The organism is Wolbachia endosymbiont (group A) of Lasioglossum morio (assembly GCF_947250585.1).
GTDB classification, from domain to species: Bacteria; Pseudomonadota; Alphaproteobacteria; order Rickettsiales; family Anaplasmataceae; genus Wolbachia; species Wolbachia pipientis.
On sequence record NZ_OX366327.1, the window covers coordinates 634387 to 692057 of the forward strand.

The window sequence follows — 57671 nt, forward strand, 5'->3', positions numbered from 1 at the left end:
AGCATTAAGTGCCAATCTTTCACAACACAATTAACTGCTTTCAGCGTTTTTTGTAGAGATTCTTTTAATGTATCAACAAAACTGTCACTTATACCTTTGATAATTACATATATAACTGACTCTTTTATTCCATTACTTTCTTCCAAAGGGTAAATCTCATCTATTAGGCCATCTTTTCTTTTAATGTTAATTATGCTGTTGCTGTAATAGCATATGGTTAAATCGTGCGACTTAATAGTTGTAATAACGGAGTCAACCAAAAATGGCATATCATCGTTTGTTATCTTAATCGTGGTAAAATCGCCTTCTATTCCTGGTATATCATCTATATTACTTACTACTAACTTACTTTCATCTTTCTCTTTTTGAGAAACAAAATTGTAAGCATCGTTTACAATATATAGCAAAAACTTATCATTGGCTTTTAGGTCGCTTTTATAAACAAAACTATAAAAATACTTAATAAATTTTTTAATTTTTTCTTTATCTTGCTGATTTTCTTGATCAGCTAACTTAAATAAAGACTCAGTGTCAACATTATGATCTATACACATTTTTTTTAACAAAAATACACAGTGAACTTAAACCTTTTTAACTAAGATTTCATTATCAAGAGCGTACACTATTAGTTCATCATTTTCTACTACTTCCCCCGATAAAACTAATTTAGCTAAATTATTTTGAATACACTCTTGTATCACCCTTTTTAGGGGCCTTGCTCCATATTCAGGGTCATAGCCAGTTTGTGCTATTAGTTCTTTAGCTTCCTGCGACAAACTTATACTCAGTTTACGCTTAGCAAGTGTTTTTTGTAAATAAGAAAATTGAACATCTATAATTTTATAGATGTCATTTCTGGTTAAACTGTGAAATATAATAATTTCATCCAGTCTGTTTAAAAATTCTGGACGAAATGTTGATTTAATTATCTGCATTACCTCATCTTTTACAGACTCAGCAATCCCCTTTAGCATTATCTCAGCACCAAGATTAGAAGTTAAAATCAGTATGGTATTGCGAAAATCAATCAATTTGCCATGACTATCAGTGAGTCTCCCCTCATCCAAGATTTGCAGCAATAGATTAAATATATCTGGATTTGCCTTTTCTATCTCATCAAATAAGATTACCTGATATGGTCTTCTCCTCACTGCTTCAGTTAATCTGCCACCTTGTTCATAGCCAACATACCCTGGAGGCGCGCCAATTAACTTTGAAACAGAATGTTTTTCCATATATTCTGACATATCAAAACGCAAAAGCGCTGATTGATCGTCAAACAGAAATTCAGCAAGGGCTTTTGCCAATTCTGTTTTTCCAACTCCGGTTGGACCCAAGAATAAGAATGAACCAAAAGGTCGATTAGTATCTTGCACACCAGAGCGAGAGCGCCTAACTGCATTACTTATCGCTTCTATTGCATCTTTCTGCCCTATTACTCTTCTTCCTATTTCATTCTCCATGTTGAGAAGTTTTTCCTTTTCGCTGTGCATCATGTTATCAACTGGAATTCCTGTCCACTTTGAAACAATGTTTGCAATATCATCTCCAGTCACTTCTTTCTTTAAGAAACTATCAGTAACCTTTTCCTGATTTTTTAATTCATTCTCAAGCTGAGGAATCACACCATACATCAGCTCTCCTGCTCTTCCCAAATTCCCACTACGCTGAACTAATTCCAACTCTTTTCTAGCGTTATCTAATTTTTCGGCTGTTTCTTGTATTCTAGCTATTTTATTCTTTTCCATCTGCCATTTGCTGTTCAAGTCAGCAAATTTACTGTTTAGATTTTCGATCTCTTCATTTATCTTTTTTAAACGCTGTTTAGAATTTTCATCACTTTCTTTTTTTAAAGCCTCTGCTTCAATCTTTAGCTGTATAACCTTTCTCTCAAGTTCATCAATAACTTCAGGCTTGCTATCCATTTCAATTCTCACCCTACTTGCTGCTTCATCAATCAAATCAATTGCTTTATCAGGTAAAAACCTATCTGTTATATATCTATTGGACAACGTTGCAGCAGCAATTATTGCACCGTCTGTAATTCTTATACCATGATGCACCTCATATCTTTCCTTCAAACCCCTGAGTATTGAAATGGTATCAGTTTCAGTTGGTTGAGAAATAAACACAGGCTGGAAACGCCTTGCAAGCGCAGGATCTTTTTCTATATGCTGACGATATTCATCTAAAGTTGTGGCTCCTATACAGCGAATTTCTCCACGCGCAAGAGCAGGCTTCAGCAGATTCGAGGCATCCATTGCACCACTTGTTGCTCCTGCTCCAACTAAAGTGTGCAATTCATCGATGAATAATATAATTTTTCCCTCCGCTCTCGAAAGCTCATTAATCACTGCTTTTAACCTTTCTTCGAACTCTCCTCTAAACTTAGTCCCAGCAATTAATGCGCCAAGATCCAAGGCTAAGACTTTTGCATCATGCAAACCAAGTGGTACATCGTTTGCAACAATTCTATTTGCAAGCCCCTCAACTATTGCAGTTTTTCCAACACCAGGTTCACCGATCAGCACTGGATTATTTTTTGTCCGCCTCAGTGATACCTGCATAGTTCTTCTGATCTCTTCGTCACGACCAATTACAGGATCAAGCTTTCCTTGCATAGCAAGCTCTGTAACATCTTTTGTATATTTCTTTGCCGCGTTTAATTTTTCCTCACTGTTTGGCGAGTCCGCACTGCTGCCCTTTCTCATTTCTGCAACAACTGAGTTCAGTTTTTGTGGAGTCACACCATTCTCTGCCAGAATTTTGCCTACAGTATCATCTTTTTGTGCAGTGAGGCCCTGCAGTAAACGCTCAACAGCAACAAATGAATCTTTATTTCTCTTTGCAATACCAATTGAATCTTCAAAAACTTTTGCTATTTCTCTTGAAAGCTGAAGGCCACCATTTCCTGGACCTTCAATTACTGGCAACTTTTTTATTGCACTATCCACAGCATCGGAAATACTCTGCACATTTCCACCACAAGCGTTTATCAAATCCTGAACTAAACCTGATTCATCTTCAAGCATCACTTTTAGTAAATGCTCAGGCATAAAAATCTGATGCCCAGCTCCCAACGCTTTCATTTGAGCACTTTGAATTAGACTTTTTGCTTTTTCGGTAAATTTATTTAAGTCCATAACACCAGTTAAATTCGTATTTGCTGATGTATATAACAACTGATTTCATAAATTTAAACCTAAAGTTGTTTATTGTTAGGTATGAAATTTAAAACTTTCTTAAAAAAGGAACTATCATAGTAACCATACAAATATCTTGTATCTCAAGACCTTTGGTTTTTGTTGCTGAAAATGGTTGTATTATTTAAGTTATTAACAATATACAATACTAAGTTAATGTAATTTATTTGGAGATGACAGGAAAATTTATTGTAACTTTATATTCTAATACCAACTCTCATTGTTGGCCAGTCAAATAGGAGACATTGCAGAGTTGTTTAATTGTGGAGCTGGCAAGAGAAGTAATAAATTTGCACAAAGCACCCTCAAGCAGAGCAATTGTATCGTATATTTTATTGCGCAAAATGTTCTGTTTTATATATAACCAAAGCCTCTCAACAGGATTTAGCTCAGGTGAGTACGGAGGTAGGTATATAATATCGATATTTTTAGGTACCTTTAAATTTTTTGACCTATGCCAACTAGCACAATCCATAACAAGAAAAGCCTCTCGTGTTTCTAGATATTGCGACATCTGCTCAAGAAATATGTTCATGCAATCAGTGTTGACATTTGGTGCAAATAAGCTAGAACTCTCTCCATTTCTAGGATTAACCGCACTATAGAGATAGAAATTTTGCCTACCTAATTTTGTTTTAACCTGTGTTCTAATCCCCTTTTTAAACCACCCATGTCCAACCTTTGAATGTGTGCCAAACCGTGATTCATCAAAGAAAAATAGCTCTTTTTCTGGATACTTGCTAATAGCGCCATTGAGATTTTTTTTTGAATTCCTCTTGTTTGCTTTTATCTTGTCCATTATGAACTGGTCTTGGTGTAATATATGAGAATTTCATCTTTTGCATATAGCGGTGTACTGTAGATTTGCTGATATTTAATCTGAACTTTTCCTGGATTCTTATTCTCATTTCTTTAATGGTAATATTAGGATTTTCTTCTATCCACTCTTCAATTTGCTGTAGTTGAACCTGATTTAATTTAGTTTTTCTACGGCGTTGTGGAGGAGCAAACAGTTTTTCTTCTCTGCCAAATTTCAAGAGTTTTACCCACGAAGTTAGTGCGCTTCTTGAAATGCAATATATTTTTGCTACAGCCGTTATACTGTACTTTTTTGCTGCAATTACAGCATTTAGTTTTTTTGAAACATATGCATTATTCCTTACTTTCTTCAGCATTTCTTTTGCTGATTCTACTACTTTTTCATCCAATAATTTTGATCTTAATGCCATTTATACCTCAACTATTTTACTTACTTCATTATGGCTTTTCTTCCATCTTTGTCCATCTGTTTGCCGTGTAATGGGAATTGGTATAAGAGGTTGTCCACAAACCAAGGAATACGTAGTATATAAAGAAAGAATATTGAGGTAAGAGATGAGGAAAAAATATCCAACAGATTTAAGTAAAAGGGAGTGGGCAAGAATAGAAAAACACTTCAGAGTATCGTACAAGAAAGGAGGAAGGCCACCAAAATACAGTAAGTGTGAGATAGTAAATGCAATTCTTTATATACTGCGCACAGGATGTCAATGGCGCTATTTACCACACGATTTTCCGCCGTGGAAGGCTGTGCATGAACAGTTTAGAAGATGGAAAAAGCAGGGAATTTTTGAGAAAATGAACTATGATATCACTAAATATAGTAGGTCAAAAATGGGAAGAAATGAGGAGCCGAGCGCATGCATAGTGGACAGTCAATCGGTAAAAACCACGGAAAAAGGGGGGTCAAAGGTTATGATGGTGCGAAAAAGGTAAAGGGGAGAAAAAGACATATAATCACAGATACTCAAGGATTTGTGCTTGGTTGCTATGTAGGAGCTGCAAGCGAAAATGACAGAGATGGGGTGAAGATGGCATTGGACAATATGAAGGAAAAATACAGCAATATTAAGAAAATGTGGGCTGATATGGGATACCAAGGAAAAGATTTAAAGGATTACGTAAAGAGAGAATATGGGATAGATATTGAAATTGTCAAAAGGCCTCCATGTAGGTTTTGGGTGCATAAAGATACACCACTAGAACTATTGCCACAACGGGATCCTGGATTTTCAGTACAGCCGAGAAGGTGGGTGGTAGAGAGGACTTTTGCTTGGATCAATAGAAATAGAAGGCTATCAAAGGAGTACGATTTACTTACAACATCTACTGAAAGTTTCATATATCTGGCTATGAGTAAAGTTATGTTAAGTAGGGAATATGCTTGATTTACTGGTTTGTGGACAACCTCTAAATAGAATAAAGTTCTTTTGTTAGTATTGTCCTTTTTGTAAAAAATATTCCTAATTTCTTCATCATTTTTGTGGGTAAGGTCATCTGCTTCTCTACCTCAAGTGGTTAACAAAGTTTCTTGTCACGAGGGACCAAATGGAAATCTGCTCGTTTTCACGCGAATTAATGTTACAAATTCTATACATTTCGTTACAAAATGGCATTCGCTTTCTCCATTATCCTTTACCTGCATTTTCATCAGCGTTCCTTGCGGTTTGCTTGCCATATAGGCGGAAATACAGGCTTACCCTGTTCCTTCTGTCATACAACAGTGGGTTAGGTGACTTCTCTATACCGGTGATTTGCGTACATCCAGAAATGAAAAATGTCACATTACCTTTTGGTCGGAGCTTATCAGCATCTTTAGCTCTTTAATCGTTACGATACTTATGAAGCTTCACTTACGTTCACCATACCACTAAGCCTAGCTCTCCAACCACATGATGCTTGTAGTTTATGCTCCTTTCACGATTGAGCATCTTCTTTTTCAAGAGGAGGTTCATTGTCCGCATCGCTTGGCACCAACCGGTTACCCGATTCGCACTGATGCGTAGACTCAGATGGCAAAACATCTGGTTTAATAAGTTTTAGAACTCTTTTAGTTTCTTTCTGAAGGAATTCCTCTCCTTTTAAACAATATGACCGAAGACTTTCAGGTCGCACCATTTCAATAATTAGCTGGGTTCCAGCAGAATCAGTACAGAAAACATCAACAATACTTTGTTTTTTAGAGGCAATCTCAGCATCCATGATAGTGCTGAGAAATTCTATTTCTTCTATTTCATCTTTGCCAGCGAAGCCCAATATATCATTGAGAAAGTGAATGAGAATATCTTTATTTTTCTCAGTGCCAAATATTCTCTTGAACGCGAAATTGTTTTTTGGATCGAGAAATTTCGAAAAGGCCATAATTAAATACAATTAGGAGACGAATAATTATACACTATTTTTCGCAAATGTTCAACCTCTGATTACTCCTTATTCTTTGCCCTTCCTGCACGCTTACGTTCATTTGGATCAAGGAATTTCTTGCGTAAACGTATAGATTTTGGAGTTACTTCCACCAATTCATCATCATCTATATACGCTATCATATCCTCCAGTGTCATTATCTTTGGTGGAGTGAGCTTTATAGCTTCATCACTACCTGAAGCTCTTACGTTTGTTAATTGCTTACCCTTTAACACATTTATCTCCAAATCATTGTCACGGCTATGCTGGCCGACAACCATGCCACAATATACCTTATCCTGTGGCTTAATAAACATAATTCCCCTGTCTTGCAAATTGAAAATTGCATATGCCACAGCCTCACCCTTATCAGTGGAAATTAAAACTCCATTGCGCCTTCCAGAAATTGGACCTTTATGTGGAGCATAACTGTGAAATAAACGGTTGATTATGCCCGTACCCCGAGAATCAGTTAAAAACTCTCCTTGATAACCAATTAATCCTCTTGATGGCACTAAAAACGTTAATCTTGTCCTGCCATTACCAGAAGGTCTCATGTCAGTCACTTCACCTTTTCGGAAGCTGAGTTTTTCCATGATGATTCCACTATATTCATCATCTACATCAATTACTACTTCCTCTATAGGTTCAAGTTTTTTGCCATCTTCTTCCTTAAATAGCACTCGAGGGCGTGATACCGAAAGCTCAAAACCTTCTCTCCTCATATTTTCAATTAACACCCCAAGCTGTAGCTCACCACGTCCACCTACTTCAAACGCTTCACCGCTTGGTGCCAAAGTCACAGTAATTGCAACATTTGTTTCTGCCTCCGCGTATAAGCGATCCTTTATAGCAGTTGAGGTAAGCTTTGTACCTTCTTGTCCAGCAAAAGGCGAATCATTAACGCTTAGAGTAATCGCCATTGTCGGCGGATCAACTGGAGTTGAGCTTACTGCAGTTGTAACCTCTGGTGCTGCTATAGTGTCTGAAACTGAAGCTTCCTCAAGTCCTGCAATTGCAATTATGTCTCCCGCCACAGCTTGTTCTACTGGAATGCGTTTCAAGCCAGAAAATGAGAGCAACTTAGTTAATCTTCCTCGTTCAATTACTTTACCATCGAGGTCAAGCACCTTAAGATCTGAATTGACTTTTGCAACACCCTGATAAACCTTTCCTGTCAATATTCTGCCAAGAAACTTATCAGACTCAAGTAGAGTGACTAACATAGCAAAAGGTGCATTTTGATCATAAACAGAAGGTTTTATATAATCTATAACCGTTGAAAATAATGGGCTTAAATCTTTTCTTTCATCAGAAAGCTCCTTAGCACACCAGCCATTTCTACCTGAAGCATACAACACTGGAAAATCTAGCTGCTCGTTGGTTGCATCAAGGTTAAAAAATAACTCATATATTTCATTTAATACTTCATCAATTCTGCTGTCTGGTCGGTCGACCTTATTGATTATCACAATTGGCTTCAAATTTGCTTTTAGTGCTTTTGAGAGCACAAATTTTGTTTGTGGCATTGGACCTTCTGCAGCATCAACCAGCAGCAACACACCATCTGCCATGCACAATACCCTTTCTACTTCTCCACCAAAGTCTGCGTGCCCTGGCGTATCAATAATATTGATTTTTTCATCACTCCACATTATTGATGTGCATTTTGCAAGTATTGTAATGCCGCGTTCACGCTCTTGATCACCACTATCCATCACTCGTTCTTGAACTTCTTGATTCTCACGGAACGTGCCACTTTGTTTTAACATGTTATCAAGTAAAGTAGTTTTACCGTGGTCAACGTGTGCGATTATTGCTATATTACGGATCGATTTAAATTCGTTCATTTTCTATCATTTCAAAATTAATTTAGTAATAAGTATACATAAAATACACTTAGAGTAAATAACTAAAGCTGTGCTGTGCTTCCAAGATATTATAGGATTACTTTGTTAAATATTCTCTACTCCCAGGTTTTGTTATGGGTAGTTGTTTTAATTCACTTGGAAGTTCTTCCTCGCTGTAGTTTTTGATGTTCAGTTCAATCAAAGATATGACAGGAAAAGGCAGTTTCGTTTCACTATTTCTCTTTATCAAAGAAGCTTCAGCAACAACTTTACCTCCTTTCCCTTCTGCACATTCCACTGCTTCAAGTGAAGATTTGCCTGTGGTTATCACATCCTCGATAAGTAATATTTTTTCACCTTTTTTAATTTCAAATCCACGGCGTAATTCAAACTTGCCATTAACGCGCTCGCAAAACATTGTCCTTATTCCAAGCTGCCTGCCAATCTCATAACCCACAATTATTCCACCAATTGCAGGAGATAATATTAAATCTATGGAGCTATTTAATTCTTTTTTTATTTTATCTGCTAATAATGTGCAAACTTTCATGGCTCTGCTTGGATTTTCAAAAATCTTCGCACACTGTATGTATGTGTCACTATGCAGCCCGGATGATAAAACAAAATGCCCATGCAAAATTGCTTCTGCTTCTTTAAATTCTTTTATTATTAGGTTATTTTCGTCTAATATCATTTTTTAAGTTTCACTATTACATTCTTTATTAATTATCTGAGTTATGCAAATATCAGACCACACATTTATTGCAGTTTCAAACATATCGATGATTGTATAAATAGGCAAAATCAGTCCCATAATATGCAAAGGAACATTCATCGATACGAGATAACTGGTTGCCATAAAATAGCACCCCATAGGCACTCCAGCGTTACCAATTGCAGCCCCTGTAGCTAAAAAAATCCATATCAACATTTCGCTCAAGGAAAATGCGTATCCGTTCATTTCTGCAACAAACATTACAGTGATTAGTATAAATGCAGCACATGCATTCATATTAATTGTTGTGCATATTGGTAAAATAAAAGACGACAATTTCTTTGGCACCTTTAGCTTATTTTGCACACAATCTATGGTTGTGGGCAGCGTTGCACTGGATGACTTAGAGAAAAATGCGAGCGTCAACGCTGGCATAACCCCCCTTAGCGTTTGAATTGGTGATATGCCTTTATACCACATAAGTAGCGGTAAGATCAGAAACGCCTGCACAAAATTTGCAGACATTATGCAAATAAAATACCATAAAAGATTGTAGAACTCGCTACCACCTTTTAATTCATGCAAAAAACATGTGATAAAGGACCACACAGCAAGCGGAATGAATTTTAGTAACCCCTGAGCAATTTTAAGTAGCGTATCAAAAAGTGCAGAGAATATTTGATGTAATATATCCTGCTTTTCTTTTGAAAGTGAAATAATAGCTCCGCCCATCAAAAAAGCGATTAATATACTACCAATAACGTTATTCTCAAGAAAAACTTGCACAAAATTAGAAGGAATGAGTGATTTTAAATATGAAAAATAACTGTGGTTATTGCTGTTAACACTCCCTATTGTATTACTTATGAAATTTTTTCTTGCTGGATCTATTAACAAATAAAACGATAATGCAACAAACGCAGCTATAATAGTTGTAAGCAGAGTATAAAATAGTGTTTTCTTAACTAAGACTTTGATTTCAATTGAGTCCTTGAGCCCTGAAATTGTGGAAACTATTGATAGAAAAACCAGAGGTAAACTTATTAATTTGAGCAAGCTGATAAAGATATCACTAAATAGCTTTGCTATTTCAAATATAATCTCACTGTTTAAATAGTAAGCAACGATTGCAAGCAGTATAGAAAAGAGTATTGCAAACTTATGCATTGAAAATAAAACTTCAAAGTAACATTATACAATAATTTTGCTGTTTTGGAATCAGATTGATAGACAAAATAACTTTACAGATTAGGGAAAGATAAGAGGATGTGTTTATTCGGAGACAGTGTAAGATTTCTTAATTTAAATTTAGGTGCACTTAGCCCATTCTGGTGATAACAAATTGGAATAGATAAGATATGATAACTAACTCTTCTGTGAGTATACAGTTTTGCCGGACACAACAGTACGTACTACGTGTCCTTTTACTTTGCGACCATCGAAAGGGGAATTCTTTGATTTACTAGCAAAGTTGTCAGTTTTAATTTCCCATTCATGATTGAGGTCAACTAAAATTAAATCTGCAGCAAGGTTTTTTTGTATACGACCACGTGGTATGTGTATTATATCTGCAGGCTTATATGTCAATTTTGCGAGCACATCAAGTAGACCCATTTGCCCACTGTGGTAAAGTTCAAGTGAAAGGGGCAGCATTGTTTCAAGGCCAACAATACCAAATGCAGCATTTTCAAGTGGAAGATCTTTAGAATTACGATCATGCGGAGCGTGATCGGTTGCAATGCAATCAATCACACCTGTCCTTAAACCTTCAATCATAGCTAAACGATCTTCTTCAGTGCGAAGCGGCGGATTCATTTTTGCAATTGCTCCATGTTGTTTTACTATATCTTCAGTCAAAGTGAAGTGATGAGGGGTTACTTCGCACGTAACATTTAATCCCAAATCTTTTGCACGTTTAATAGCATCAAGTGAATCTTTTGAAGAGACATGTAGAATATGGTAGTGCACATTTTCCATATCTTTCATGAGCAGTATATCGCGACTTACCATAACCGATTCTGACGCACTTAAGATCCCCTTTACTCCCAATTCTTCAGAAATTTTACCTTCGTTGATTGCACCACCTGCTGATAAATTTAAATCTTCTGCATGTTGAGCAATAGGAACACCCAGCATACTTGAATAAAGCAGCGCCTGTCTCATAATCATTGGGTTCATAACTGGCATGCCATCATCGGTGAACCCAACCGCACCTGCTTCCTTTAAAAGTGCCATTTCAGTCAACTTTTCTTCCGAAGTGGTGATTTTAGCGTAAAATTCAACGTTTACATGTGAAGTTTCAAGCGCTCTATATTTCAAATATTTAGCCAAAACAACGCTATCAATTGCTGGAACAGTGTTTGGCTGACAAACTACAGTTGTAACTCCCCCCGCAGCTGCAGATTTGCTGCCTGTATATATAGTTTCTTTATGTTCCTGACCTGGTTCACGAAAATGTACGTGAATGTCAATAAGGCCTGGCATTAGAACAAGCCCTTTACAGTCTATTGTTTCATCGACCCCACTTGTTGAAAATAATGATTCGCCAAAATCAACAATTTTATCCCCTTCAGTCAATAGCGAACCTTTTATATCAAGTTTAGTTTCTGGGTCGATAATACGAGCATTAGTATACGCAATTTTATAGCCTTCCTTTTGCCCTGTTTGTAACAAATTCCAAGTCTGTGTCATTATATTTGAGTATCGATTATGCAATAAATCTAAAGTTTTTTTAATAAAACACAACCAAATTAAAACACAGACTAAGAGCTGTCTTGAATTAAAATTATCCCAAAAACCCCGCCCTTATAACCTAGTTAGCTCAGTTTTAACGTTAATGTGTGAAACTCTTAGCTCTGTTGGAGGATTTTCCAGTTGAATATCTAGCTCATTCTGCATGTTCGATAAACAAATTAAAGCTGAATCAAAATCTTCATCGAACTGTTTTGCTTCATGTATACCATCGATTATTTCCTCTAATTCTTCCACATCATCCATTTCTTGCGGCGCACTTTTTAATATCGCTTTTATTTGGTTTAAGTTTTGACGAATTTTCTCCTGATATCCAACAATTCTCTCTTGATATATATCAATCATTTTTTGACATGCGTTGCCTCTAAATGGATGTTCTTTTTTCTCTTTTATGTAAGAACTTTGAAAGTCTTTACAGTTAAGGATTGCTTCTCTATGTTTTTTTATGTCATTAATTGCGCTGATTATCGACTTATCTATTTTCTTTAAATTTTCTTCCCGTTCTTCTCTTTTAATTATACTTTTGGATTCATTTTTTATCTGGTTCATTTTGTCATACAGGTTTCTGCATCCTTTGTAAGATGCCATTGGTTGTAATATTCCTTCTTCTACACCTTTATTGTAAAAATTCTTCAACTCATCACTTGATAGTATTGTTATAGCATCTTCCCTTTTACTCTGTGATTTAGGATACTTTTTATTCAATAAACTAACATGATTTAACAAGAAATCTTTAACTAGCTCTTCCTTTTTAACTTCAGCTAATTTTTCTAGTGTTTCTATATATTTTAGAACTTCCGCAAAGAGCTGTCCACCAGATGGAGCAAATCCTTGAAGTGGTTTACTCTGAGCTTTATAAAAATCGGTTTGTAAAAAATCTTCAGCTTGTTTTTTTATTACTGAAAGTTCATTAAAGGCTTTTTCTGGATTGATTTTTCTCAAAATACTAATAGCTTCTCTAATCGCTTTTTCTCTCTTTTTATCACCTTGTTTTTCATTTAATATTAGACGTTCAGCTTTGGTAAAAGCATCACCGCGATCACTCTTTGCAATGTTACAAACGATGCTTTTTACAACTTTTTCGGTTGCTGCATAATCTATTTCTTTTGCAAAGCAGTCAACAAATGATTGCCAAACTTTTTTATTAACAAGCTTACTTGTCTTGTTTTCAAAATCTTCTATATCTTTGAATCCCAAAATAGTATAGAGATTTTTTTCGATTATTGGTTCGGCATGTTGTTTTGCCACTTTACCTTTTATATTAAATGGAAATTTACTAATCTTAGTTGTACCCACAATGTTACCTCAATATTAACGCTATCTATAAAAGTATAAAGATTTAATATTTAATTTTTAATTAATGCCAGACAGCTAACTATGGGAGCATTATGCTATAGCTGACCCAAGAAAGATTTCCCTACGTCATACCGCGATTCATTCGCGGTATAGATTCCGCTAACGAGTAGCGGAATGACGAATTTGTTGTTTTTCAAATTGTAGGTAAACCTAAGCCACTTTAGCTATAGCATCAATAGCAAGTGTCAATTAACACTTTAACTTCTTACTTGTCATCAGTAATATTGTTTATATAAAAACTATAATTTTTTATGCCTGAACTTGGGAATATATTGCTATTGCTAGCCTGCTTATTGTCTTTGACATATTTGTTTTTACCGCTTAGTTCTTGTCGGTTTATTACCACTGCCATATTTTTTTGTGTATCAGCGTCAATGGCTATTTTGATCTACTGCCACATTACAAATGATTTTTCACTTGAAAACGTATACTACCACTCACACACAACAAAACCTTTGATCTACAAGATTTGTGGTGTTTGGGGAAACAAAGAAGGGTCCATGTTGCTTTGGACCTTAGTGCTTGTCATGTATTTATTACTAATGGATATTTATATACCTTCTGTCATCCCAGTTTCCCCCTCTGTCATCCCAGTCTCTTCTTCTGTCATCCCAGTCTCTTCTTCTGTCATCCCAGTCTCTTCTTCTGTCATCCCAGTGCCCAGACACTGGGATCCAGACAATTTAATTGCAAATGAGTACATCAAATGGCAGTGTAATAAAAACTGGATTCCAGTGTCAAGCACTGGAATGACACCAGAACGAACTAATGGTAGTAAATTAAAAAAAATATCTCTTATCACTCATGGGCTGATTTGCTTTTGTTTTTTGCTGTTCACTTTAATTGAATCCAGCCCCTTCACTAAAATGCCAGGCATTGAAACAGATGGACTGGGTTTTAATCCGATATTGCAAGATATAGGCCTTGCTATTCATCCACCGATATTATATTTGGGGTACCTTGGGTTTAGCGTTCCTTTTTCGCTCTCTATAGCTGGATTAATTGCAAAAGTTGAAGGAAATGTTTGGGCTAAAATTGTCAGGCCTTGGGTACTTATTTCTTGGTCGCTGCTCACTTTGGGCATCAGCTTAGGTAGCTGGTGGGCATATCGCGAACTTGGGTGGGGTGGATTTTGGTTTTGGGATCCAGTGGAAAACGTTTCTTTGATGCCGTGGCTAATTGCAGTAGCGCTGACACATTTGTTGCTCGTGGTACGGAATTTCAATGTTTTAAAGAACTTTGCTATTTTACTTACGCTTACAACTTTTATATTGAGTGTGACTGGAACATTTCTAGTCCGCTCAGGAATACTCACCTCAGTGCACACGTTTGCAGATGATCCAAGGTATGGACTGTATATATTAGCGCTACTTGGTGTAATTACAGTCAGTAGCTTAGTAATATTTGTAGTATTTACGAGAAAAAATCACACGTCTGCGATGTCATTCCAATGCTTGACACTGGAATCTGAAAAGAAACCTGCTACTCAAGTGACAGAGGGTAGAAGATTCTTTTCACGCCTTACGATGATGCTGATGAACAATTTATTATTCATCACTGCCTTTTTCATTGTGTTCGTTGGCACTTTATACCCTACAGTGCTCGAATATTTAACCGGTGAATTAATTTCAGTTGGAGCACCATATTACAATTCTTTATTTAATCCTATTGCACTGGCTATTCTAGTGCTCACCATGATAGGGCAATACTGCAGTTGGCAGGGAAATAGTCTATTGCCAATATTCCGCGAATATAGATTTTCATTCTGCAGTGCTGCAGCTATTTTGCCGTTTATCTTTCACATGGAGCTAATAATTGTGCTATCAATTACTATCTCCATAGCATTATTAATCTTTGTTTTAGAAGCATACAGTAAAAGAATTCGTTTATTTAAGAGCGAATCAATTTTATTAGCAAAAAAAGTTTCTAAATCCTACTATGCAATGATGGCAGCTCATGCTGGAGTGGCAATTCTAGTGCTTGGTATAGCATATTCGGTTGGTTGGCAGGAGAAAAAAGAAAATTACTTAAAAATAGGGGATAGCATAACAGTCAATAAATTTAAAGTTACTTTACGCAATATTGAGCTAATAAAAGAAAAAAATTTCCATGCAGTGAGGGGTACAATGGATATCAGGAATTTGCTGAATAATAAGATATTAGGTGAAGTAACTCCTGAATATAGATTTTACCTTGCGGAAGGTCAGAAAAATGTTGAAAGCAGTATCTACCACAATTTGCTTTCTGATATTTATGTTGTAATTGGAGAGATTGATAAGAGTAAGAGCAAAATCGCAGCCAAAGTGCACTATAAACCTGGAATGTCTATAATCTGGCTTGGATCCTTTCTTATCGCTTTTGGTTCGCTCCTTGCTGCTTTTCCTTTTAGTAAACGGGCGAAGGTTGTCTAGCTGTCGTGGATTTATTAACAACGCTCCTAGGTCCAGAGTGCAATATATGAGAAATTACCGGGCTATAGATACTGATTTGCAAAGGTTAGAACCAAAGAAAGTTATATTTTTTTATTGACAGACCTATATATTACGATATTCACTAAGGGATTAGTGAGTGATGGTTATACAATATGAATGGTGAGGTATCAGGCAAGGAAGAAGTTATGCACACTCCTTACAGCGATTTGTGTCAAAATCTTGAAAGTAATGCACAAACTCCTCTACAGCACTCCGATGATTCTTGTACAAGTGATAACAGTAATAATCATAGGTCAGGTGATTCAGATTCAGAAGAAGGTGATGGCCATGATTCAGGTATTAGTTCCGATGATGAGGATGACCGGACAACTTATACAGCAGTACAATTAACTAATGATTCTCTTGATAGCCAAAGATATACAGGAATATGCATTCCAACACCAACTGATGGTTGGGTAGGTGAAAATAATCATCAGACTGGTTTATCAGGTAATTTGCCAAACGGAAGTAATAATCCACAAATTTTTGAAAGTACTGATTCAGTACAGCTAGATAGTATTGTTTTTAGCAATCTAATTCAGCTTTCCTTGATTAGTCAAGAGCATAATTCTACCTGCAATGATCATGTAATTTGTGATTCAGGTCACAATTCTGACGATGAGGATCAGATTCCAGAGGACTTTCCTTCAAGGAAACGAGTACGATCGATTGAAATTGATCAGTTTGAACCGTTGTACAAGAAGAGGAAAATAGAAGCACAAAATAATCAAAAATATACAGAAAATGTATGTAATCCAACAAATGGTGGTTTGTTAGGTGAAAGTGATAATCAACAGATTTCTGAAGATACAGAAATAACTTCTGATTGTAATCCAGATGATTCAGATCCAAAAGGGAACGAGGGCTATGGTTCAGATGGTTCTTGTGAAAGTAAAGAAAATTTGACAAAGGGCGCTGGTGGTAGTAATCAGACTTTTGAAGGTGAACAGAAAAGCTCAGAATTTCCGAAAGTTAACAATTGGTCAGATAGTGATGGGAACTCAGAAGATAGTTCTGACTGTGGTGATGATGATGTTGGTCATTATGATACAGATTGTGGTAAACGCTACAGTCATCTGAGTTTTCATGATGAAAACACAAACATAATAAAAAAAGATTCTTTTTCTTTAGCCCAAATAGAACTGAATAAAGCAGAAGAGGAAAAGTATGAAAGTATTTGGCAAGAAATGGACAAAATCCTTAGTAGTTCACGTGAAGTTGGTCTATGTGAAGATGATATTGAGGAGTTGAAAGGGAGACTTGATGAAGTTATAAGCCAAGCACTGGAACAAGGAATTATGTTCACTTTTCCATATAAAGACGGCGAGTCCTTTGTAGACCATATAATTAATACAATACAAGCACTATATTGGGTCGATTCTACTGAGAATTTTAGACTTCTAGAGGAGAAAAAGATATTACAAGTAATATCGGAGGGTGCAACTTTAAATAGATTTACTAAAGAGAATCACGATAATTATGTAAATTGTATTTACAGAGAAAAAGAGATTTTAAGTCAAAGGAATAAAAATATTTTAGGACTTAATAATTTAGCATATGAAAGTATTGTAAACAAAAGCAAGCAGACTCAAAATGTATTAGGAGTAGACAAGGATAATAGATATTTTTGTATAGAGTACTCGCAAGATAGTATTGTTGAAGTTGCAGAAATCCTAAACAATGAAAAAGCCAAAGACTTAAATTTAAGAGTTGGCATACTCAAAATTGGAGAAAGTATAGTAAGAGTTGAAAATGTAGAAGAAATAGGGGGAAAAAGAAATTACATGGATGTCTCAAAAGGTGGTATTGAAATGTCTTTTACTACTGAGGTAGGAAAGATAAGTGTTTATCTAAGTCCTAGTGAGAAAGGCAGCAATAAAATAAAAGTGGAGATTGATGGGGAAAACAGAGCAAGGCTTAATGAGTTAAAAGATAAGGGAAAAAGTTTAGGGGAAAACTGTCTTTTAGGAGGAAAAAGTGTTGAGGAAGCTATAGAGCACGAAAGTTTTGAAAGGTATGGCAGTGTACCTAACACTGCTATGAAGGAACCTAGCTTAGATTGCGTTGCTAACATAACAAGGGGGGGATAAGCTTGCAGAGATAAAATGATGGGCCAAATTGGCAGTATTTCGCTTTTGTAATGTACTTCAAAATGGTAGTATGCAAGCTAGATAGAACTTAATTGACAGACAAGAATTAACTGATGGAAAAATTGACATAATCAAACAATCACAGAATAAACTAGTGAATTTTTTGAAAAGTATATAAAATTCAAGTTTAAGTAAATAGCATGGCACTTAGACTCATTCCAGATAACCTCAATATCAAGTTTAGTAAATATAGAAATTTGACAGCACTCGTTAGCATTATTCTTATCATCTTTTCAATGCTCATTGTTGTACTGCGTGGAGTGAACTTAGGCATAGACTTTGCAGGCGGAATTTTGATAGAGATAAAATCTTCAGATGAGAATCACTCTATTCTCGATGCATTAAAAGAAAATGGTTTTACAGTGCAGAGTTCAAAAGCGGGTGATAATTTAGTCATGCGTTTTAAAGATGAAGGAGATGAAGATAAAATCAAAAAGATAAAAAGCATACTAGAAGAAAAGCTGGGGAGCTCAATAAGCTATCGTAAAATAGACTATGTTGGCCCACAAATAAGCTCAACACAAATATTTGAAGGAATGTTATCCATGTTGATCGCGATTGTTGGAATATTTTTTTACGTTTGGTTTAGATTTAATTGGCAATGTGGATTCAGTGGAATAACAGCACTGATTCATGACGTGATTTTAACTGTTGGTTTTATTAGCCTAACTGGCATTGAGTTTAATATTTCATCAGTTGCAGCTCTCCTCACTGTCATTGGTTATTCAATCAATAACTCAGTAATTATATATGATCGGATTCGAGAGTATCGCAGGAGTGGTAAAAGTGGGCGGATGAGTGAGGTAGTAGATGCAAGTATCAACGCTACATTATTTCGCACTATATTAACTTCTGGTACAACCCTTCTTGCTGCTCTTCCTTTGGTATTAATCTGCACAGATGCAGTGAAAGACTTCAGCTTGATCATTTTTTTTGGTATTTTGATTGGCACTTGTTCTGCAATATTTATTTCTGCTCCTATATTGACCTACAGAGCTTTGATAAGTAGATTGTAGAAGTGTTTAGTCGCGGTATAATATCAACTTATTATCTCTTATAGTGAAATGAAAATACCTTAAAAAGCTCATTCCAAGTAGTGAATGAGACATAGAATGAGTGTTAACGCTTGCCTGTACATCATTAATCAAAAAATTTCCTATTTTAACTTGAGGTATTTGAACCACTCCAGCTTTTATTTGACCTTTCGCAGTTTCATATATTTTAAAATCCTGAACATTTTGTAAGTTAATACCAACATGTAATGCGTCTTTTTGTGATAGAACAATATCGGTTGCTCCAGTATCAAGCAAAAACGTTATATTGCGATCATTGACTTGAGCCTGAATATAAAATTGTCCATCATATGACTTCGTAAATTCAATACTTCCACTATTCTGACCGCTATTTTGAATTCTTCCTTTATATGGTAAAAAAGTACTGAGAAATCTGTCGCTTAGTTTGTCCCTTTGTGAATCAATAAGCATTGCAGTAGTGGCTATTATTAGCAACCAAATAACTAGATTTTTCACCGCGTTCATATTGTTAAAATTTGAAGCTATTAAAATAAATTTTAAAGATCAGCGTTAAAAGTTATTATTAAAAATAAGTAAATTTCATTGTTTTAGTACAATATTTAGTATACACTTTAAGAAGATATGTTTGATTTAATTTCATGTCAGAAGCAAAAAGTTTAATTTTGGCAGCTATCCTTTCCATGTTAATCATGGTGTCTTGGCGTATTATTTATGATAATTTTTTTAGTACAAACCAAAATCAGCCATTGATTGAAAATATTGAACATATCGAATCTTTTAACGACCTTGCTCCTATAATACACCAAAATCGTTCTGAAATTATTAATTCTACTCGAGAACAGAGGGTTAGTTTAACCAATAACATGATTAAAGGATCAATTTCTCTGAAAGGTGCAAGGTTTGATGACTTAATTTTAACTAATTACCACTTAGAACCGAATTCTTCTTCTCCACAAGTGGTGTTACTGTCACCTGCAGAATCAAAAGATGTATATTTCGCAGAATTTGGGTGGCTCGATCCGAATAACAAGATTAAAGTTCCAGATTCTAAAGCAGTCTGGCGAGCAGATAAACTTAATCAAAAAGAGGTCAATTTATCTTGGGACAATGAGAATGGCATTTTATTTAGAATGAAAATTAACCTCGACGATAATTACATGTTTAAAGTTGAGCAAGTTGTTGAAAATAATACAAAGGATAATGTAGTTTTGGTTCCTTATGGTAAAATCAACCGTAAACGTGATAATATTAATGAGTCTTATTGGATATCACATGAGGGAGTACTGGGTGCATTTGATAATAAACTGGAGGAGTGGACGTATAAGGATATCTCCAAGAAACATTTAATAAAAGCAAATACAAGTGAAAAAAATTGGTTTGGTTTTGCTGATAAATACTGGCTCACAGCCATCATACCTGAAAAATCTGATAAAATAAATGTAAGCATTAAACATACTAACGCTAATGATATTGATAAATTTCAAGTAGATTTTGTTAAGTCTTATAAGAGTATACTTCCTGGTGCAAGCACTTCTAATGTGAATTATTTTTTTGCTGGAGCAAAAAAGTTGAATTTACTGGATTCTTATAAGGATACTCTCAATATACCTTTGTTTGATAAAGCTGTAGATTTTGGTGTTCTTTACTTTATAACTAAACCAGTGTTTTTACTGCTTGAATACTTTAACTTCGTTTTAAAGAATTTTGGCTTAGCAATATTATTGCTGACTTTAGTAATCAAACTTTTGATGCTTCCCTTATCTAATAGATCATATGTTTCAATGTTCAAGGTGAAAAGCTTGCAGCCTGAGCTAACTCGTGTAAAAGAGTTGTATAAAAATGACAGCTTAAAGCAGCATAAAGAGACAATTGCATTGTTTAAGAGAAACAACGTAAATCCAATGTCGAGCATTTTTCCCATGCTAATACAAATACCGGTATTTTTTGCTCTATATAAAGTATTATTTGTTACTATAGAGATGAGGCATGCTCCTTTTTTTTTATGGATTAAGGATCTTTCAGCTCCTGACCCAACGAACATCTTTACATTATTTGGGTTGTTTAATTATAACTTTCCTATTTCTATAGGCATTTTACCTATAATTTTCGGTGCCACCATGATAATTCAGCAGAAGCTAAGTGAGAAAGATCAAACCAGTAAAGATGATATTCAAGTAAATGTTATGAAGTTTTTACCTTACATTTCTGTCTTTATTTTTTCTTCTTTTCCTGCCGGCCTGGTAATATATTGGATATTTAGTAATATTATAACTCTAATTCAACAGTCATTAATAAAGTTGTTTTTAACAAAAAAAGTGGTAGTAAATGTCGAGAATACTAATAGTTAATTCGATTTATTATACTGAAATAGCGAACCTTTTGCTTGAAGGTGCAATTGATAAATTAAAAGGCAGTAATGCCAGTTACGATGTAGTTGAGGTTCCTGGTACATTTGAGATACCAGCTACAATTCTTTTTGCAGTCAAGAGTGGGCATACTAATTATGATGGTTATTTAGCTCTTGGGTGCGTAATTCGCGGTGAAACCGATCATTATCAATATGTTTGTAAAGGAGTAATTGAAGGCTTAAATGAGGTTGTTATGCATTATGCAATACCCCTTGGTATGGGTGTAATTACCGCTGACAGCAAAGATAAAGCACTAGTTAGAGCTGATAAAAACAAAAAGAACGTTGGTGGCCATGCAGCCTCAACTGTTTTGCGTATGATAGATTTACACAATAAATTAAAATAATGGAGGAAAAACCAGTAGATAAAAAGTGGCGCATAAAAAGAAGCACGGCAAGATTTCTTGCTGTACAAATTGCTTATTCAAATATTTTCGTAGGTTACAACAAAAGCACTTTTAAACTGGAAAATTGTGAGCTTAAGGACTACATAAATAAGTTGAAAGATATATTTGAATGTGAAGAATTTGAACATCAGTTCTTAGAAAACTTGTTATATAAGGTTATAAAAAGCAGTGAAGAATATGATAAAATAATAGAGTCTTATTTACACCCAAGTTGGTCCCTTTCACGGTTAAATCTTATAAGCTTATCTATTTTGCGTGTTGCAATATGTGAGTTAGCTAATTGTGATACGCCAGTTCCAGTTGTCATTAATGAATATACTAACATTGCATCTGATTTACTTGATAAACCAAGCGAAATTGGTTTTATTAATGGGTTATTGGATAAGGCAAAAGATGCAGTTAAATTAAATAAAAATCCTTAGCAATTATAGCCAGCAAGCACAAGGTGTCATCCGAGTAGCTGCTGTATGAACATTGTCTACCAGATCCCAGTGCTTGACACTGGAATCCAGAAAAATTGATTGTGCACTATACAACATTTTCGATCAAAAGCTGGATCCCAGTGTCAGCTACTTGGATGACAAGAAAGGGAGCACTGGAATGACATTATCTGTTGTGCAATTTACCTTCAAAAATGAATGTTTGTACAGTTATAGCATTTCTTATAATAGTCCGAACAGGTCATAGGAAGGCAGAATCAACAGCACGACGAAAGGATTCGAATAGAGGAATGTTTTTCCTGGCTCTGTTTTTTATAGCAAACCAATGATGCTCAATTTTGTTGAAATCTGGAGAATAAGGCGGCAGATACAAAATTTCTGCACCAACCCCTTTAGCAAGCTCGATAATCTTATCAGACTTATGAAAAGTAGCATTGTCAAGAATGACAGTCTGTCCAGGTTCCAAGATCGGTGTCAAAAATTGCTCAAACCATCCATTAAAAACATCCATATTACAGTGGCCTTCAAAGGTTAACGGAACAACTATCTTTCTTCCACTTAAGGCTGCAACCATACTGATTCGTTGAGTTTTCTTTCCAGATTTTAAGGCATAAAACCGCTGTCCTTTCTGGCAATATCCGTAGGGGTAGTCTTCGGTGTTATCAATGCCAGACTCATCTATATACACTAAGTTTTTAGGTTCTTTTGTCGCTATAATTTTCAAAAATTCAGCACGTTTTTCTTCGTTTCTTTCCTTGTATCCATATGTCTTTTTTTGCGCGTAAATCCAATTTTTTTAAGGGCTCGATAGATCGTTTGGATACTAACGTTGTTCCAAAGTTTAGCCATTTCCGATAGAGTCTTTCCTCCGTGTTCTCTGGCAAATTTAGCAAAGGTATCCCAGTCGGTAATTTTGTGATTGTAACCCCCATTTCCAAGTTTTTTTGATTGAAAGTCTCCTGTTTCTTTTCTTCTTTGCTGCCACTCCCATAAAGTAGTTCGTCCAATCTTAAATCTTGCTGCCACTGTTTCTCTGCTTTCTCCTTCGTCTAGCGCTTCCATTGCTTTTTTTCTTAAATCATAACTATATGCTGCTGGCATTCAACCTCCTTATCATCATCTACCCTTATCCTATCACATCCGGACTTTTATGGAAAGAGCTATATGTGTCAAGCACTGGGATGACAAGAAAGGGAACACTGGAATTTTCGTTTCAGCATTAGCCATGCATCTAAACAGATACGTTGCCTTGAGAATCGCAACATCCATGCAGTTATGTGCGTAACACTAAAAATCAAAAAAAACAAAGAGGCAGACTTAATCTACCTCTTTTATTTCACTTGGCTATACTGTCTGTTGTTGAGAAGCAACTTGTTCAACAGAAATAAGTTGGCCTAAATAAGTGTTAACCTCTTTAGCACCATCTTTGTCTAAACCTAATGTTTTACTCCACTTTGTTTCATTTACTGCCTCGAACTTACCTTCATCGTTTTTCTCTTTTAGTGAATCTATCTTGAAGAGTAAAGTATTGCCTAGCGTCTTGGTAAGCTGATCAATATCAACAATAATACGGTAGTTCTTGCCTTCTAAGCTGAAGTCTATATAATGTTTATCCTTTTCTACCTTACCTTCTTCATCTTTAACTTGGTTATTCCTTGCAATTTCCCTAAATGCGTCTTTTGTTACTAGCAACCCATCCTTAATAACCTTCAGAGCTTTCAACTCAGATATTTCGTTATTTTTGCTGATAGCATATATTGCTAAATAAGTCAGCGCAGCAGCAACAAATGCTAAAACGCCCATTCCAAGTGGTGTAGCTGCAAAAGCTGCTAGCTTGCAAGTTGAAGGCCTCCAAAGCGGTGTTGAAAGTATTGCTAATCCACCATAACGTATATAGCAGTAAATGCAACAAATACAGTGTTTGCTTTGTGGAGCTGGCCACAATGATTTTTGAAAGTTAGCATAAACGACTTCATTTAATAAAATATTAATATGCTTAAATTGTGTATAAAAGAACTGTCATAGTCAAGCTTTTTCGTAAGCTACCTGCCGCTTGAGCCAAAGCCCCCTGCATTGCGACCGGTTTCTTCTGCGCAGAATTCTTCTCTGTCATCCCAAATTACCTGAGATACCGGAGAAATAAGGATTTGTGCGATTCTATCTCCTCTTTTTATTTCGTATGGTTGATTACTTAGATTAATTAGGCAAATTTTAACCTCACCTCGATAATCAGAGTCTATAGTGCCCGGAGAGTTTAAGACAGTGATTCCATGTTTTGCAGCAAGACCAGAACGTGGGCGTACTTGCCCCTCAAAACCGTTTGGTATTGCAATCACAATTCCAGTTGGAACAAGTAATCTCTCAAGTGGATTTAAAACAGCAGAGTCATTCAATGCAGCATAAAGATCCATACCAGCACTTTGCACAGTTGCATAACATGGAAGAGACAAGTCTTCTCCGTGTGATAATCTTTTTATTTCTACTTTAATTTTACTTCTTTGCACTCCAATTTACCATCTATGAAGACTCAATTATAGCATGTAAATTGTATCTGCAAAAGTGATAAATGTAAATGATGTCATTCCAGCGCAGCCATAAAAATTCCTTGACAAACTCCGCCAGCCCCCTTATCATGAAACTGAAGCTATTGTATTTGCTTTCGCCAATCTGCAGATTAAAAGGTAAGGATTACTTAATGTATCGGCGTCTTATGTTCAATTTTTTGCAGTATATAGATACTGTATGTCTTTACAAAACTTCATCTACATCTAGATTTTTATCTAAATAAGCTGAACGCGCTTATAAAGCGTTACAAGACATCAAAAAATGCCAATACTCGACAGAGATAGTAAAAGACTAGCTAACTCGGGGATTCTTTGTCTTTTTTTCTGCTTGGTAAATTTCTTAAACATTTGCAGCATAGGTTAGTTGCAATTAAAAGCAGCTAAATCTTGCTTGTCAAGCGTTTAAAACATAAAAAACGCCAATATTTTAAAGCGGATAATAACCACGGGGCTTCTTTTGCCTTTTTTTTGTTTGGTAAATTTCTTAATATTTATGGCTAAACGACAACCGTCATCCCGCTGCTTGTTAGCGGGATCTGAGATACCGCGAATGAATCGCGGTATGACGTAGATTGCTGTCATTCCAGTGTCAGCTACTTGAATGACACCCTCTTGGTATTCGTGTAGTTGCAAGCAGTATAGCTATAAATCACTCACAATCGATATGCTTGAATTACTCTCAGTAAATAAATCAAGCATAATGTTAGGTATTCTACCATCAACTATGTGAACAACTCCAGCACATTCCTCCGCCATTTTAACGTATGCCATAAGCCTTTCAATAAATTTTTCCCCTTTAATTTTCCCACAATCAATCGATGCATTTAAATTTTTAACAGATATCTTCCTGCCACCAATTTTATCTATTTCTTCATCTGTGTCACTCAAGATTATCATTTTAGATGCAGAAACTGCGATTGCGATTGCGCTTGCAGTGCTATCGGCATCAATATGATATGTTTCCCCATCTTTTCCATGACCAATTGGTGCAATAACTGGTATAAAATCTGATTCTTCAATAAAAAATAATATATCAGGATTGATTTCAGTGGGTCTACCGATGAACCCCATGTCTAATATCTTTTCGATATTATTTGATCTATCTTCTCTAAGCGTAGCGGTTATTTTTTCGGCTTTAATTAAGTTACCATCTTTTCCACATAATCCAATAGCTGAACCACCAGCAGAATTTATATGCTGAACAATTTTTTTATTAACTGAGCCACACAGTGCCATTTCAATGATTTTCATAGTGTCTCTGTCTGTAAGTCTGATACCATTCACAAATTTACTGTCCATACCCAGCACTTTTAACACCGAGTTAATTTCATATTCTCCGTCATGAATTATTACCGGATTTATACCAAGCTGCTTCAACAAGACAACATTATGCACAAAAGTGTTAAATAGTGTTTCATCTAAGATTATTGTACCACCGCATTTAATGACAAAAGTCTCGCCTACAAAGCTAGGTATATTAGATAGCACTTCAAATAATATTTCTGCTTTTTGTTCAAATGATACCTCACCCTTTAAGAATTCACTACTCTTCATTTTTTTATCTTGTAAACTTGAAAAACTCATCTCTTACCTTGGTTATTTTATGCTTAACACGGATGCTCATTTGATGAATTGACACATTCTCATTATTAATCCATCTTTGAATATCTTCTATAACAGCACCTAAGCTTTTTTGACTTACTTTATCTATTTTTGTTAGCACAACGTTAAAGTTAATGTTATTATATATTAACCAATAAATGAAGTCTTTGTCTATTTCTTTTAATCCTACCTTGCTATCTATCAACACAAACACTCTTCTTAGATTTCTTCTTTGAATTAGATAATACTCAATTAAGTTTAAATATTGTATAATTTCCTCCTTACCTGCATGAGAATAACCATACCCTGGTAGGTCAACAAGCCTGAACTTATCATTGTACATAGAGTAAAAATTTATTTGTCTAGTGCATCCAGGTTTAGAGGAAACTCTGGCAGCTTTTTTGCTGTTTATCAGTAAGTTAATCAGACTGGATTTTCCTACATTTGATCTACCAGCAAACGCAATCTCTGGAGCCGACTCATTTGGTAATGATTTTATGTCCAAAGCTCCAAATATGAAATTGCAGTTTGATGTTATCTGTTTTGCCATTATATTCAACTAGAAGGTAGTAGGTATATTATAGTGTTATTGCTTGATATAAGAAATTTTTTATTTCAGTATATATTACTTAGCTAGATCTGTGCTATATGGATATGGAAAATAATTTACAAGACTTAAAGAAAAAATTTAATGATATAGAGAGGAATTTGGAAAATCCTACCAATTTAAGTCAAAAAGAATTCATTACCCTTTCAAAGGAATACTCTGAGCTCAGGCCAATAATCAAGATAATTGATGAATATAACACGCTGAAAGAGGAAATTTCAGACTTAGAAGAAATAATGAAAGATGAAAACAGCGAAGGTGATATAAAAGAGTTAGCAAAAGAAGAATTTTTCGAAAAGCAGAAGGTATTATTACCAAAAATAAAAGCAAAATTAAAGTTAGCATTACTGCCCAAAGATGAAGATGACTCAAGGAATGCAATATTAGAAATTAGAGCAGGTACAGGCGGAGAAGAAGCAGCATTATTTGCAGCAATGTTATTTCGTATGTATCAAAAATATGCAGAAAGAAGAAATTGGAAGTTCGAGCCAATAAGCATTTCTAATACAGGTATAGGTGGCTATAAGGAAGCTTCTGCACTCATTAATGGAACAGAAGTTTTTGCAAGGTTGAAATTTGAATCAGGGGTGCACAGAGTACAGAGAGTGCCAGAAACTGAATCCTCAGGAAGGTTGCATACCTCTGCCGCTACTGTTGCGATATTACCTGAAGTAGAAGAAGTTGACTTTAAAATAGAAGAAAAAGACTTACGAATAGATGTTTATAGATCCAGTGGTCCTGGAGGGCAATCAGTGAATACAACTGACAGCGCAGTAAGGGTCACCCACTTGCCAACAGGGATAGTTGTGATACAGCAAGATGAAAAATCGCAGCACAAAAATAAAGCTAAAGCGCTCAAAGTATTGAGGGCAAGGCTATACGAAATTGAAAGACAAAAAAAAGAAATGGAAAGGTCAACAATGAGGAAAAGTCAGATTGGCTCTGGTGATCGTTCCGAGCGCATAAGAACATATAATTTCCCACAATCAAGAATAACAGACCACAGAATTAATCTAACTTCACATCGGCTAGAGCAGATTATAAAAGAAGGCGAACTAGATGAATTTATTGAGGCATTAATCTCACGTAATGAAGCAGAAAGATTGGCAGGGGAAAGTTAGCAGCCTACAATGGAATATCTTTATTAATTACATAGGATCTTTTAAACGCAATAGATAGACAGTAAAAACAAGTTCTAGTACTATCGCGGATAAAACAAGAACAGCTACGCTAATTGTTTGACCATTGTAAATGTAGCTTGTTAAGCCGATAAAAATAGCCATGATAAAAGCTCTAATGAACGAGACTGCAGAAGAAGCTGTGCCTTTAATTTCAGGGAAAACATTTATTGATGCATTAAAAATCACTGGCTGGAAAATTGCACAACCGATAGAAAAAATAATCATAGACAGTGTTACTAAGTAGAAAGAGTGGGGTACAATTATACTGAATATTACAAGCAATAGAGACCCAATAGCACCCACGCTCGTACCAGAAATTACACACTTTATTGCTCCAAGTTTCTGCAAGATTTTGCCAGCAAATAGACTGATGAGTGAGAAGCACCCAACTATTGCACCTTGATGTAGTGCATAAATAGTGCTAGATAAACCAAAAGTCTTCATATACAGAAAAGGTCCACAAGTAATGAATGACATATACGCAGCAGAAAAGAGGCTTGACATCAAAGACAACGTAACAAACCTCGGACTAGATAGTAGTTTTCTGTAATCTTTCATCATTTTTTTCAAACTGAAAATATCGCGGTCCTTTTTTGTTTCTGGTAACGCTAAAAGCAGCAAAACCCAAGAGATTAAACAAAGTATTGCAACAGTTGCATAATTACCACGCCATCCTACAATTTCATTGATGAAACTGCCTAACACTGGCGCAATTGCCATGACAACTGTAAGAACAGAATTCATGATTCCAATAAATTTCACCGCTTCGTCGCCTTTGTAGCTGTCTGCAACGATTGCAAACACAACTACAGATGTGCTAACACCAATGCCCTGAACAAAGCGAGAGATTAAAAGCCAAAAAATCGACGGTGCAAAAACACAACCAACAGCGCCGATTAATAACAAAGTGTTACCTATGATCATAATTCTCCTTCTGCCATAGCATTCAGACAATGGACCGAAAAACAACCCTCCTATGCAAAAGCCTAAAAAATTATAAGCAATAGTTAATTGAATTGTTCCTTCTGATACGTTAAAATAGCGCACCATATCAGGAAAACTAGGTACGGAAATGTCAATTTCAATGAACTTGGCAATTAGAGACAGGATTAATAGAAAGGGTAGTAACATTTGAGATTTTCAATTAATGAATAAAAATATCACATTTAAAGCGTTGAAAGAAGAACATTTTTTACTGTTATTAAAATGGTTAGAAACACCTCATGTAAAGAAGTGGTGGGATCAGGATATTCATTGGACACCAGAGTTAATTAAAGAAAAATATGACAACTACGTTAAAGGATTCAAACGTTTGAAACTTAAGATACAAATTATTGAAAAACCAATGCATGCATTCATTATTAATTGTGATGGAGTTGATATTGGTTATATTCAATACTATAACAAATATGATTTTCCACCTGAGCAGGGCTACGATACTTCTGAGCTTCCAGAAAGCTGTGCTGCCATAGACTGGTATATCGGAGAGCTGGATTATGTGGGCAAAGGCATTGGTCCACAAGCTTTGAATATATTTTTAAACGAATTTGTCTTTAAAGTTTATGAGAATGCCTTTGTCGACCCAGATACAGCGAATGTTCGTGCAATCCGTGTTTATGAAAAAGTTGGCTTTAAAAAAATTAGGGAAAGCAATGGTACGATTTTAATGATTAAGGCAAGAATTCCTGAGAACCATGCAAGATGAGTGTTTTTTCAACAGTCCGTCTAAATTACTACAAGCAGTTTAATTTTTAGTAAATATGTCATTATTTAAAAATATGCAAGAAGCTTTATAGAAACTTAACATAATTTTATCATAAAAATGTCATTCTTAAGTCCTATGTAAAAACAAATTTTGGCACTAATTTAATTAACTATGAGCTGGATAAATTGGAAAATAAATTTTGTTTACTTTTACAATACATTAAGATCTAATATCACTTTATCAGTCAAAAGTATCACAATAGGCTAGTATGTTCCTTACTCTTTTCCTAAAAATATTACCTATTTATATTACAATGTTTATTGGTTATTTAGCAGGAAAATGTCTTAAAATTGATAGAAACACTCTATCTCAAATACTCTTTTATATAGCTAATCCAATAGTGATTTTATATGGAGTCTCTCATACAGAAGTTAATTTAAAAGTAATTTCTCTGCCGATTTTGATATGGTTTATAGGTAGCACTATGTCCTTATCAGTGTATTATCTTTCTTCTTTTTTATTTAAGGATAACACGAGAAACATATTAGCATTTAGCTCGGGCAGCACAAGTATGGGTTATTTTGGCCTGCCGATTGCCATGGCTTTATTTGATGAAGATTCAGTATCTGTATATGTTGTTTGTTATATAGGAATGGCGCTATTTGAAAACAGCTTAGGATTTTACATAGCTGCAAATGGTATTTATACCGCAAAAGAATGCATATTAAAGTTGTTCAAACTTCCTTCGCTTTATGCGATGGTTCTGGGCTTCTTTTTAAGTATATACGATATACAAATACCTACTTTTTTAACAGATGTTATGATGAATATTAGAAGTACATTTGTCACATTAGGAATGGTGCTACTTGGAGTGAGCATTGCGAATATTGCAAGCTTTAAAATAGATTGGAAGCTTGCTTTGATCACTATTACAGCAAAGTACGTATTCTGGCCACTGTTTGTTTTAGGAATTGTCCTTTTAGACAAGCATGTTATAGGTATATACGATGAGAGCATATATAAAGCACTGATGTTGCTGGCTATTATTCCAGTTTCTGGGTCCAGTATAATACTTGCTAATATTTTGAATTATCAACCAGATAAAGCTACTCTGTTGCTTCTAATCAGTACTGCAGTGGGACTGTTTTATGTTCCACTAATAATATCATTATTTTTTACTAAACTTGTTCCTTTTTGATCAAAAAATTAAGCGCTTGCACAACCATTATTTGGGTAACAACACAAGACATTGATAAAACTTGAATTTATAGCTAAAGCAACTTCTACAATTTGGTAACCCGTCATCCCGCTACTAGTTAGCGCCGCGGCGGTAAATTGACCTTACCCAGAAAAAGTAGAGAGAAAGTTAAGACGTTTTTGGAGTAAAATAAAACGTTTTTTCAAAATATGACAAATAGAAGAGAATATACAGCAGAATTCAAATTAGAAGCTGTTAAGCTGGTTAAAGAAACAGGTCAAGCAAGTACAAAAATAGCAAAAGATCTAGGTATAGATGGCAGTATGTTAAGTAAGAAAATATGATGGAAAAATGTCTGGAGCATACGCATTTCCAGGCAAAGGCTCCTTATGACAAAGAAAGATTTGATCTAAAAAAAGAGCTAATAAGAGAAAGAGACATCTTAAAAAAAGCCCTGGGCAAAGAAAAAGAGTAAAGTATTCTTTTATATAGAAATTGCTATAAAACACAGGAACTATGTAGGGTTTTGTACTGGTGGTATTGGTTGCTAAGGAAAAAAGCAGTAAAGAATTAGCAAAAGAAGGGCTTCTAGCAGATATTCAAAAAATACATCAAGCATTCTAAATGCAGATATGGAGCCCCTAAAATTCACGCTGAATTAAAAGCTTTAGGCAAAAATTAAAACAGTACAAAGTGTTATGCAAGAAAATGGCATTAAAACCAAGCTTAGACGAAGGTTCAAAAATAAAAAACAGCAAATAAGCAACCGAGTTGTGGCTCCGAACACATTGGATCAAAATTTTACTACTGATCAGCCAAATAAAGTTTGGGATTACCTACATAAAAACTAAAGAAGGTTGTTGGCGGCAATAATTGACCTATATTCACGCATGGTGGTTAATGAGTAACATGATAATTAGTTATAGATTCTTTATTGATGGCCGTTGATAAACGCAAACCCGATAAAAATCTGCTGTTACATAGCGATCAAGGGTCACAGTATACCTCTCAAAATTACCAATTTCTATTGAATACAAAAAACATCATTTCCAGCATGAGCCATAAGGGCTGTTGTTACGATAACTCTGTTGCAGAAAAGTTCACTTAAAAGGGAGCTGCTTATTGATACTTCTCGCTCAACAAACCAGAACTGCCATATTTGAATACATAGAAATCTTTTATAACAAATAACGTAGACATTCTACTATTAACTATTGCATTCCTGCACAATTTATTCTCATGATAAAAACGTCTTAACTTTCTCTCTACTTTTTCTGGGTAAGGTCACCTCTTTAGGTGCTCCTTTTTTCTTTCTTATACACACAAAAATCATATAGAATTGTAAATACAGCTTTTTTATTCTGATGCTTTTCAATTCTATAGCTCTGGTTGTCTCTCTATTACTATTTTTCTACATTATCGTAAAAAAACTGAGCGAAAAGAAAGCAAACCTTGAGGGTAATTTATGTAAATTAGAGCAAGAACTTCAAGAAACAAAGCAAACTTTGCTTACGAAGAATGAAGAAATAGTTGATTTAAGGGTCAAAAAAGCAGAACTTGAAGTAACTCTGCAAAAAGAACGTGAGGAAAAGAAAAAGGAAATAGAATTACTAACAAAAGCAGAGGAGAGATTAACAAACACTTTTAAAGCGCTCTCTCTTGATGCTTTGCAAACAAATAACAATAATTTTCTGAACTTAGCAAAGGAAGTAATCGATAGTAAATTAAAAGAAACGGAAAGCGATTTCAAAAAAAGACAAGCAACGATCAACGAAGTTGTAACTCCAATAAAAGAAAAATTAGAAAAATTCGATAATGAAATACGTGAGCTAGAAAAGGAGAGGGTAGGGGCCTATGAAGGTTTAAAGGAGCAAATTGGAGCGCTGATGAACCAAACTTCCAACCTTGCTAATGCCCTGAGGAAACCTCACATTAGGGGCAAATGGGGTGAAATGCAACTCAAAAGAGTGGTAGAAATGGCAGGAATGATTGAGTATTGCGATTTTTTTACTCAGCCGTCAGTGATTGATAAAAACGAGGATAATTTATTGCGTCCTGATTTAATAATCAAAATGCCATCTGGAAAGCAAATAATAATAGATGCTAAAGTGCCGCTTGATTCTTACATGGATGCTATATCACAAAATGATTTGCAAATACAAAAGGAGAAATTAAAGAACCATTCCCTGGCAATAAAAAAACACATAAATGATTTGGGTAAAAAAGAGTATTGGAATCAATTTGAAAATACGCCAGAACTTGTGGTGCTTTTCTTAACAGGGGAGGGGGTTTTTAGCGCAGCACTGGAATATGAGCCTGCTTTGATAGAGATTGGAGTGGAAAAAAAAGTGATCATTGCAACACCGATCACTCTAATTGCGTTGCTGAGAGCAATAGCGTATGGATGGAAGCAAGAGATGATAGCTGAAAACGCAAAGAAAATCAGTGAACTAGGTCATATTTTATATGAGCGCATTTGCACAATGGGTGAAAACTTTGATAATTTGCGCAGGAGCTTAAAAAGTGCTGTTGATCATTATAATAAAACTGCTGGCTCTCTTGAAGCAAGGGTGTTTCCTGCTGCTCGAGAATTCAATAAGCTTGGTATACATGCAAAAAATAAAAGTTTAAGTGCTGCAAAGGAATTAGAGTCTTTACCACGCAGTTTACATACTGAGGAGCTGAAAGTAGATTAGGCATCTTAACAGGGAATGTTCAAAAAAGTGTGTCAAACCAAAAAAAAAGTAATAAATTGATATAAAAAAAATGGAGGTTTGACAATGAGTCAGAAAGTAGTAAACAGAACTACCGGTTTGGTAGATTACAAAGAACTGGAAGCAAATATACTGTCATCAATAAGGGAAGGCAGACCATTAACAGGAAGGGATGGAGCATTTACACCATTTATAAAAAAGCTGCTGGAGGCAAGTTTGGAAGGTGAAATAGAAAATCACTTATTAGCTGAAAGTGAAGAGAGGGTTTGGTTGGAAGAAGTGGAGTAGCGAATGGATATACAAAACGCTGGGTCTATATTCAGACTACAGAATAAGGTATTACAAACCGAAAGCATCACCAGCACAATATGTTATAAACTTTGGTAAAGAATCTGCTAGGAAAGCGTAGTGCGGATGCTGCGTTTGACGAGGCGGGAGCTGGAAACGTTAACATGGGAATTTGGATTGAGGCCTATTGTGAAAACAATGGATCAGCCACCAAACCCTAAAGTAGGCGCGCCAGTTCTTGACCCTACATATTTTTTTGAAGGTTAAATCCAGCTTAGGGTCGAGAAACTTAGATAAAGCCATAGCCAAAGTGTTTAAAAATATTAATAATTATACACACAATTATTCAACCATATTTTTGAAGATAGCTATGCCGCCGCGGTATCTCTTAGCCGCTAACAAGTAGCGGGATGACGATTGTTGGTAAATCTAAGTCAGTTTAGCTATAGGCAGCAATTTTCTGTATTTATTTTAAATTGAAGGAAGCTCAAATGAAAGATCATGTTTTGCTAAAAATCACAGAATGCAGTCTAACAGTGAACGGTTACGCTTTTGATCAAAAATGTTGTATAGTACACAATCAATTTTTCTGGATCCAAGTAGTCAAGGCACTGCCTTTGTGTTTGAGGCAAAATCGGCTATAACACTTAACATACTGCCTTTGCAAACAAATGTTCGTACAGTTATGTGTCAGCTACTTGCATGACGCCATTGCCTGAACGGGTACCAATGATTACCTATCAATCTCACCAAAAACTATATCGAGTGAGCCAATAATTGCTGCAACGTCAGCAAGCATGTGTCCTTTTGCCATAAAGTCTAAGGCTTGTAAATGCGCAAAGCCAGGTGCTCTTATTCGGCACCTATAAGGTCTATTGGTACCATCTGAAACTATATACACTCCAAACTCACCTTTTGGTGCCTCAACAACTGCGTAAGCCTCACCTTCTGGTACGTGATATCCTTCTGAATAGAGCTTAAAATGGTGAATCAGAGCTTCCATAGATTTTTTCATCTCTACTCTTGACGGTGGAGAAATTTTTCTATCTTCAGTTTTTATTTGCCCTTCAGGCATTTTCTCTATGCACTGCTTCACCAAACTGATAGATTGCCTAATCTCTGCCATTCTAACTAGATAACGGTCATAACAGTCGCCATTTTGGCCGATCGGTATATCAAAATCTAGTTGATCATATATCTCATATGGCTGGCTTTTTCGCAAATCCCAAGCAAGCCCAGCAGCGCGCAACATTGGGCCACTAAAGCCCCAATCAAGTGCCTGTTTAATTGATATTTCACTAATTCCTACAGTGCGTTGCTTCCATATCCTATTTTCTGTTAAAAGTTCATCAACATCGTCTATATATTTTGGAAATTGCTCTATAAACTTTGCAATATCCTCAATCAAATCTTCTGGAACATCTGCTGCAATTCCACCTGGCCTGATGTAAGCTGCGTGAAACCTTGCACCTGAAGCTCTTTCGTAAAATTCCAGTATTTTTTCTCTTTCTTCAAAGAGCCATAAAAGAGGGGTCATTGCTCCAACATCAAGTGCTTGAGAAGAAACGTTCAGTAAATGATTTAGTATTCTCGTCAGTTCACAAAACAAGACACGTAAATACTTTGCCCTAATTGGCACTTCACATTGCAACAATTTCTCCACACAAAGTGAATATGCATGCTCTTGTGACATTGGTGATACGTAATCAAGGCGATCAAAATAAGGCAAAGCTTGAAGATACGTTTTATGTTCTATTAATTTTTCAGTACCGCGGTGCAAAAGCCCAATATGGGGATCTGCCCTCTCGATCACTTCACCATCCATCTCTAAAACAAGACGCAACACTCCATGTGCAGCTGGGTGCTGAGGTCCAAAATTTAACATCATTGTCTTTAGATCGGGCATGTCCAGTAGTTTAAGATATTAAAATTGTATAGGCTAAAGTGCGCTCAAAGTCAATAAACTTCTTGCATAGGCTACAACTATCATTCAATAGAAACAAAAACTTTTACAATGGCTAATAAGTGTTGGTAAAACCAAGTCACTTTAGCTATAGAATGACAAAAAAGGTTTGCATTAGCCAAATTTTTAGTTGAAGTAGCATAAGAGGTTAAAGGAAAAGCTTTGTGTTAATGGATTCATTTCAGGTATAGTATAGATAATACCACAATACTTATAAAATGGATCATGTTGTTAATGCGTATAATAGACTTGACACTCCTATAGTCAGGGGAGAAGGGGCATATCTTTTTGATAAAGATGGTAAAAATTATTTAGATTTTGCTGCAGGTATTTCTACAACTTCTTTAGGGCATTGTCATCCATACATTACAGATAAGCTGAAAGAGCAATCGAGCTCATTATGGCACTGCTCTAACATTTTCACTATTCCCGAGCAAGAAAGGCTTGCCGAGCGTTTAACAACCCTGACTTTTGCAGATAAAGTTTTTTTCTGCTCAAGTGGGCTTGAAGCAACAGAAGCTGCAATTAAGTTTATTCGTCGTTACTTTTATTCAAAAGGGCAAGCAAAACGTAATCGTATTATTACAATTGAAGGAGGCTTTCATGGCCGCAGTATTGCTGCAATTTCTGCTGGAGGCAATGAAAAATCACGCGAAGGTTTTGCTCCGCTCCTTTCTGGTTTTGATAAAGTGCCAAGAAATGACATTAAAGCATTAGAAGAAAAAATCAACAATGAAATAGCTGCTGTATTTTTAGAGCCCATACAAAGCGAAGGTGGAGTATATCCACTAGACGTAGAATATCTTCAAAAAGTAAGGGAAATAACAAAAGCTCAAGGAATAATTTTGTGCTTTGATGAAGTGCAGTGCGGATATGGACGCATCGGTTCTTTATTTCATTATCAAAATGTCGGCATTGAACCTGATATGCTAACCTGTGCGAAGGCTATGGGTAACGGTTTTCCTGTAGCTGCATGTTTAGTGAAAGATTATATAGCAGAAGCAATTACTCCAGGAACTCATGGATCAACCTATGGTGGCAATCCACTTGCCATGACTGTTGGTAATGCAGTGCTCGATATAATGCTAAAAGAAGACTTTTTTGATCATGTTAAAAGAATTAGTAAATATTTAAAAGAAAAGCTGTTGCTTTTAGCTAAAGAATTTCCTGAGATGATTTTAGAAGTTCGTGGAGAAGGGTTACTAATGGGAATAGAACTAGCAACTCTTGTAGCTGATAAAATTATTAGTCGATCTCTTGATAAAGGTTTAATAATAACTAGGGTTTTAAACAACAAAGTAGTAAGGGTAACCCCACCACTTATCATTGAGGATGAGCATGTGAACGCAGCGTGTAATATGCTTTATGATTTGTTTTTTAAGATTAAAGGTATATAAAATTCGGCAATATAAATTCAGGCTTGCAAATGCCTCTCATAACATGTAAAATTAATTTTATTTTTTATCACAATAACATCGTACTTTAATGGATTGGTTATTGGTCTTAGTATCATCAGCAATTTTTGTTTTGTTAGTTTTATCGTTTTTGTTCTCAGGAGCAGAAATAGGCTTAACCTCAATTAGCCGTTCTCGAGTTAATAAGCTAAAGCTAGACGGTAACAAAAAAGCCAGGGTAATAGATCGCTTATTAAATAGGAAAGAATTGACAATAGGAACGGTATTGCTCGGCAATACAATTATTAATATTACTTGCTCTGCTTTATTTACAGCAATATTTATCAATCTTTTTGGAAATGAGGGCATTCTCCTATCAACAATTATAATGACATTTTGTATTTTATTGTTCTGCGAAGTTCTACCAAAAACTTATGCTATTCAAAATCCTGAAAAATTTGCATCATTTTCTGCTTATTTTGTATTGTTTTTTGTAAAGATTTTTTCTCCATTGACACTAGGTATTCAATTTATTGTTAACCTCATCCTAAAATTATGTGGGCTGCATAAAGATAAGGAAGTGATATCTGCAGCGGATGCAATGCGTAATATGATTACTCTTCACCGCAGTGAAGGAACTATGTTGCAACAGGATTTAGATATGCTAAGCAGCATACTTGATTTGGCTGAGACAGAGATATCACAAATTATGACCCATAGAAGAAACCTATTTTCTCTTGATATAGATCGGAATAAAGAAGAGTTAATAAGAGAGATTTTAACCAGCAGTCACAGTAGAGTACCTTTATGGCAGAAGGAACCAGATAACATTGTAGGTGTAATTCACGTGAAAGCTCTAATAAATGCTTTGCGTGAAAAGAATAATAAAGCGGAAGAAGTTGACATTACCCAAGTTATGTCAAGGCCTTGGTTCATACCAGAAAGTACACCGCTCAGCGTGCAACTTCACAACTTCCGTAAGAACAGGAAACACCTTGCATTTGTTATTGATGAGTATGGAGCACTGCAGGGAATTGTAACTCTTGAGGATATACTGGAAGAAATAGTTGGAGAAATTTCGGATGAACATGATTTGATTACGGAGAATTTTATAAAGAAAATATCTGATAATATGTATCACATAGAAGGAAAATCTACTATTAGGGACATTAACAGGCAGTTATACTGGAATCTCCCTGATGAAGAAGCTACAACTCTAGCAGGTATGATTGTGAATGAAATAGAGCGCATTCCTGACGAAGGCGAGGAGTTTTCCATGTATGGTTTTCGCTTTAAGATTTTAAAAAAAGATAAAAATATTATTACTGTTGTTGAAGTGCAAGTAAAAACTGGTAATATTAGTGGCAGCAATTAATTAGTGGAGTTTTATGGAAGATACAGTAAAAATAACGGCTGAAGAGTTGAAGGGTTACATAGAGAGAATCGAAAAACTTGAACAAGAAAAGAGGGATGTGCAAGATCACATTCGTGATGTATATGCAAAAGCCGCAGATGAAGGTTGGGATATAAAAGTGATGAAACAAATTATTAGGCTGAGGAAGATGGATGATGATGACAGAGAGGAACAAGAAATATTGCTTGATACCTATAAACGTGCATTGGGAATGAGCTACGAAGAAGAGTTAAGTGAATAGCAGAATTGTAATTGGAATAAGTGGAGCATCTGGTTCTATTTACGGTGTGCGTATTTTAGAAGCGTTGAAAGACGTCGATTATGAAACTCATTTAGTGATAAGTCGTGCTGGGAAAATAACTTTAGCTCACGAGATTAAAGAAAAACTTGAAGATATTACATCACTTGCAGATTTTTACTATTCTGAAGAAAAGATTGGAGAAAAAATAGCAAGCGGCTCATTTAAAACCTCAGGGATGATTGTAGCACCATGCTCTATGAAGACAATGTCTGAAATCGCATCAGGTGTTACTTCCAATCTATTGACAAGGGCTGCAGATGTAACGCTAAAAGAAAGAAGAAAGTTAGTTCTTATGGTGCGAGAGTCACCACTGCATCTTGGGCATTTACAAAATATGTTAAAATTAACGGAGATGGGAGCAATTATTGCTCCACCAGTGCCTGCTTTTTATATTAAACCGAAATCGTTGGATGATATTATTAATCATCCTGTTGGCAAAGTATTGGATTTATTTGATATCAAATTACCCGACTTTAAGGAGTGGCAAGGAAGTGACAATTATTATTGATGGTAAAAAAATAGCAAACGACCTATGTGAGAGGCTATCACAAAAAATTGATATTTTAAAGAGAGAGTATAACATTTTTCCTTGCCTGAAAGTAATTCTCGTGGGCAGCAATCCAGCAAGTCAGGTTTATGTTCGCAACAAACAGAAAAAAGCAGAATCAATAGGCATAAGTTCTGAGACCATTGTTTTGCCTGATAATATTTCAGAAGATGAATTAATTGAAAAAATCAATGAATTAAATGAAGATCCATCTGTGCATGGCATTTTAGTGCAATTGCCTTTACCAAATCATATTAGTGCAAGCAGAGTAATTAACACAGTAAGTGTTGAAAAAGATGTAGATGGCTTTCATGATGAAAACGTTGGCAAATTAGTTAAAGGTGAAAAAAACTGCCTTATACCTTGCACTCCTAAAGGTTCTTTGCATTTAATTAAGTCAATTGAAGAGAACCTTTCCGGTAAAAACGCAGTGGTAATTGGTAGGTCAAATATCGTGGGCAAGCCAATGTTTTACCTGCTATTGCAAGAAAACTGCACTGTCACCATCTTGCATTCACAAAGCAAGGATTTAGCTGAATATTGCTCTAAAGCGGATATAGTAGTTGCAGCAGTCGGAAAGCCAAATTTTGTTCAAGCAGACTGGATAAAGAAAGGTGCAATAGTGATCGATGTTGGCATAAATAGCGTTAACGTAGGAAAGCTTGTAGGTGATGTTGACTTTGAAGGAATAAAAGGGAAAGCCAAAGCTATGACCCCAGTACCCGGGGGCGTTGGCCCAATGACCATTGCATTTCTAATGATGAACACTGTTATTGCTGCTTGCTTGCAAAAGGGAGTTGATGCTTCTGATTTCATTAGTTGAGGTATGAAGAGGAAAGCTATATGAAGATAGAATGTACCATATCACAATTAATAAAAAATTGAGATTTTTGAAATTCCTCAGTAGTCAAATTTATTAAATATTTAGGATCATCATCTATTCTTTTTTCTCTACAAGTATAGCTAAAGTGGCTTAGGTTTACCTACAATTTGAAAAACAACAAATTCGTCATTCCGCTACTCGTTAGCGGAATCTATGCTGAGATACCGCGGCGATATGACGTAGGGAAACCTTTCTTGGGTTAGCTATAGTTAGTGGAATTGCAAAGTTTCTAGGCATAAAAAGCTTTGAACCTAATATATGAGCCAAACTTGATTTTCCAACCGTAGATACACCTGTAATAAAAATAATAGTCTTCATTTTGTGAATTTACTTGCTATATGAACTATCGGAGAAATTTTTTTATAGTTTATAGTATCTGACCTTACCCAGAAAAAGTGGAGAGAAAGTGTGGAATGTTTTTTACAAAAAGAATGATGCATCAAATTGTTCTGGAATGCAATAGTTATAGCTCTTTTTACAATAATCCGAACAGACCGTAATATGCTACTGGCCTGCTATAGCCATAAACACATATCTTATCGCATTCGGACTATTATAAGAAAGGCTATAAGAGGTTGTCCACAAACCAAGGAATACGTAGTATATAAAGAAAGAATATTGAGGTAAGAGATGAGGAAAAAATATCCAACAGATTTAAGTAAAAGGGAGTGGGCAAGAATAGAAAAACACTTCAGAGTATCGTACAAGAAAGGAGGAAGGCCACCAAAATACAGTAAGTGTGAGATAGTAAATGCAATTCTTTATATACTGCGCACAGGATGTCAATGGCGCTATTTACCACACGATTTTCCGCCGTGGAAGGCTGTGCATGAACAGTTTAGAAGATGGAAAAAGCAGGGAATTTTTGAGAAAATGAACTATGATATCACTAAATATAGTAGGTCAAAAATGGGAAGAAATGAGGAGCCGAGCGCATGCATAGTGGACAGTCAATCGGTAAAAACCACGGAAAAAGGGGGGTCAAAGGTTATGATGGTGCGAAAAAGGTAAAGGGGAGAAAAAGACATATAATCACAGATACTCAAGGATTTGTGCTTGGTTGCTATGTAGGAGCTGCAAGCGAAAATGACAGAGATGGGGTGAAGATGGCATTGGACAATATGAAGGAAAAATACAGCAATATTAAGAAAATGTGGGCTGATATGGGATACCAAGGAAAAGATTTAAAGGATTACGTAAAGAGAGAATATGGGATAGATATTGAAATTGTCAAAAGGCCTCCATGTAGGTTTTGGGTGCATAAAGATACACCACTAGAACTATTGCCACAACGGGATCCTGGATTTTCAGTACAGCCGAGAAGGTGGGTGGTAGAGAGGACTTTTGCTTGGATCAATAGAAATAGAAGGCTATCAAAGGAGTACGATTTACTTACAACATCTACTGAAAGTTTCATATATCTGGCTATGAGTAAAGTTATGTTAAGTAGGGAATATGCTTGATTTACTGGTTTGTGGACAACCTCTAATAGTGACGTTGTTTGTTATAAAAAATTTCTATGTATTCAAATATTGCAGTTCTAGTGTGTTGAGCAGAGTGTTGTGAAGTATCAATAAGTATTTCTCTTTTCAATGAGCTAAAGAAGCTTTCTGCAACAGAATTGTCGTAACAACAGCCTTTATTACTCATCTATATTCTTTACAGCTAAGAGATATTGATACCCTTGCGCAGTATATTGTGAACCTTGGTCACTGTGCAGCAGTAGATTTTTAACAGGTTTACGCCTATTAATGGCCATTAATAAAGAGTTCATAACCAATTGTTTATTTATTGCACTACTCATTAACTACCATACGTGAGAATTATTGCTGCCAAATATAGCCATCCCTCCTTGGTTTTGATGTAAGTAATCCCATACTTTATTTGGTTGATCAACAATAAAGTTTTGATCTAGTATATTGGGAGCTACAGCTCTATTATCTGTTTGTTGTTTTTTAATTTTAAACTTTCTTCTCAGTATAGCCCTGATGTCATTTTTCTGCATAATACTTTGCACCGTTTTCAAATTGCAACTTTTACCCAAAGCCTTCAATTCAGCATGAATTTTAGGAGCTCCATATCTACATTTAGAAACTTGATATATTTTTTGAATAGCTTCGAGTAGCTCTTTATTCGCTGATTCTCTACTGCTTATTTTTCTTGTGGTCCACTTATAGTAGCCACTAGCAGAAAATCCTACATAATTCCTGTACTTTATAGCAGTTACTATATAAAAAAATATTTTACTCTTTTTGACTGGCCAGGGCTTTTTTTTAAATGTCTCTTTCCCTTGTTACTCTTGCTTTGTAAATCAAACCTCTCTTTGTCGTAAGGAGCCATGTTACCTCTACCTGGAAATGCATCTGCTGCCGACTTTTTTTCGTTATATTTCTTCATCCATTTTCCTAATACACTATCCCTTATTCCTAGATCTCTTGCTACTTTTGCAACTGGTTGACCTACCTTTCTTTGTTCATTTGCCAGCTTAACAGCTTCCAATTTGAATTCTGCCGTATATTCTCTTACCATTTCTAATCCTCCAAAATTTTATTTTACCCGAAAAAACTCCTTTCTTTCTCTCCACTTTTTCTGGGTAAGGTCAATATACCAGTGCCGAAAATAGTTGACAAAGATTGTGTATACTTATTACAATTGTTTGGGTACCAGAAGTTTTTACGGCAACAAAGTATGCACTAACTATAAGTAAGGAAGACTTTAAGCAGGCAATAAAAAAAATGAAGTAACGTTTAAAAGAGATTGAAGGAGAGAAGAAAAAGGTAAAAGGGAATACGGCAGAAAATGAATCTTATTACAAATAGCATAAAGGGCTTTTATTCTAGTGTTAAATCGGACCTAGATTGGCAAGCCAAACGTAGTCTTATTAGAACATTAGTAAAAGAAGTCAACATTGATCTTGATAAAGTAGATGTAGTATTTAAGATCAAAGAACTTGAAAACCCCGCCCAGAATGGACAAAATCAAAAGATGGTACATTGTCTAAGGGGTCTGGGCACTGGGATGACATCTTTTTTCTTGGTACAAATTACTCTTATGTCTCAATATTTGTACAGTTGTGTTATCGGCTGTTTGATGTTTACAACGCAGGAAGTTCATACGGTTGTAAGTCAAGCGGTAGGATGACAAGATTTTGCAAGGGTATTTTTTTTATAGGAGATTAATATGGAAATTTTTCTTGATAGCGTTGATTTAAATGAAATTAAAGAACTAAAGGAGTTCATTGACGGCATAACAACTAATCCTTCTTTAATAGCAAAGTCCGGGCGTAAAGATAAATACGAGGATTTAATGCGTGAAATATGCTCTATTATAAAAGGGCCTGTTAGTGTTGAAGTTGTTGCAGATAGCCATGAAGAGATGATCACAGAAGGTCTGAATTTAGCAAAAATTGCTGATAATGTTGTGATCAAATTACCTCTTACACATGAAGGATTAATTTCTTGTAAAAAGTTATGGACAGAGCATAAAATACCTGTTAACATCACATTATGTTTTTCTCCTGGACAAGCACTGCTTGCCGCTAAGGTCGGTGCTTGTTTTATTTCCCCCTTTGTTGGTCGCCTTGATGATATAAGCTATGATGGCTTATCGCTAATAGAAGATATATGTACTATATATTCTAATTACGGTTTTGATACTAAAGTTCTTGTTGCATCAGTGAGAAGCCCAGCGCATGTAATAGAAGCTGCAAGGCTTGGTGCTGATTCAATTACTGTGCCAGCAAAAGTACTTAGACAATTAATTAATCACCCACTTACTGACCAAGGGCTAGCAATATTTGAAAAAGACTGGGGTGTAAAATAATAGACGGTTACAAATGAACATAAAAATTGGCGTATCCGTTCAGGCAATGGCGTCAACTTAAGAGCCTTCATTAGCAAACTCTCCTAAAGACATGATGGCGTTTGCTACCTTATTGCGGCTGCCCTGGTCGAATTTTAACTTTATAGCTAACCCAAGAAAGGTTTCCCTACATCATACCGCCGCGGCGCTAACGAGTAGCGGAATGACGAATTTGTTGTTTTTCAAATTGTAGATAAACCTAAAGCTATAGAAAAAAAGAAGAACCAGTTTCTTAGTTCTTCATTGACATAATCCACTTCATATGCCTTAATAAAGTTTTATAGCTTGGTAGGAAATAGTGGAATCAGAATTTGAAGAAATGCTAAAGGAAATATTACAAGAAATTAATGATCAAGGCTTCAATAAAGATAATATAATTGATAAAATTAAGGATAAGCTGCAGGAAAAGTACCCACGCGTATACAACGGGTGGAAAGATAACAAGTTTGATATAGATCACCTGTTTTTACCAGATATCATGTTGCGTATGATAGCTAAAGATACAAAATTAACAGGGTTCTTTATACATGAAAGGACTCTTTTATATGTTGCTGCTGAACATGGGCACATACAAATAGTAGAAAATCTATTAGACAATGGAGCGAAAACCGGTATAAAAAATGGATATTGCAAAGAAGCTCCTTTACATGTTGCTGCTAAACATGGACACATACGAATAGTAGAAATTTTGTCAAAAAAAGAAGCAGATATCGATCTGAAAAATGGGTATGGGGAAACTCCTCTACATTATGCAGCTAAGTATGGACATACACAGGTATTAGAAAATCTATTGGGAAGAAGCACTAATGTTAATGTGCAAAGTAAAGTTGGAAGAACTCCTTTACATAATGCTGCTAATAATGGTTATATAGAGGTAGTAAAACATCTTATAAAAAAAGAGGCAGATGTTAATGTAGTGGACAGATATGGAAGAAGTCCTTTACATTATGCTGTTGAGAATGGATACACACAAGTAGTAGAAGTTTTACTAAAAAAAGGAGCAGATGTTAATATACAAGATCGAGGAGGAAGAACTCCTTTACACTACGCTGTTCAGTGTGGATACCCAGAGCTAGCAAAACTTCTACTAAATGATGGTGCAGATCCATCATTTAGTCATAGATCTAAAGCTATAACAGCAGGAGTTGCTGTGGGTATATTAGCTGCCATTGTTACTCCATTAGCACTCGTTTACGCTACTGCATTACCTGCACTAGCAATAATTGGAATTACTGTAGCATCTGCACTGATAGTTGGTGGAATTTCCTATGGGGCTGCGTATAAGTCATCAGAGCACTCATTAAACAGTAAGCTAAGTGAGGTTAGATGCAGTAATGTTGATGGAAATAAACAAACTGTATAACCATAATTATTAGCTCACCACAGTAACCGCACCATGGCAGTGTTTGTATTTCTTTCCGGAGTTGCAAGGACATTTGTCGTTTCTTGAGACTTTGGGAAGTCTGCTATTTCTAGCAGAATGTAACCTATTGCCTATCTCTTGGTTGTCTGCCAACTTAAAGTGTGCTAAGCGACGAATGGTGAGTTCCTTCCATTTTTCAAGCATTGACTCAAACATCAAGAAAGCTTCGCGTTTAAATTCATTCAGTGGATCTTTCTGCCCCATGGCACGTAAGCTTATGCTTTGTCTTAGGCTCTCTAGAACTGAAAGGTGCTCCCTCCATAAATGATCGAGTGTCATGATCATCATTTGCTTCACGATCGTATTCCACAAATCTGTAGTGTGCTGACTGTTGAAATATTTTTCTTTCTCAGTAAAGAATTCTTGTATCTTATCATTTATATAATTCAAAGCTTCTTGTTTGTTTAAAAACGTTGCTAAATCTTCTTTATCGAGCGTTATTCCATACCTTGTATGGAATTCTTTGACTATATTTTCAATATAATCCTCATAATAGCCACTTTGGATTATACCTTCTACTACGCTCTCATTTACTTCGCTATATACTTCAAGTAAATCATTAATTTCGTTGCCTAAGATATTGTTTCTCTGTTTAAAAATAACTTTACGTTGGTTGTTAATTACGTCATCAAACTTAAGCAAAGACTTCCGCACATCATAATTTCTAGCTTCAACTTTCTTTTGCGCTTTCTCGAGTGCCTTATTGATCCATGGATGATGAATAGCTTCGTTATTCTTTAACCCTACTTTTTGTAAAAAGCTTCTCATTCTATCAGAACCAAATATTCTCATTAGGTCATCTTCAAGTGATAAAAAGAACTTAGAAAGTCCAGGATCACCCTGACGGCCAGAACGGCCACGTAATTGATCATCTATTCTCCTGCTTTCATGTCTTTCGGTTCCAACCACACATAAACCACCAGCTTTTATAGCAATTTCCTTATCTTTTTTTACTCTTTCAACTATTTCTTGGTATTTTTTTTCTCTTTCATCAGCATTTTTTATCTTCTTTAGCTCCACCTTTGCAATCATTTCAGCATTTCCACCAAGCTGAATATCAGTTCCACGTCCTGCCATGTTAGTTGCTATAGTGATACTACCTGGCACTCCAGCTTGCGCTATTATGTACGCCTCTTGTTCATGATAACGAGCATTTAATACTGAATGCTTAAGAGAATGGCTTTGCAAAAGCGCAGAAAGCTTCTCAGAGTTTTCGATGCTCACCGTGCCAACAAGGACCGGTTGAAGGCGTTTGTAGCATTCTTCTATAAACTTCAACACAGCATTAAATTTTTCCTTTTCTGTACCGTAAATTTCATCATCAATATCAACTCTTTTTACAGGTACATTGGTTGGAATTTTTACTACATTTAATCTGTATATATCACGAAACTCTTCTGCCTCTGTTGCTGCTGTTCCCGTCATTCCGGAAAGTTTATTGTACATACGAAAGTAATTCTGAAATGTGACCGATGCTAAAGTTTGGTTTTCATGCTGAATTTCAAGATTCTCCTTCGCTTCAAGTGCCTGATGAAGACCATCGGAATATCTCCTGCCCTCCATCATACGCCCAGTAAATTCATCAATAATCACTACCTTGCCATCCTTTACTATATAATCTTTATCAGCAGTAAACAGCTTATATGCACGTAATGCTTGGTCTATATAATGAGTCATTATCATGCTGTCAGTATCATAGAGCGAGGAATTTTCAGGAATGAGATTGTATGACCTTAGTAGTTCCTCCACTCGTGAAATACCATCTTCAGTCAAGAATACCGTTCTACCTTTTTCATCTACTTCATAATCGGAGTCAACTAATTTGGTTACTATTTTATTGATATGCTTATATATCTGATTGTTTTCCTCAACCGGGCCAGAAATAATAAGCGGAGTGCGAGCTTCATCAATGAGTATTGAGTCCACTTCATCAACTATTCCGTAGTGAAAGCCTCTCTGAACCATGTCTTCTTGAGAAAATTTCATATTGTCTCGCAGGTAATCAAAGGCAAGCTCGTTATTTGTGGAATACACGATATCTGCACTGTAAGCCTCTTTCCTCTCTTCGTCTGTCAAGTTATTCGTAATAAACGCAACAGAAACCCCAAGAGAATTATATAATTTGCTCATCCACTCTGTGTCTCGTTTTGCAAGGTAGTCATTAACAGTTACGACGTGTACGCCTTTCCCTTCTAAGGAATTTAGATATGCTGCTAAAGTTGCAACGAGTGTCTTTCCCTCTCCTGTTTTCATTTCTGATATCATACCATTGTGGAGCACCATTCCACCAATCAGTTGAACATCAAAGTGCCTCATGTTAAGAAACCTTCGAGAGGCTTCACGCACAACTGCAAATGCAGGTACGAGAAGATCATTTAACGTTTTCCCATTTTTCAATTCTTGTTTGAATTCTTCAGTTTTACCAGCAAGCTCCTCATCAGATAAACTCTGCATTTCTGTTTCTAATGCATTTATTTGCTGAACAATTTTCCTAAAGGATTTTATTATCTTCTTATTTGTTGACCCAAATATCTTTCTTATAAAAAAGAATGACAACGTAAAAATGAAAAATATAAGAATGGCTGTCAAAATTAGCGGAGAATCTAGCATAAACTTAAGTAAAGTCTTATTTAATATGAGATTATATTACTAAATGCAGCCTACAGCAATTACATATTAGATTTGGGGAGTCTTTGGAAAGTCTTTTTTAAATCAAGAATTAAGAGTTTGCCAGGCAATTCCTACCCTCGAAGGCCTTTCTATCAACACATAAAGACTCTATTGCATTATTTTAGGTGTTTGGTAATCTTTAATTCTAGATCAAACAAATTTATAGCAGCCTGTATGAGGTAACTAGTTATGCACGGTAATATCTACCAGCTAAAGGTATTGATGCTATTTTTGCATCGAGGAGTGCTCTATCAGCACTCTTTTCGCTTAGGTACAGAAATAGAAGAGGCCAGAAAATTCGATGATTTAGTATTTGAATGTACCCAAGGTAGTAAGAAAGTATACCGTTTTTTGCAGGCTAAACACACACAAGATGAAGATAACAAGAAAATTGGAGTAGGGAACTTACTTACAAAAGATAAAAGTGGTGAGTTTGGATTAGCAAAGTATTTTGTTTCTTACCTAAAGATCAAAAATAATCAAGATTTTGCAGATGGTAACCTGAAAGATTTTATTATCTGTACTAATATCGATTTTGATCTGGATCAAAGCACAGCACGAAACACAGTGAAGAAGTTGAGGGTAAAAACTTTAGGACCAAACGAGGAAATAGAAATTTTAGTTGAAGTAATCGACACTAGTGATGTCTTTTTTAAAGATGGTGGCACTAGATATAAGTTCTCTTATATTCACAATAACATGATTTCAGTAGTGCAACCAGCATTTGAAAGTGCTGTAGAAGAAGCGATGGAAGAATTAGAAGAGGAGATAAAAAAACTCCAAAACAAGCCAGATCAGAACTCAAAAAGGAAATTGGAAAGAAATCAGACGTGGCAACGTGAATTTGGACGAATGATGAATGAAGGTAGGTTGGAAGACAATATAAAAGAATTTTTTGATAAGTTAGTATTTGCAGTAAATCAGCCCAATGAAATAAAACTAGCGGATATTATCAAAAGTGAGCTAGGCGAGCAATTTAATGATATTGATAGACAGAATGTTTACGCTCGCTTCCAAGAAAAAATGCTAGATTGGTTGAAAGAAAAAGGGAGACGTTTTCTTACACATGAAGACGGAAGAGAATTCTTTCGCAAGATGAAAGAAGAAATCTTAGGAGGCTTTCGATTTGAGGTGAGAAATCCAGTAGGATCGTTCACTGGAAGGACAGAAGAATTACGAGAACTACACAAATTAATACAAAAAAGTCAAGGTGTAGCCACAGTAATATCGCAACTGGTTTCTATTAGTGGGTTGGGAGGAATAGGTAAGACTGAGCTGGCCAAAAAATATATTGAAGAACACAGTAAAGATTATGACAACAATATTATATGGATAAAAGCTGAAACCCATGAAACCATGGTGCAGTCTTTTCTCAGGTTAGCTAGAGATCCTTTAGGCATTCCTACAGAAGATAGGGATATTGAATCTATTGTAAGAGACATATACGCTTTTTTCGCCAAGAGAAAAAGTCTCTTTGTTTTCGATAATGCAGAAGAATATAGAAGTGAAGGTCAAGATGCTGGTATTAGTCAATTCTTACCGTCCCACTTTTTATCATCTGATGATAATAAACCTAGTGTTTTGATTACCTCTCGTAATCAGAAATGGGGAGATATAAAATCATTAACATTGGGTGCATTTACTGAACCAGAATCAATAGACTTTATTAGAAAAGCATTAGGTATAAAAGATGGGTCACAAGAAAATGAAATAAAGAATTTGGCAGAAACATTACAGCATTTTCCTTTAGCTTTGCAGCAGGCAGTTGCATACATAAAAGAAAGGGATATAGCATTAAAGAATGTAGGCTTGAAGTTTGAAATTAGTGATTATTTAAAGAGATACAAAGAGGAAGCAGAAAAATTACTTGATTTTAAGTTTCCTAAAGACAGCGACAATAGCTACACCAAGACAACTTTTATAACCTGGAGAATTACTATTGATAAAATCAAAGATAACCCAGAGTATGGTCAGCAAGCCAAAGAAATCTTGGATATCATTGCCTATATTGCTCCTGACAACATTCCTGCAAAAATGTTTTTAGGGGTAGAACGCAATGAAGAAAAGTTAGGTGATGCTATCCAACTACTTAAACAATATTCAATGATCAACTCAGGAGAAGAGCAAAGCTCAGTCAATATCCACAGGTTAGTACAGCAAGTAACAAGAATAGAGTTGGAAAAACAAGATAAAGAAAAAGTTGTGGAAAAGACTTTTGAATTACTGAGAGAAAGCTTTCCTTATGGCAGTGATAAATTAGAAGATTATGCTAAGAAACGACAATTATTACCACATTTAGAAGCATTTTTATCACATATAGATAACTGGCTAAAAGAAAATCCTTTAAAAAAACAAACAATAGAGAAGGATTATCTTGAAGATTTGTTAATATGTATGGATGATGGATACCATGACTTGGGTAATCCCAGAAGACAAAAGGAGTTGCTTGAGCGAGTTTTACCTATTCAAGAGAAACATTACGGCCCTGATCATCCAGAAATTGCTATAACACTGGCAAACCTAGGTAACGCTGATGGGACTTTAGGTGATTCTCAGAAAGCGAAAGCGTTGCTTGAACAGGCTTTAGCAATCAAGGAAAAGCATTACGACTCTGATCATTTTGAAGTTGCTAAACTGCTGGCAAACCTAGGTAACGCTTACGGGTATTTAGGCAATTATAAGAAACAAAAGGAATTGCTTGAACGAGCTTTAGCAATTCAAGAGAAACATTGTGGTTCCGATCACTCTGAAGTTGCTAGAACACTGGCAAACTTAGGTAACGTTTATGGTGCTTTAGGTGATCCTCAGAAACAAAAGGCTTTACTTGTGCGAGCTTTACTTACTTTTGAGAAACATTATGGCACTGGTCATCCTGAGGTTGCTAGAACACTAATAAGTTTAGGCACCGCTTATAGGGCTTTAGGTGATCCTCAGGAAGAAAAAGAGTTGCTTGAACGGGCTTTACCTATCTTTAAGGAATATTATGGCTATGATCATTTTGAAGTTGCTAAACTACTAGCAAACCTTGGTATCGCTTATGGTGCTTTGGGTGATCCTCAGAAAGAAAAGGAGCTGCTTGAACAGGCCTTAACAATTAAAGAAAAATATTACAACTCTGATCATTTTGAAGTTGCTATTACACTGACAAACCTAGGTATTACTTACGGTACCCTAAGTGATCCTCAGAAAAAAAAGGAGTTGCTTAAACGGGCTTTACCTATTTTTGAGAAACATTATGGTTCCGATCATTTTCAAGTTGCCATTATATTAGTAAACCTAGGTGAAGTTTATAGAGATCTAAGTGATCCCCAGAAAGCAAGAGAGTCGCTCGAATGGGCTTTACCTATTTTTGAGAAATACCACGGCCATGACCATTTTGAAGTTGTTAAATTACTGGCAACCCTCGGTATCGTTTATGGCACTTTTGGCGATCATCAGAAAGCAAAAGAGTTGTTTGAACGAGCTTTACCTATTTTTGAGAAACATTATGGCTCTGGTCATGTTCAAGTTGCCAAACTACTGGCAAATCTTGGTATTGCCTATGGCGCTTTGGGCGATCACAAGAAACAAGAGGAATTGCTTGAACAGGCCTTGCCTATTTTTGAGAAACATTATGGCCCTGATCATCCGGAAGTTGCTAAACTGCTGGCAGAACTAGATGACATTTAGGTTTTTAGCAATGCTAAATTAACAACAACTCATTGAGCTACACTTCCAAAACTAATCTATTTGGATCTTCTATATAATTTTTTATTTTAACAAGGAAAGTAACTGCTCCTTTGCCATCAACTATTCTGTGATCATAAGAAAGAGCAATGTACATCATAGGTCTGATCTCTACTGCATTACCAACAGCAACTGGCCTGTTTTGTATTGAATGCATTCCAAGTATTCCAGATTGCGGAGGATTTATTATCGGAGTAGAAAGGAGCGAACCATATACTCCGCCATTTGAAATGGTAAATGTTGCACCTTCCATTTCTGATACTTGTAATTTACCTTCTCGTGCTTTTTTGCCAAGAGCAACTAAAGTCAATTCAATTTCGGCAAATGACATCTGATCGGCACTCCGAATAACCGGCACAACAAGGCCTTTGTCAGTGCCAACAGCAACACCTATGTCATAGTAATGTTTATATATGATTTCATCGCCTGAGATTTCAGCGTTAATTTCAGCAATTTCTTTCAATGCTTGCACCGCTGCCTTTATAAAAAACGACATAAAACCAAGTTTTATTCCATATTTTTTTTCAAAGGCGTCCTTATATTTTGCTCTTAGACCCATGACATTTTTCATGTCGATTTCATTGAACGTGGTCAGTATTGCAGCAGTATTTTGCGATGCTTTCAAACGAGCGGCAATTACTTGCCTTATTTTGCTCATTTTTACTCGTTCCTCTCTTTGCTCTCCACTTACTACACTTTTTGGCAATTCATATTGTTTTATTGCAGGTTGTTCAGCTTTGTTCATATGGCCTATCACATCTGCTTTTGTTATTCTGCCTCCCATGCCAGTTCCTTTGACGCTTTCTGCGCTGATTGCATTTTCCTCCATAATTTTGCGGGCTGAAGGAGCATCTTTTTTAGCAGCACTTTCGCTTGTATCTTCTTTTCTTGCTTCCTCTTTTACTTCTCCCACGGAAAGCTTCGCTAACAATTGATCAGGGCTTATTACATCATCTTCCTTTACAAGAAATTCAGTTATTTGCCCTGAAGCTTCTGCAGTTAATTCGAGTGCTGTTTTGTCAGTTTCAATTTCAAAGATCAAGTCATCTACTTTTACTGCTTCTCCAATACCCTTCTTTATTTTTACTATACCTTCTGTAACTGATTCACCACCAAGAGTTTTTGGTGCTCTGATTTCTATAATTTTGCTCATAAAACAACTTCCGTATAAAACTTTCTATAGATTTATACATGAAAAGAGACATGTAATAAACTAATAAATTCATTGAGGCTCTTATCATTTAGAAGTGGACCACAACTCCCAAATGTCATTCCAGCGCAGCCATAAAAATTCCTTGACAAACTCCGCCAGCCCCCTTATCATGATAGTGAAGCTATTGTATTTGCTTTCGCCAATCTGCAGATTAAAAGGTAAGGATTACTTAATGTATCGGCGTCTTATGTTCAATTTTTTGCAGTATATAGATACTGTATGTCTTTACAAAACTTCATCTACATCTAGATTTTTATCTAAATAAGCTGAACGCGCTTATAAAGCGTTACAAGACATCAAAAAATGCCAATACTCGACAGAGATAGTAAAAGACTAGCTAACTCGGGGATTCTTTGTCTTTTTTTCTGCTTAGTAAATTTCTTAAACATTTGCAGCGTAGGTTAGTTGCAATTAAAAGCAGCTAAATCTTGCTTGTCAAGCGTTTAAAACATAAAAAACGCCAATATTTTAAAGCAGATAATAACCCCAGGGCTTCTTTTGCCTTTTTTTTCGTTTGGTAAATTTCTTAATATTTATGGCTAAACGACAACCGTCATCCCGCTACGTGTTAGCGGGATCTAGAGATACCGTGACGGTATGACGGTTCGCAGTGGTATGACGATAAGGTTTATACCTTGTCATGCAAGTACTAGAATCCAGTAAGCTTATTTATGCATATAAAAGGTTATTATTTTGTAAAGTCAAAGTTGCTTTTGGTTTTAAGTTAAAGTACAATAAATGCAAAGGTTTATATAAACTGGATCCAAGTAGTTAGCTACTTGAATGACATCAGACAAACAATCGTACACATGCTAGTCAAAATAGGCACCAGAGGAAGCAAGCTTGCAGTTGCCCAGGCTTTGGAAGCAAAACAAAAGTTGCTGGACTCTTTTCCTAACTTATCTATTGAAATTGTTAAGATAAAAACTTCTGGAGATAAATATGCAAACGCAAATCTTGCTGAAATAGGAGGTAAAGGATTATTCATTAAAGAAATTGAGGCTGAATTGCTTGAAAATAATGTAGATATGGCAGTTCATTCGCTAAAGGATGTGCCTGCGTTTTTCTCAGGGGGTTTAACAATTCCTTGTGTTTTAGAAAGGCTAAGTCCATGCGATGCGTTTATTTCTCATAAACACAATAGCCTTGAGTCTTTGCCACAGCAGGCTACTATTGCCACTTCTGCAATAAGAAGAAAAGTTCAGTTACTAAATTTTAGACCAGATTTAAATATAGTACCGCTACGTGGAAATGTAACAACTAGATTGCAAAATCAAAGTTTTGATGGAATAATTTTAGCTGAAGCAGGACTCATAAGATTAGAAAAACATCACTTAATTACAGAGGTATTGCCACCAAAAGTTATGTTAAGTGCAGTGGGACAGGGAGCGATTTGTATTCAATGTAGAAGGAATGATGTAAAAATTATCGATCTTTTAGAGAAAATTAATAATAATATGTCTTTTATAAGAGTGAAATCAGAGCGCAGTTTTATGAAGACAGTAAATGGTTCGTGTTTCACACCACTTGCAGCTTTGGCTGAATATGTGAGCGAAAATATGCTACACCTTCGTTGTATGTTAGCAAGTGGAAAAAATATATACTTCACTGAGCGCACTTCATTTATAGAAGATGCGGAGAAAATGGGTATGGATGCAGGATTAGAGTTGAAATCAAAATGCTTATAAGCTTACCTAAAGTACGTGGAATCTATCGTTATGATGTCTTAATGTCTAAAGCGACGTGGTTAAATGTTGGTGGACGAGCTGATGTATTATTTAAACCATGTGATATTGAAGATTTAACATACTTGATTAAAAATACTGAACTGCCAGTTAGCGTTATTGGTGCAACATCCAACATAATAGTGCGAGATAGTGGCATTCGAGGAATAACAGTAAAATTAGGTAAGGAGTTTGCATATATTAAAAGTAAGGGTAACAACTCTATTGTAGCTGGGGGAGCTGTGCTGCTCAGCAACCTTGCTCACTTTGCGGGAAATCAGCAGATTAGTGGGTTGGAGTTTCTAGTTGGAATTCCAGGAACAGTTGGTGGCGGAATAGAAATGAATGCAGGTGCATATGGTAGTGATATCGCAAGTGTTGTACAATCCATAAAAGCAGTGAATCTAGAGGATGGAAACCTATATGAGTTCTCCAGCGAAGAAATGGGGTATTTTTACCGTGGACATAGCCTAAAAGGAAATTGGATTTTTGTTGAAGCTGAGTTTAAAGGAGTAAACTCAGAGTATGAGCTTATACTGCAAAGGTTAAAGGAAGTTATTGAGAGGAAAAATAAAAGCCAGCCAATAAGAGGAAAAACTGCTGGGTGCATATTCAAAAATCCAAAAAACTACCGAGCATGGGAGTTAATTGATAAATCTGGCTGCCTAGGGTTAAATATTGGTGGAGCTAGAATCTCTCAGAAACATTGTAACTTCTTGCTCAATTACGATAATGCAACTGCATCTGACTTGGAAAACCTTGGCAACAGAGTAAAAGATGCAGTAAAGGATAAATTTAATGTTGAACTTGAGTGGGAAATAAGGGTTTTGGGTAGCTATTAGATAGTTTTTATAGCTTATGTATATTCGTTCAGGAGAACGGCAAATAAGGTAAACAAGTAATCTAAAAAAATAATCATAGAGAAACCGTGAGGTAATGTGGTTAATCTTGTAGAACTTTGCAAGAATCTAGAGAGAAAAATAGCAAAGTTAGAGGTTGTCCACAAACCAAGGAATACGTAGTATATAAAGAAAGAATATTGAGGTAAGAGATGAGGAAAAAATATCCAACAGATTTAAGTAAAAGGGAGTGGGCAAGAATAGAAAAACACTTCAGAGTATCGTACAAGAAAGGAGGAAGGCCACCAAAATACAGTAAGTGTGAGATAGTAAATGCAATTCTTTATATACTGCGCACAGGATGTCAATGGCGCTATTTACCACACGATTTTCCGCCGTGGAAGGCTGTGCATGAACAGTTTAGAAGATGGAAAAAGCAGGGAATTTTTGAGAAAATGAACTATGATATCACTAAATATAGTAGGTCAAAAATGGGAAGAAATGAGGAGCCGAGCGCATGCATAGTGGACAGTCAATCGGTAAAAACCACGGAAAAAGGGGGGTCAAAGGTTATGATGGTGCGAAAAAGGTAAAGGGGAGAAAAAGACATATAATCACAGATACTCAAGGATTTGTGCTTGGTTGCTATGTAGGAGCTGCAAGCGAAAATGACAGAGATGGGGTGAAGATGGCATTGGACAATATGAAGGAAAAATACAGCAATATTAAGAAAATGTGGGCTGATATGGGATACCAAGGAAAAGATTTAAAGGATTACGTAAAGAGAGAATATGGGATAGATATTGAAATTGTCAAAAGGCCTCCATGTAGGTTTTGGGTGCATAAAGATACACCACTAGAACTATTGCCACAACGGGATCCTGGATTTTCAGTACAGCCGAGAAGGTGGGTGGTAGAGAGGACTTTTGCTTGGATCAATAGAAATAGAAGGCTATCAAAGGAGTACGATTTACTTACAACATCTACTGAAAGTTTCATATATCTGGCTATGAGTAAAGTTATGTTAAGTAGGGAATATGCTTGATTTACTGGTTTGTGGACAACCTCTTATACCAATTCTCATTATTAGTGAATCAAATAAGCGATATTGTAGAGTTATTTAATTGTGGAGTGAGAAAGAAAGGCAATAGTATGGCTTTTTTTCCATTGTTATCTATCCGTTTATTGTGCAGTGGGAATTGGTATTAGCTGAACGGACACTATTGTTATACTATATCTTATATACAATTGTGCAATATGGACAATGGCAACAAATTTACTAGCGAAATTCAGTGATTTATGATTGATAATTAAAGTTCTTAATTAGTAACCGTTCACACTTAATTCTTCAATCTCACTAATAGAAAGGCCAGTAAATTTGACAATAGTGTTGACATCAACATTGTTAGCCAGCATTGCTTTTGCGACTTCGATTTTTCCTTCGATTTTTCCTTCAATTTTCCCTTCCTCTTTACCGATTTTGATGCCTCTTTCTTCGCCAATTTGGATGCCTTTTTCAGTAGCAAGGTCAAGTCTGTATTCAAGAATGGCTTCTTCTTTCCGTAGATCCATTATTCTTTCTTCATAAGCTACTAAATCTTTTTCATTCCAGCTAAACCTGTCTAATTCATCGTAGGCTAACTTTATTATTGGTGCTTTTTCTGCTATTTTCCTTAAGTCTTCTTCCGTAGTTTCATCTGCATATTTGAAGAAAAATAACCAACGATCCACTATGCTTTCTAGCTGTTCTTCCTTATTCTTAGGAAATTTAGGTAGTTCAATAAATACAAATTGAAAATCTTTTAAGTCATGCTCATTGGTTTTCTCATCTCTTATAGTGTGGCTGGA

44 protein-coding genes and 4 pseudogenes (2 of these 48 only partly in view) are annotated in these 57671 nt (G+C 35.7%); 27 read left to right on the forward strand and 21 right to left on the reverse strand.

Annotated elements, in window-relative coordinates:
- From OOK89_RS03165 to OOK89_RS03175, 3 genes are all read right to left on the reverse strand, one after another.
- A protein-coding gene (locus OOK89_RS03165; protein WP_264719288.1) for an NAD-glutamate dehydrogenase crosses the window boundary here: on the reverse strand, nt 1-554 show its start. 4180 nt of this gene lie to the left of the window's left edge; the window shows 554 of its 4734 coding nt (coding positions 1-554); the start codon lies at nt 552-554; the stop codon falls past the left edge of the window.
- A 27-nt stretch (nt 555-581) separates the two neighbouring features.
- Nucleotides 582-3143: an ATP-dependent chaperone ClpB gene (gene clpB, locus OOK89_RS03170; RefSeq protein WP_264719290.1), complete on the reverse strand. Its 2562-nt coding sequence runs from the start codon at nt 3141-3143 to the stop codon at nt 582-584.
- Between the two features lie 277 nt (nt 3144-3420).
- Nucleotides 3421-4432 (reverse strand): IS630 family transposase gene (locus OOK89_RS03175; protein WP_094745768.1). Its coding sequence is split into 2 segments (ribosomal slippage): nt 3421-3969 and nt 3971-4432, totalling 1011 coding nucleotides; the frame shifts between segments, so codons are not numbered across the junction.
- A gap of 145 nt (nt 4433-4577) precedes the next feature.
- Between OOK89_RS03175 and OOK89_RS03180 the strand changes: the two genes are divergently transcribed.
- A protein-coding gene (locus tag OOK89_RS03180) for an IS5 family transposase (RefSeq protein WP_264718686.1) occupies nt 4578-5410 on the forward strand; the annotation gives its coding sequence in 2 pieces (ribosomal slippage) (nt 4578-4944 and nt 4944-5410; 834 coding nt in all).
- Between the two features lie 727 nt (nt 5411-6137).
- On the opposite strand, the pseudogene OOK89_RS06340 reads toward OOK89_RS03180, so the two are convergent.
- The 6 genes and pseudogenes from OOK89_RS06340 to OOK89_RS03210 all read right to left on the reverse strand — a co-directional run.
- A pseudogene (locus tag OOK89_RS06340) lies at nt 6138-6383 on the reverse strand (PD-(D/E)XK nuclease family transposase); the annotation flags it as partial.
- A gap of 62 nt (nt 6384-6445) precedes the next feature.
- On the reverse strand, nt 6446-8275 hold the full coding sequence (gene typA, locus OOK89_RS03190; protein WP_264719291.1) for a translational GTPase TypA: 1830 nt from the start codon (nt 8273-8275) through the stop codon (nt 6446-6448).
- Nucleotides 8276-8372: 97 nt separating this feature from the next.
- Nucleotides 8373-8969 (reverse strand): orotate phosphoribosyltransferase, encoded by a 597-nt coding sequence (gene pyrE / locus OOK89_RS03195; protein WP_264718660.1) that lies wholly within the window; start codon nt 8967-8969, stop codon nt 8373-8375.
- Nucleotides 8970-8972: 3 nt separating this feature from the next.
- Nucleotides 8973-10157 carry a dicarboxylate/amino acid:cation symporter gene (locus OOK89_RS03200; protein ID WP_264718662.1) on the reverse strand — a complete coding sequence of 395 codons (1185 nt, stop codon included), beginning with the start codon at nt 10155-10157 and terminating at the stop codon, nt 8973-8975.
- Between the two features lie 198 nt (nt 10158-10355).
- Nucleotides 10356-11681: a dihydroorotase gene (locus OOK89_RS03205; RefSeq protein WP_264718663.1), complete on the reverse strand. Its 1326-nt coding sequence runs from the start codon at nt 11679-11681 to the stop codon at nt 10356-10358.
- 114 nt (nt 11682-11795) lie between these two features.
- Nucleotides 11796-13037, reverse strand: a complete 1242-nt coding sequence (locus tag OOK89_RS03210; RefSeq protein WP_264718664.1) for a hypothetical protein — start codon at nt 13035-13037, stop codon at nt 11796-11798.
- A 311-nt stretch (nt 13038-13348) separates the two neighbouring features.
- On the opposite strand from OOK89_RS03210, the gene OOK89_RS03215 reads away from it, so the two are divergent.
- The 3 genes from OOK89_RS03215 to secF all read left to right on the forward strand — a co-directional run bounded on the left by OOK89_RS03215 (nt 13349) and on the right by secF (nt 18734).
- On the forward strand, nt 13349-15508 hold the full coding sequence (locus tag OOK89_RS03215; RefSeq protein WP_264718666.1) for a heme lyase CcmF/NrfE family subunit: 2160 nt from the start codon (nt 13349-13351) through the stop codon (nt 15506-15508).
- Nucleotides 15509-15681: 173 nt separating this feature from the next.
- Nucleotides 15682-17658, forward strand: coding sequence for a hypothetical protein (locus OOK89_RS03220; protein WP_264718668.1), 1977 nt, complete (start codon nt 15682-15684; stop codon nt 17656-17658).
- Nucleotides 17659-17858: 200 nt separating this feature from the next.
- Nucleotides 17859-18734, forward strand: coding sequence for a protein translocase subunit SecF (gene secF / locus OOK89_RS03225; RefSeq protein WP_264718669.1), 876 nt, complete (start codon nt 17859-17861; stop codon nt 18732-18734).
- Nucleotides 18735-18740: 6 nt separating this feature from the next.
- On the opposite strand, the gene OOK89_RS03230 is transcribed toward secF, so the two are convergent.
- The gene (locus OOK89_RS03230; RefSeq protein ID WP_264718670.1) at nt 18741-19256 is read right to left on the reverse strand and encodes a TIGR02281 family clan AA aspartic protease; all 516 of its coding nucleotides are present in this window, start codon (nt 19254-19256) and stop codon (nt 18741-18743) included.
- Nucleotides 19257-19390: 134 nt separating this feature from the next.
- Here OOK89_RS03230 and yidC point away from each other — a divergent pair, with 134 nt between their 5' ends.
- The 4 genes from yidC to OOK89_RS06525 are packed head-to-tail and all read left to right on the forward strand — an operon-like array spanning nt 19391 to nt 22253.
- Nucleotides 19391-21100, forward strand: a complete 1710-nt coding sequence (gene yidC, locus OOK89_RS03235) for a membrane protein insertase YidC (RefSeq protein WP_264718672.1) — start codon at nt 19391-19393, stop codon at nt 21098-21100.
- A complete protein-coding gene (locus OOK89_RS03240; protein WP_006279647.1) occupies nt 21078-21506 on the forward strand; it encodes a 6,7-dimethyl-8-ribityllumazine synthase in 429 nt (142 codons plus the stop codon). The genes yidC and OOK89_RS03240 overlap by 23 nt, the downstream gene beginning before the upstream one ends.
- Nucleotides 21506-21988, forward strand: coding sequence for a transcription antitermination factor NusB (gene nusB, locus OOK89_RS03245; protein WP_007549265.1), 483 nt, complete (start codon nt 21506-21508; stop codon nt 21986-21988). Before OOK89_RS03240 ends, nusB begins: the two co-directional genes overlap by 1 nt.
- Before the next feature lie 52 nt (nt 21989-22040).
- Nucleotides 22041-22253, forward strand: coding sequence for a hypothetical protein (locus tag OOK89_RS06525; RefSeq protein ID WP_264718673.1), 213 nt, complete (start codon nt 22041-22043; stop codon nt 22251-22253).
- Here OOK89_RS06525 and OOK89_RS03255 read toward each other — a convergent pair.
- The 5 genes from OOK89_RS03255 to yihA all read right to left on the reverse strand — a co-directional run bounded on the left by OOK89_RS03255 (nt 22248) and on the right by yihA (nt 26722).
- A protein-coding gene (locus OOK89_RS03255) for an IS630 family transposase (RefSeq protein ID WP_264705388.1) occupies nt 22248-23107 on the reverse strand; the annotation gives its coding sequence in 2 pieces (ribosomal slippage) (nt 22248-22783 and nt 22783-23107; 861 coding nt in all). The genes OOK89_RS06525 and OOK89_RS03255 overlap by 6 nt on opposite strands.
- Before the next feature lie 243 nt (nt 23108-23350).
- Nucleotides 23351-23950: a hypothetical protein gene (locus OOK89_RS03260; protein WP_264718675.1), complete on the reverse strand. Its 600-nt coding sequence runs from the start codon at nt 23948-23950 to the stop codon at nt 23351-23353.
- Between the two features lie 98 nt (nt 23951-24048).
- On the reverse strand, nt 24049-24510 hold the full coding sequence (gene dut / locus OOK89_RS03265; protein WP_012673099.1) for a dUTP diphosphatase: 462 nt from the start codon (nt 24508-24510) through the stop codon (nt 24049-24051).
- A gap of 702 nt (nt 24511-25212) precedes the next feature.
- The gene (gene argB, locus OOK89_RS03270; protein WP_182309211.1) at nt 25213-26124 is read right to left on the reverse strand and encodes an acetylglutamate kinase; all 912 of its coding nucleotides are present in this window, start codon (nt 26122-26124) and stop codon (nt 25213-25215) included.
- Between the two features lie 4 nt (nt 26125-26128).
- Complete coding sequence (yihA, locus tag OOK89_RS03275; RefSeq protein ID WP_264718677.1) at nt 26129-26722, reverse strand: ribosome biogenesis GTP-binding protein YihA/YsxC; 594 nt, start codon at nt 26720-26722, stop codon at nt 26129-26131.
- Nucleotides 26723-26820: 98 nt separating this feature from the next.
- Between yihA and prfA the strand changes: the two genes are divergently transcribed.
- Complete coding sequence (gene prfA / locus OOK89_RS03280) at nt 26821-27900, forward strand: peptide chain release factor 1 (protein WP_015588867.1); 1080 nt, start codon at nt 26821-26823, stop codon at nt 27898-27900.
- 27 nt (nt 27901-27927) lie between these two features.
- Here prfA and OOK89_RS03285 read toward each other — a convergent pair whose 3' ends face one another.
- Nucleotides 27928-29091: a multidrug effflux MFS transporter gene (locus OOK89_RS03285; RefSeq protein WP_264718678.1), complete on the reverse strand. Its 1164-nt coding sequence runs from the start codon at nt 29089-29091 to the stop codon at nt 27928-27930.
- A gap of 16 nt (nt 29092-29107) precedes the next feature.
- On the opposite strand from OOK89_RS03285, the gene OOK89_RS03290 reads away from it, so the two are divergent.
- The 5 genes and pseudogenes from OOK89_RS03290 to OOK89_RS03315 form a co-directional block, all read left to right on the forward strand.
- Nucleotides 29108-29665: an acetyltransferase gene (locus tag OOK89_RS03290; protein ID WP_264718679.1), complete on the forward strand. Its 558-nt coding sequence runs from the start codon at nt 29108-29110 to the stop codon at nt 29663-29665.
- Nucleotides 29666-29933: 268 nt separating this feature from the next.
- Nucleotides 29934-30863 (forward strand): AEC family transporter, encoded by a 930-nt coding sequence (locus tag OOK89_RS03295; protein WP_264718681.1) that lies wholly within the window; start codon nt 29934-29936, stop codon nt 30861-30863.
- A 209-nt stretch (nt 30864-31072) separates the two neighbouring features.
- A pseudogene (locus tag OOK89_RS06625) lies at nt 31073-32054 on the forward strand (IS3 family transposase).
- Between the two features lie 173 nt (nt 32055-32227).
- Nucleotides 32228-33559, forward strand: coding sequence for a DNA recombination protein RmuC (locus tag OOK89_RS03310; RefSeq protein WP_151807714.1), 1332 nt, complete (start codon nt 32228-32230; stop codon nt 33557-33559).
- 84 nt (nt 33560-33643) lie between these two features.
- A pseudogene (locus OOK89_RS03315) lies at nt 33644-33838 on the forward strand (IS256 family transposase); the annotation flags it as partial.
- Between the two features lie 760 nt (nt 33839-34598).
- Here the strand turns inward: OOK89_RS03315 and OOK89_RS03320 are convergent.
- Nucleotides 34599-35771 carry an NADH-quinone oxidoreductase subunit D gene (locus tag OOK89_RS03320; RefSeq protein WP_264339441.1) on the reverse strand — a complete coding sequence of 391 codons (1173 nt, stop codon included), beginning with the start codon at nt 35769-35771 and terminating at the stop codon, nt 34599-34601.
- Between the two features lie 275 nt (nt 35772-36046).
- On the opposite strand from OOK89_RS03320, the gene OOK89_RS03325 reads away from it, so the two are divergent.
- From OOK89_RS03325 to OOK89_RS03350, 6 genes are all read left to right on the forward strand, one after another.
- Complete coding sequence (locus tag OOK89_RS03325; RefSeq protein ID WP_264718682.1) at nt 36047-37225, forward strand: aspartate aminotransferase family protein; 1179 nt, start codon at nt 36047-36049, stop codon at nt 37223-37225.
- An 88-nt stretch (nt 37226-37313) separates the two neighbouring features.
- Nucleotides 37314-38597 carry an HlyC/CorC family transporter gene (locus OOK89_RS03330; RefSeq protein WP_007549013.1) on the forward strand — a complete coding sequence of 428 codons (1284 nt, stop codon included), beginning with the start codon at nt 37314-37316 and terminating at the stop codon, nt 38595-38597.
- A 13-nt stretch (nt 38598-38610) separates the two neighbouring features.
- Nucleotides 38611-38877 carry a DUF2312 domain-containing protein gene (locus OOK89_RS03335; RefSeq protein WP_010082293.1) on the forward strand — a complete coding sequence of 89 codons (267 nt, stop codon included), beginning with the start codon at nt 38611-38613 and terminating at the stop codon, nt 38875-38877.
- A complete protein-coding gene (locus OOK89_RS03340; RefSeq protein ID WP_264718685.1) occupies nt 38870-39445 on the forward strand; it encodes a UbiX family flavin prenyltransferase in 576 nt (191 codons plus the stop codon). The genes OOK89_RS03335 and OOK89_RS03340 overlap by 8 nt, the downstream gene beginning before the upstream one ends.
- Entirely contained in the window at nt 39429-40307 is an 879-nt protein-coding gene (gene folD, locus OOK89_RS03345; protein ID WP_155968464.1) for a bifunctional methylenetetrahydrofolate dehydrogenase/methenyltetrahydrofolate cyclohydrolase FolD, read from the forward strand. The genes OOK89_RS03340 and folD overlap by 17 nt, the downstream gene beginning before the upstream one ends.
- 690 nt (nt 40308-40997) lie before the next feature.
- A protein-coding gene (locus tag OOK89_RS03350; protein ID WP_264718686.1) for an IS5 family transposase occupies nt 40998-41830 on the forward strand; the annotation gives its coding sequence in 2 pieces (ribosomal slippage) (nt 40998-41364 and nt 41364-41830; 834 coding nt in all).
- A gap of 22 nt (nt 41831-41852) precedes the next feature.
- Here the strand turns inward: OOK89_RS03350 and OOK89_RS06630 are convergent.
- Nucleotides 41853-42896 (reverse strand): annotated as a pseudogene (locus OOK89_RS06630) (IS3 family transposase).
- 270 nt (nt 42897-43166) lie between these two features.
- Here OOK89_RS06630 and OOK89_RS03375 point away from each other — a divergent pair.
- The 3 genes from OOK89_RS03375 (at nt 43167) to OOK89_RS03385 (ending at nt 45591) form a co-directional block, all read left to right on the forward strand.
- On the forward strand, nt 43167-43508 hold the full coding sequence (locus OOK89_RS03375) for a hypothetical protein (protein ID WP_041573517.1): 342 nt from the start codon (nt 43167-43169) through the stop codon (nt 43506-43508).
- A gap of 39 nt (nt 43509-43547) precedes the next feature.
- Nucleotides 43548-44189 (forward strand): fructose-6-phosphate aldolase, encoded by a 642-nt coding sequence (fsa, locus tag OOK89_RS03380; RefSeq protein WP_264718687.1) that lies wholly within the window; start codon nt 43548-43550, stop codon nt 44187-44189.
- 337 nt (nt 44190-44526) lie between these two features.
- The gene (locus tag OOK89_RS03385; RefSeq protein ID WP_264718689.1) at nt 44527-45591 is read left to right on the forward strand and encodes an ankyrin repeat domain-containing protein; all 1065 of its coding nucleotides are present in this window, start codon (nt 44527-44529) and stop codon (nt 45589-45591) included.
- Between the two features lie 9 nt (nt 45592-45600).
- Here OOK89_RS03385 and secA read toward each other — a convergent pair whose 3' ends face one another.
- Entirely contained in the window at nt 45601-48261 is a 2661-nt protein-coding gene (gene secA, locus OOK89_RS03390; protein ID WP_264718690.1) for a preprotein translocase subunit SecA, read from the reverse strand.
- A gap of 249 nt (nt 48262-48510) precedes the next feature.
- Between secA and OOK89_RS03395 the strand changes: the two genes are divergently transcribed.
- Complete coding sequence (locus OOK89_RS03395; protein WP_264718692.1) at nt 48511-51990, forward strand: tetratricopeptide repeat protein; 3480 nt, start codon at nt 48511-48513, stop codon at nt 51988-51990.
- Nucleotides 51991-52027: 37 nt separating this feature from the next.
- Here OOK89_RS03395 and odhB read toward each other — a convergent pair whose 3' ends face one another.
- A complete protein-coding gene (gene odhB / locus OOK89_RS03400; protein WP_264718693.1) occupies nt 52028-53200 on the reverse strand; it encodes a 2-oxoglutarate dehydrogenase complex dihydrolipoyllysine-residue succinyltransferase in 1173 nt (390 codons plus the stop codon).
- Nucleotides 53201-54069: 869 nt separating this feature from the next.
- Between odhB and hemC the strand changes: the two genes are divergently transcribed.
- The 3 genes from hemC to OOK89_RS03415 all read left to right on the forward strand — a co-directional run bounded on the left by hemC (nt 54070) and on the right by OOK89_RS03415 (nt 56868).
- Nucleotides 54070-54948 (forward strand): hydroxymethylbilane synthase, encoded by an 879-nt coding sequence (gene hemC, locus OOK89_RS03405; RefSeq protein WP_264718694.1) that lies wholly within the window; start codon nt 54070-54072, stop codon nt 54946-54948.
- Entirely contained in the window at nt 54939-55826 is an 888-nt protein-coding gene (gene murB, locus OOK89_RS03410; protein ID WP_264718695.1) for a UDP-N-acetylmuramate dehydrogenase, read from the forward strand. The genes hemC and murB overlap by 10 nt, the downstream gene beginning before the upstream one ends.
- A 209-nt stretch (nt 55827-56035) precedes the next feature.
- Nucleotides 56036-56868, forward strand: a protein-coding gene (locus OOK89_RS03415) for an IS5 family transposase (RefSeq protein ID WP_264718686.1) whose coding sequence is annotated in 2 segments (ribosomal slippage) — nt 56036-56402 and nt 56402-56868 — 834 coding nt in all. Because the reading frame shifts where the segments join, the coding sequence is not laid out codon by codon here.
- Nucleotides 56869-57146: 278 nt separating this feature from the next.
- On the opposite strand, the gene OOK89_RS03420 is transcribed toward OOK89_RS03415, so the two are convergent.
- Nucleotides 57147-57671, reverse strand: partial view of an Rpn family recombination-promoting nuclease/putative transposase gene (locus OOK89_RS03420; protein WP_141457147.1) — the 3' portion only. It continues 408 nt past the right edge of the window; only the last 525 of its 933 coding nucleotides appear in the window; its start codon lies beyond the right edge, outside the window; the stop codon is at nt 57147-57149.

Excerpts from the sequence above, each read along its gene's own strand:
- prfA (WP_015588867.1), top strand. The coding sequence starts at position 26,821 with ATGGATATGGAAAATAATTTACAAGACTTAAAGAAAAAATTTAATGAT.
- OOK89_RS03240 (WP_006279647.1), top strand. The coding sequence starts at position 21,078 with ATGTCGAGAATACTAATAGTTAATTCGATTTATTATACTGAAATAGCG.
- typA (WP_264719291.1), bottom strand. The coding sequence starts at position 8,275 with ATGAACGAATTTAAATCGATCCGTAATATAGCAATAATCGCACACGTT.
- OOK89_RS03375 (WP_041573517.1), top strand. The coding sequence starts at position 43,167 with ATGAATCTTATTACAAATAGCATAAAGGGCTTTTATTCTAGTGTTAAA.
- fsa (WP_264718687.1), top strand. The coding sequence starts at position 43,548 with ATGGAAATTTTTCTTGATAGCGTTGATTTAAATGAAATTAAAGAACTA.
- yidC (WP_264718672.1), top strand. The coding sequence starts at position 19,391 with ATGTCAGAAGCAAAAAGTTTAATTTTGGCAGCTATCCTTTCCATGTTA.
- argB (WP_182309211.1), bottom strand. The coding sequence starts at position 26,124 with ATGAAGAGTAGTGAATTCTTAAAGGGTGAGGTATCATTTGAACAAAAA.
- OOK89_RS03290 (WP_264718679.1), top strand. The coding sequence starts at position 29,108 with ATGAATAAAAATATCACATTTAAAGCGTTGAAAGAAGAACATTTTTTA.
- clpB (WP_264719290.1), bottom strand. The coding sequence starts at position 3,143 with ATGGACTTAAATAAATTTACCGAAAAAGCAAAAAGTCTAATTCAAAGT.
- OOK89_RS03335 (WP_010082293.1), top strand. The coding sequence starts at position 38,611 with ATGGAAGATACAGTAAAAATAACGGCTGAAGAGTTGAAGGGTTACATA.
- OOK89_RS03320 (WP_264339441.1), bottom strand. The coding sequence starts at position 35,771 with ATGCCCGATCTAAAGACAATGATGTTAAATTTTGGACCTCAGCACCCA.
- OOK89_RS03325 (WP_264718682.1), top strand. The coding sequence starts at position 36,047 with ATGGATCATGTTGTTAATGCGTATAATAGACTTGACACTCCTATAGTC.
- OOK89_RS03285 (WP_264718678.1), bottom strand. The coding sequence starts at position 29,091 with ATGTTACTACCCTTTCTATTAATCCTGTCTCTAATTGCCAAGTTCATT.
- OOK89_RS03215 (WP_264718666.1), top strand. The coding sequence starts at position 13,349 with ATGCCTGAACTTGGGAATATATTGCTATTGCTAGCCTGCTTATTGTCT.
- hemC (WP_264718694.1), top strand. The coding sequence starts at position 54,070 with ATGCTAGTCAAAATAGGCACCAGAGGAAGCAAGCTTGCAGTTGCCCAG.
- odhB (WP_264718693.1), bottom strand. The coding sequence starts at position 53,200 with ATGAGCAAAATTATAGAAATCAGAGCACCAAAAACTCTTGGTGGTGAA.
- OOK89_RS03295 (WP_264718681.1), top strand. The coding sequence starts at position 29,934 with ATGTTCCTTACTCTTTTCCTAAAAATATTACCTATTTATATTACAATG.
- OOK89_RS03220 (WP_264718668.1), top strand. The coding sequence starts at position 15,682 with ATGAATGGTGAGGTATCAGGCAAGGAAGAAGTTATGCACACTCCTTAC.
- OOK89_RS03205 (WP_264718663.1), bottom strand. The coding sequence starts at position 11,681 with ATGACACAGACTTGGAATTTGTTACAAACAGGGCAAAAGGAAGGCTAT.
- OOK89_RS03310 (WP_151807714.1), top strand. The coding sequence starts at position 32,228 with ATGCTTTTCAATTCTATAGCTCTGGTTGTCTCTCTATTACTATTTTTC.
- OOK89_RS03395 (WP_264718692.1), top strand. The coding sequence starts at position 48,511 with ATGCACGGTAATATCTACCAGCTAAAGGTATTGATGCTATTTTTGCAT.
- yihA (WP_264718677.1), bottom strand. The coding sequence starts at position 26,722 with ATGGCAAAACAGATAACATCAAACTGCAATTTCATATTTGGAGCTTTG.
- OOK89_RS03230 (WP_264718670.1), bottom strand. The coding sequence starts at position 19,256 with ATGAACGCGGTGAAAAATCTAGTTATTTGGTTGCTAATAATAGCCACT.
- OOK89_RS03200 (WP_264718662.1), bottom strand. The coding sequence starts at position 10,157 with ATGCATAAGTTTGCAATACTCTTTTCTATACTGCTTGCAATCGTTGCT.
- secA (WP_264718690.1), bottom strand. The coding sequence starts at position 48,261 with ATGCTAGATTCTCCGCTAATTTTGACAGCCATTCTTATATTTTTCATT.
- OOK89_RS03330 (WP_007549013.1), top strand. The coding sequence starts at position 37,314 with ATGGATTGGTTATTGGTCTTAGTATCATCAGCAATTTTTGTTTTGTTA.
- nusB (WP_007549265.1), top strand. The coding sequence starts at position 21,506 with ATGGAGGAAAAACCAGTAGATAAAAAGTGGCGCATAAAAAGAAGCACG.
- pyrE (WP_264718660.1), bottom strand. The coding sequence starts at position 8,969 with ATGATATTAGACGAAAATAACCTAATAATAAAAGAATTTAAAGAAGCA.
- murB (WP_264718695.1), top strand. The coding sequence starts at position 54,939 with ATGCTTATAAGCTTACCTAAAGTACGTGGAATCTATCGTTATGATGTC.
- secF (WP_264718669.1), top strand. The coding sequence starts at position 17,859 with ATGGCACTTAGACTCATTCCAGATAACCTCAATATCAAGTTTAGTAAA.